This is a genomic window from Portibacter lacus (assembly GCF_021533215.1).
In the GTDB taxonomy this organism is placed as follows: domain Bacteria; phylum Bacteroidota; class Bacteroidia; order Chitinophagales; family Saprospiraceae; genus Portibacter; species Portibacter lacus.
In genome coordinates this window covers 403,700-461,370 of sequence record NZ_JAJNKA010000001.1, presented here as the reverse complement: position 1 = coordinate 461,370, position 57,671 = coordinate 403,700, and the positions used below count along the sequence as shown (strand labels likewise).

General features: G+C 36.6%; 46 protein-coding genes (2 of these 46 running past the window's edge). 21 read left to right on the top strand and 25 right to left on the bottom strand.

Annotated features, from left to right (window positions below; translation table 11 throughout):
* The 5 genes from L2586_RS01630 to L2586_RS01610 all read left to right on the top strand — a co-directional run.
* Positions 1–2,054 carry the 3' portion of a SusC/RagA family TonB-linked outer membrane protein gene (locus tag L2586_RS01630; RefSeq protein ID WP_235291018.1) on the top strand. It extends 943 nt beyond the left edge of the window, so the window shows 2,054 of its 2,997 coding nt (coding positions 944–2,997); its start codon lies off the left edge, out of view; its stop codon occupies positions 2,052–2,054.
* Between the two features lie 22 nt (positions 2,055–2,076).
* A complete protein-coding gene (locus L2586_RS01625; RefSeq protein ID WP_235291017.1) occupies positions 2,077–3,576 on the top strand; it encodes a RagB/SusD family nutrient uptake outer membrane protein in 1,500 nt (499 codons plus the stop codon).
* A gap of 79 nt (positions 3,577–3,655) precedes the next feature.
* Complete coding sequence (locus tag L2586_RS01620) at positions 3,656–6,925, top strand: VCBS repeat-containing protein (protein ID WP_235291016.1); 3,270 nt, start codon at positions 3,656–3,658, stop codon at positions 6,923–6,925.
* Positions 6,922–10,149, top strand: a complete 3,228-nt coding sequence (locus L2586_RS01615) for an FG-GAP repeat domain-containing protein (RefSeq protein WP_235291015.1) — start codon at positions 6,922–6,924, stop codon at positions 10,147–10,149. The genes L2586_RS01620 and L2586_RS01615 overlap by 4 nt, the downstream gene beginning before the upstream one ends.
* Complete coding sequence (locus L2586_RS01610; protein ID WP_235291014.1) at positions 10,142–10,549, top strand: TonB-dependent receptor; 408 nt, start codon at positions 10,142–10,144, stop codon at positions 10,547–10,549. The genes L2586_RS01615 and L2586_RS01610 overlap by 8 nt, the downstream gene beginning before the upstream one ends.
* A gap of 399 nt (positions 10,550–10,948) precedes the next feature.
* Here L2586_RS01610 and L2586_RS01605 read toward each other — a convergent pair whose 3' ends face one another.
* The 4 genes from L2586_RS01605 to L2586_RS01590 all read right to left on the bottom strand — a co-directional run bounded on the left by L2586_RS01605 (position 10,949) and on the right by L2586_RS01590 (position 14,204).
* The gene (locus L2586_RS01605; protein WP_235291013.1) at positions 10,949–11,425 is read right to left on the bottom strand and encodes a hypothetical protein; all 477 of its coding nucleotides are present in this window, start codon (positions 11,423–11,425) and stop codon (positions 10,949–10,951) included.
* A 157-nt stretch (positions 11,426–11,582) separates the two neighbouring features.
* Positions 11,583–12,455 (bottom strand): lipoyl synthase, encoded by an 873-nt coding sequence (lipA, locus tag L2586_RS01600; RefSeq protein ID WP_235291012.1) that lies wholly within the window; start codon positions 12,453–12,455, stop codon positions 11,583–11,585.
* 11 nt (positions 12,456–12,466) lie between these two features.
* Positions 12,467–13,258, bottom strand: coding sequence for a hypothetical protein (locus L2586_RS01595; protein WP_235291011.1), 792 nt, complete (start codon positions 13,256–13,258; stop codon positions 12,467–12,469).
* Positions 13,259–13,481: 223 nt separating this feature from the next.
* Positions 13,482–14,204: an SH3 domain-containing protein gene (locus L2586_RS01590; RefSeq protein WP_235291010.1), complete on the bottom strand. Its 723-nt coding sequence runs from the start codon at positions 14,202–14,204 to the stop codon at positions 13,482–13,484.
* Between the two features lie 640 nt (positions 14,205–14,844).
* On the opposite strand from L2586_RS01590, the gene L2586_RS01585 reads away from it, so the two are divergent.
* Together L2586_RS01585 and L2586_RS01580 are read left to right on the top strand one after the other, a co-directional pair.
* Positions 14,845–15,213, top strand: coding sequence for a BlaI/MecI/CopY family transcriptional regulator (locus L2586_RS01585; RefSeq protein ID WP_262914086.1), 369 nt, complete (start codon positions 14,845–14,847; stop codon positions 15,211–15,213).
* Entirely contained in the window at positions 15,210–16,808 is a 1,599-nt protein-coding gene (locus L2586_RS01580; RefSeq protein ID WP_235291008.1) for a M48 family metalloprotease, read from the top strand. The genes L2586_RS01585 and L2586_RS01580 overlap by 4 nt, the downstream gene beginning before the upstream one ends.
* Before the next feature lie 34 nt (positions 16,809–16,842).
* On the opposite strand, the gene L2586_RS01575 is transcribed toward L2586_RS01580, so the two are convergent.
* Positions 16,843–17,685, bottom strand: a complete 843-nt coding sequence (locus L2586_RS01575) for a DMT family transporter (protein ID WP_235291007.1) — start codon at positions 17,683–17,685, stop codon at positions 16,843–16,845.
* A gap of 84 nt (positions 17,686–17,769) precedes the next feature.
* On the opposite strand from L2586_RS01575, the gene L2586_RS01570 reads away from it, so the two are divergent.
* Positions 17,770–19,251 (top strand): sodium:solute symporter, encoded by a 1,482-nt coding sequence (locus L2586_RS01570; RefSeq protein ID WP_235291006.1) that lies wholly within the window; start codon positions 17,770–17,772, stop codon positions 19,249–19,251.
* Positions 19,244–20,047 carry an N-acetylmuramic acid 6-phosphate etherase gene (murQ, locus tag L2586_RS01565; protein WP_235291005.1) on the top strand — a complete coding sequence of 268 codons (804 nt, stop codon included), beginning with the start codon at positions 19,244–19,246 and terminating at the stop codon, positions 20,045–20,047. Before L2586_RS01570 ends, murQ begins: the two co-directional genes overlap by 8 nt.
* A 98-nt stretch (positions 20,048–20,145) precedes the next feature.
* Here the strand turns inward: murQ and L2586_RS01560 are convergent, their stop codons facing one another.
* Positions 20,146–21,135: a family 16 glycosylhydrolase gene (locus L2586_RS01560; RefSeq protein ID WP_235291004.1), complete on the bottom strand. Its 990-nt coding sequence runs from the start codon at positions 21,133–21,135 to the stop codon at positions 20,146–20,148.
* Positions 21,136–21,223: 88 nt separating this feature from the next.
* On the bottom strand, positions 21,224–22,765 hold the full coding sequence (locus L2586_RS01555) for an alpha/beta hydrolase (RefSeq protein ID WP_235291003.1): 1,542 nt from the start codon (positions 22,763–22,765) through the stop codon (positions 21,224–21,226).
* Between the two features lie 190 nt (positions 22,766–22,955).
* Between L2586_RS01555 and L2586_RS01550 the strand changes: the two genes are divergently transcribed.
* The 6 genes from L2586_RS01550 (at position 22,956) to L2586_RS01525 (ending at position 30,620) form a co-directional block, all read left to right on the top strand.
* Positions 22,956–24,590: a T9SS type A sorting domain-containing protein gene (locus L2586_RS01550; RefSeq protein WP_235291002.1), complete on the top strand. Its 1,635-nt coding sequence runs from the start codon at positions 22,956–22,958 to the stop codon at positions 24,588–24,590.
* Positions 24,591–24,639: 49 nt separating this feature from the next.
* Positions 24,640–25,041, top strand: a complete 402-nt coding sequence (locus tag L2586_RS01545) for an SRPBCC family protein (protein ID WP_235291001.1) — start codon at positions 24,640–24,642, stop codon at positions 25,039–25,041.
* 2 nt (positions 25,042–25,043) lie between these two features.
* Positions 25,044–25,565 (top strand): hypothetical protein, encoded by a 522-nt coding sequence (locus tag L2586_RS01540; protein WP_235291000.1) that lies wholly within the window; start codon positions 25,044–25,046, stop codon positions 25,563–25,565.
* A 47-nt stretch (positions 25,566–25,612) separates the two neighbouring features.
* Positions 25,613–26,650: a helix-turn-helix domain-containing protein gene (locus tag L2586_RS01535; RefSeq protein ID WP_235290999.1), complete on the top strand. Its 1,038-nt coding sequence runs from the start codon at positions 25,613–25,615 to the stop codon at positions 26,648–26,650.
* A 93-nt stretch (positions 26,651–26,743) separates the two neighbouring features.
* Positions 26,744–28,315: a PQQ-dependent sugar dehydrogenase gene (locus tag L2586_RS01530; protein WP_235290998.1), complete on the top strand. Its 1,572-nt coding sequence runs from the start codon at positions 26,744–26,746 to the stop codon at positions 28,313–28,315.
* Positions 28,316–28,442: 127 nt separating this feature from the next.
* Positions 28,443–30,620, top strand: a complete 2,178-nt coding sequence (locus tag L2586_RS01525; RefSeq protein ID WP_235290997.1) for a T9SS type A sorting domain-containing protein — start codon at positions 28,443–28,445, stop codon at positions 30,618–30,620.
* 95 nt (positions 30,621–30,715) lie between these two features.
* Here the strand turns inward: L2586_RS01525 and L2586_RS01520 are convergent, their stop codons facing one another.
* The 7 genes from L2586_RS01520 to L2586_RS01490 form a co-directional block, all read right to left on the bottom strand.
* The gene (locus L2586_RS01520; protein WP_235290996.1) at positions 30,716–31,147 is read right to left on the bottom strand and encodes a cytochrome B; all 432 of its coding nucleotides are present in this window, start codon (positions 31,145–31,147) and stop codon (positions 30,716–30,718) included.
* Between the two features lie 109 nt (positions 31,148–31,256).
* Positions 31,257–31,856 (bottom strand): CDP-alcohol phosphatidyltransferase family protein, encoded by a 600-nt coding sequence (locus L2586_RS01515; RefSeq protein WP_235290995.1) that lies wholly within the window; start codon positions 31,854–31,856, stop codon positions 31,257–31,259.
* 27 nt (positions 31,857–31,883) lie between these two features.
* The gene (gene trpS, locus L2586_RS01510; protein ID WP_235290994.1) at positions 31,884–32,858 is read right to left on the bottom strand and encodes a tryptophan--tRNA ligase; all 975 of its coding nucleotides are present in this window, start codon (positions 32,856–32,858) and stop codon (positions 31,884–31,886) included.
* A 182-nt stretch (positions 32,859–33,040) separates the two neighbouring features.
* Positions 33,041–35,275, bottom strand: a complete 2,235-nt coding sequence (locus L2586_RS01505) for a TonB-dependent receptor (RefSeq protein WP_235290993.1) — start codon at positions 35,273–35,275, stop codon at positions 33,041–33,043.
* Positions 35,276–35,332: 57 nt separating this feature from the next.
* Entirely contained in the window at positions 35,333–35,680 is a 348-nt protein-coding gene (locus L2586_RS01500) for a heavy-metal-associated domain-containing protein (protein WP_235290992.1), read from the bottom strand.
* Positions 35,681–35,745: 65 nt separating this feature from the next.
* Complete coding sequence (locus tag L2586_RS01495; RefSeq protein WP_235290991.1) at positions 35,746–36,093, bottom strand: hypothetical protein; 348 nt, start codon at positions 36,091–36,093, stop codon at positions 35,746–35,748.
* Positions 36,094–36,241: 148 nt separating this feature from the next.
* The gene (locus L2586_RS01490; protein ID WP_235290990.1) at positions 36,242–36,907 is read right to left on the bottom strand and encodes a class I SAM-dependent methyltransferase; all 666 of its coding nucleotides are present in this window, start codon (positions 36,905–36,907) and stop codon (positions 36,242–36,244) included.
* Between the two features lie 769 nt (positions 36,908–37,676).
* On the opposite strand from L2586_RS01490, the gene L2586_RS01485 reads away from it, so the two are divergent.
* The gene (locus L2586_RS01485) at positions 37,677–39,233 is read left to right on the top strand and encodes an SAM-dependent methyltransferase (RefSeq protein WP_235290989.1); all 1,557 of its coding nucleotides are present in this window, start codon (positions 37,677–37,679) and stop codon (positions 39,231–39,233) included.
* A gap of 22 nt (positions 39,234–39,255) precedes the next feature.
* Here L2586_RS01485 and L2586_RS01480 read toward each other — a convergent pair whose 3' ends face one another.
* Both L2586_RS01480 and L2586_RS01475 read right to left on the bottom strand, forming a co-directional pair.
* Positions 39,256–42,543, bottom strand: coding sequence for a M1 family aminopeptidase (locus tag L2586_RS01480; protein ID WP_235290988.1), 3,288 nt, complete (start codon positions 42,541–42,543; stop codon positions 39,256–39,258).
* 6 nt (positions 42,544–42,549) lie between these two features.
* Positions 42,550–43,428: an ABC transporter ATP-binding protein gene (locus L2586_RS01475; protein WP_235290987.1), complete on the bottom strand. Its 879-nt coding sequence runs from the start codon at positions 43,426–43,428 to the stop codon at positions 42,550–42,552.
* Positions 43,429–43,668: 240 nt separating this feature from the next.
* Here L2586_RS01475 and L2586_RS01470 point away from each other — a divergent pair, with 240 nt between their 5' ends.
* Both L2586_RS01470 and L2586_RS01465 read left to right on the top strand, forming a co-directional pair.
* Entirely contained in the window at positions 43,669–44,469 is an 801-nt protein-coding gene (locus L2586_RS01470; protein WP_235290986.1) for a sensor histidine kinase, read from the top strand.
* Positions 44,466–45,164: a LytR/AlgR family response regulator transcription factor gene (locus L2586_RS01465; RefSeq protein ID WP_235290985.1), complete on the top strand. Its 699-nt coding sequence runs from the start codon at positions 44,466–44,468 to the stop codon at positions 45,162–45,164. Before L2586_RS01470 ends, L2586_RS01465 begins: the two co-directional genes overlap by 4 nt.
* 47 nt (positions 45,165–45,211) lie before the next feature.
* Here L2586_RS01465 and L2586_RS01460 read toward each other — a convergent pair whose 3' ends face one another.
* From L2586_RS01460 to L2586_RS01450, 3 genes are read right to left on the bottom strand one after another with little or no spacing between them, the layout of a single operon-like run.
* The gene (locus L2586_RS01460; RefSeq protein WP_235290984.1) at positions 45,212–46,447 is read right to left on the bottom strand and encodes an NAD(P)/FAD-dependent oxidoreductase; all 1,236 of its coding nucleotides are present in this window, start codon (positions 46,445–46,447) and stop codon (positions 45,212–45,214) included.
* A 17-nt stretch (positions 46,448–46,464) separates the two neighbouring features.
* Positions 46,465–46,773 (bottom strand): 2Fe-2S iron-sulfur cluster-binding protein, encoded by a 309-nt coding sequence (locus L2586_RS01455; RefSeq protein ID WP_235290983.1) that lies wholly within the window; start codon positions 46,771–46,773, stop codon positions 46,465–46,467.
* Between the two features lies 1 nt (position 46,774).
* A complete protein-coding gene (locus tag L2586_RS01450; RefSeq protein ID WP_235290982.1) occupies positions 46,775–47,941 on the bottom strand; it encodes a cytochrome P450 in 1,167 nt (388 codons plus the stop codon).
* Between the two features lie 195 nt (positions 47,942–48,136).
* Here L2586_RS01450 and L2586_RS01445 point away from each other — a divergent pair, with 195 nt between their 5' ends.
* On the top strand, positions 48,137–48,973 hold the full coding sequence (locus L2586_RS01445) for an AraC family transcriptional regulator (RefSeq protein WP_235290981.1): 837 nt from the start codon (positions 48,137–48,139) through the stop codon (positions 48,971–48,973).
* Between the two features lie 78 nt (positions 48,974–49,051).
* Here the strand turns inward: L2586_RS01445 and L2586_RS01440 are convergent, their stop codons facing one another.
* From L2586_RS01440 to L2586_RS01430, 3 genes are all read right to left on the bottom strand, one after another.
* On the bottom strand, positions 49,052–49,924 hold the full coding sequence (locus tag L2586_RS01440; protein ID WP_235290980.1) for a cation diffusion facilitator family transporter: 873 nt from the start codon (positions 49,922–49,924) through the stop codon (positions 49,052–49,054).
* Positions 49,925–50,069: 145 nt separating this feature from the next.
* Positions 50,070–50,831 (bottom strand): rhomboid family intramembrane serine protease, encoded by a 762-nt coding sequence (locus L2586_RS01435; RefSeq protein WP_235290979.1) that lies wholly within the window; start codon positions 50,829–50,831, stop codon positions 50,070–50,072.
* Positions 50,832–51,533, bottom strand: coding sequence for a hypothetical protein (locus L2586_RS01430; RefSeq protein ID WP_235290978.1), 702 nt, complete (start codon positions 51,531–51,533; stop codon positions 50,832–50,834). It lies immediately after the preceding gene.
* Between the two features lie 162 nt (positions 51,534–51,695).
* Here L2586_RS01430 and L2586_RS01425 point away from each other — a divergent pair, with 162 nt between their 5' ends.
* The gene (locus tag L2586_RS01425) at positions 51,696–52,286 is read left to right on the top strand and encodes a thymidine kinase (RefSeq protein ID WP_235290977.1); all 591 of its coding nucleotides are present in this window, start codon (positions 51,696–51,698) and stop codon (positions 52,284–52,286) included.
* A gap of 210 nt (positions 52,287–52,496) precedes the next feature.
* Here L2586_RS01425 and L2586_RS01420 read toward each other — a convergent pair whose 3' ends face one another.
* The 3 genes from L2586_RS01420 to L2586_RS01410 form a co-directional block, all read right to left on the bottom strand.
* Positions 52,497–54,884 (bottom strand): transglycosylase domain-containing protein, encoded by a 2,388-nt coding sequence (locus tag L2586_RS01420; protein WP_235290976.1) that lies wholly within the window; start codon positions 54,882–54,884, stop codon positions 52,497–52,499.
* Between the two features lie 168 nt (positions 54,885–55,052).
* A complete protein-coding gene (locus L2586_RS01415) occupies positions 55,053–55,724 on the bottom strand; it encodes a hypothetical protein (protein ID WP_235290975.1) in 672 nt (223 codons plus the stop codon).
* Positions 55,725–55,961: 237 nt separating this feature from the next.
* Positions 55,962–56,852, bottom strand: coding sequence for a 1,4-dihydroxy-2-naphthoate polyprenyltransferase (locus L2586_RS01410; RefSeq protein ID WP_235290974.1), 891 nt, complete (start codon positions 56,850–56,852; stop codon positions 55,962–55,964).
* Positions 56,853–57,199: 347 nt separating this feature from the next.
* On the opposite strand from L2586_RS01410, the gene L2586_RS01405 reads away from it, so the two are divergent.
* Positions 57,200–57,671 carry the 5' portion of a hypothetical protein gene (locus tag L2586_RS01405; RefSeq protein ID WP_235290973.1) on the top strand. The gene runs 386 nt beyond the window's last position, so 472 of the gene's 858 nt are visible here — the first part of the coding sequence; it begins with the start codon at positions 57,200–57,202; its stop codon lies beyond the right edge, outside the window.

Here is a 57,671-nt window from a genome sequence, read left to right as displayed (position 1 = left end):
GAATTACACAAAGCCACAATGTCGCTTTCGGTGGTATGACCTCAGCAGGTAACTATCGTTTGTCTTTAGGATACCACGACCAAGAAGGGATCATCAAAGAATCTGGGTTTACCAGATTCACTGGTAGATTCAATGCCGAACAAAAATTTCTAGATGATAGATTAACGATCGCTTCACAGATTACATTAGCACAAACTACAGATGATAATGTTCCTATAACAGACAACTCTGGATTTAGAGGTGACTTAATGGGTAACGCACTAAAACTTAACCCAACAGTTCCTGTAAGGGATGCACAAGGCGAATTGGTTCAACCAAGTCAAACAGAATACAATCCGGTTGCCATTTTAGAACTTTCAGAAGATTATACAAATACATTAAGAGGATTAGGAAATGTAAGCGCACAATATGCATTTACAGATAACCTTTCTTTTAAAACGTTGGTTGGTTTTGATAGATCATTTTCATCAAGAAGCAGTGCTTTCTCTAAAGACCTGAATGCTGCAGGAATTATTGACAAAGGAAGATTATACCTTAACGATATCCAGATAAATGATTTATTATGGGAAAACTACATAAACTATAGTCAAGATTTCGGTAATGTTAGTTTCTCAGGTTTAGCTGGTTACTCATACCAACGATTTAACTATTACTCTAAGGGTTTTGAGTTAACTAACTTTAATACGTCTGATCCTTTGATCATGATTAACAATATGGCAAGTGCTGATATAGGGAACAATAATGCAATTGTACCTACTAACTCTAATAATACAACAGATGAGTTACAGTCTTACTTTTCTAGAGTTAATTTTGGATTCTACGACAAATACATCATTACTGCAACAGTTAGAGCTGATGGTTCTACGAGATTTGGAGATAATCAGAAGTACGGAGTTTTCCCTTCTATTGCTTTCAAATGGAGATTAATTGATGAAAGTTTCATTCCAGACATGTTTTCTGACCTAGGTTTAAGAGTCGGATATGGTGTAACTGGAAACCAAGAAATCCCTTACAACTTATTCCAACCTCGTTCTCGTTACAGCAACTGGGACATTAATGAAGGTGGAGATGTAAATGGTGGTGGTTTAAATGCAGTTTCGTTTGCAAATAATGATTTAAAATGGGAAACGACTTCACAATTAAACTTAGGATTAGACTTTGGATTTTTGAACAATAGATTATCCGGATCTTTTGATTTATATCAAAAAACAACGAATGATTTATTACTTCAGATCGTTGCTGCTCAGCCATCTCCTCAGCCATTCCGATGGGAGAATCTGGATGCTGATATTATCAATAAAGGAATAGAACTAGCATTAAATTTTGTAGCAATTGACCAAAAGAAATTTGGATGGGATATTAACTTTAATATTGCAAACAATATCAATACGATAGAAAACTACGATGGTATTAATGATACAGGAGGAATAAACGGACAGGGATTAACTGGCGCTTTCGCACAAAGAATTCAAGAAGGTCAACCACTCTATGCTTTTTTCCTTAGAGAATTTGACGGTTATGATGACAATGGAATTTCTGTGTATGGCGGAGAAGGTGATAAGCAAGTATTTACTGGAGCTCAGCCTATTCCAACACTTAGCCTTGGATTAACTAACAGTTTCTCTTTCGGAAACTTAGATTTTAGCTTCTTCTTTAACGGTCAATTTGGTCATTCCATATACAGCAACACAGCGAATGCTTTCTTTACTGCTGGTTCTTTAGCGAATGGTAGAAACGTAACTAAGGATGTTGTAGGAAATGGAGAGTCAAACTTAAATGCTCCTGACGTAAGTACGAGATTCTTAGAAAATGGTTCTTACGTAAGATTACAGAATATGAATCTTGGCTACACTTTCAATATGCCAAATTCTAGATTTACAAATTTGAGACTTTTTGCAACTGGTCAGAACCTTTTACTTTTCACTAACTACAGCGGACAAGATCCGGAAGTAGATACGAACAAAAGTTTAAACGGAATTCCTTCAGTTGGAATTGACTACACGGCATATCCGAGAGCTAAAACATTAACCTTCGGTCTAAACGTAGGTTTTTAATAAAAAAATTAAAAAAAATATAATGATGTTAAATTTCAAATATATTTTATCATTCATAATTGTTGGGTCATTTATTTCTTTGCAATCCTGCACAGACTTAAGCGTTAACCCTACAGATTCAATTGTGAAAGAAGGAGGATCAGCTGGATTTATCCCAGGAGATCCTGACGAATTACTTAATTCTTCATATAAAGATTTTGCTGCTTTTACGGATCAGAACAATATGTATGCACTTGGAACGCATACTTCTGATGAAATGATCCCACCTACAAGAGGTGTGGATTGGGGTGACAACGGTGTCTGGAGAACATTGCATGCGCATAACTGGGATGCTACACATACTTCCGTTTTAGGAGCATGGAATAGCCTTCATGGTAATGCCTATAAAACGAATGAAATTATTGCTTCAGGACCAGATGCTCAGCAAGAAGCTGAAGCTAAGTTCTTAAGAGCTTTTTTCACTTATCATGCAATGGATTTCTTTGGACAAGTACCATTCAGAGAAGTAACAGAAGGACCAGATGTAGATCCTAAAGTTTTAACAAGATCTGAAGCTTATGATTTTATCAAAAGTGACCTAGAATCTGCTATTGCTAACCTACCATCTACAGGCCCATCTGCAACAAACTCTAGAGCTTCAAAAGCTTCAGCATATTTCTTACTTGCTAAACTTCACTTAAATGCTGGCGTATATAAAGCTGCAGATCCAGCGGGTCCGTATACTTTTGATGTCGCTGATATGAATAAAGTAATAGAATATGTAGACCTGATCAAAGCAGAAGGTTACGACTTGGATAGTGATTATTTTAACATTTTCACTGCTAATCCATCTCCTGAAATCATTCTTACATCTGCTGAAGGTTCTGCCCAAAACAGATGGATGATGACTTTACATTATAGCCAAAACCCATCTGGTTGGAATGGCTTTACTACACTAGCAGACTTTTATTCTAAATTTGAAGATGGTGATTCGAGAAAATCACAAGATCCTAAATTAGACGGATCAGAATTTGGTGGAATTGGCAAAGGCTTTTTAGCTGGACAACAATATGATAATGATGGGAATATTTTGATCGATACAAGATCTCAAGCTCCTTTAATTTTCACTCCTGATGTACCACTAGCAGGTGCAGCAACGGAAAAAGGTATCCGTGCAATTAAATACCACCCAGCAGATGCTGGAGAATATATTTTCATGAGATATGGAAGTGCTCATTTAATGAAAGCTGAAGCCATTTATAGAGGAGGAACTAGCGACAAATCAGCTCTTGATATGATTAATGAATTAAGAACCATCAGAGGTGCTAATACAATATCAAGTATTGATGATAATTCACTTCTCGATGAATTGGGAAGAGAAACATACTGGGAAGGATACAGAAGAACAGACCAAATTCGTTTCGGAACATTCACTAATGAGTGGTCTTTCAAAACAGTTACAGATGCGAACAGGGTACTATTCCCTATACCTTCTACTGCTTTAGCTTCAAATCCAAATTTGGAACAAAACGCAGGCTATTAATCTCTGCAAATTTTTAAGTTTAATTATGATAATATAGGCTGTGCAATATGGACAGCCTATTTTTTATTAAAAACATCTCATGAACAAACTATCGCTTATCGGAGCTTTACTTCTTCTTATATCTTGTAATAAGGAAACTCCTATAGCCAAGCTTTTTGAAAAAATAGATTCCGAAAATTCTTCTATTTCATTCATCAACGAGATTTATAATACAGAAGAATTTAACATTTTCACATATAGAAATTTTTATAATGGGGGCGGCGTGGCTGTGGGAGATGTAAATAATGATGGACTAGCAGATATTTATTTTTCGTCAAATCTTGGATCAAATAAACTTTACATAAATAAAGGAAATTTTAATTTTGAAGATATTTCAGAAAGCTCAGGAACAGAGGTGAAAAACAAATGGTCCACAGGAGTTACAATGGTTGATATTAACAATGACGGTCTTCTTGATATTTATGTCTGCAACGCTGGGCAAAGAGAAAATGCTGATTCTAAAAACACTCTTTTAATCAATCAAGGTGACAATACTTTTATAGACGAGGCTGCCATTTATGGTCTAGATGATGGTGGATATACAACTCATTGCTCCTTCTTTGATTATGATAATGATGGAGATCTTGACGCATATATTTTAAACAATAGCTTCATTCCTGTTAATACATTAAACTATAATAACAAAAGAGCGCTAAGATCAGAAGACTGGCCAGTAAAAGATTTTCTTAAAGGCGGTGGAGATAAGCTACTTCGAAATGAGGGTGGAACGTTTACAGACGTAAGCAAAGAAGCTGGTATTTATGGCAGCTTAATTGGTTTTGGCTTAGGCGTTATGGTTATGGATGTCAATGATGACAAATTCCTAGATATTTATGTTTGTAATGACTTTTTCGAGAGAGACTATCTGTACATCAATAATAAAAATGGCACTTACACTGAATCGTTAGAAGAAAAAATAGATCATATTTCTCATTCTTCTATGGGTGCTGATTTTGGCGATATTAATAATGATGGTTCCGTGGAATTGTTTGTGACAGATATGTTACCAAAACAGGACAGCCGTCTGAAGCAGACTACGACGTTTGACAACATTGACCTCCGCACTCTTAAGTCCAATCAAGGTTTCTATAATCAATTCATGCAAAATACTTTGCAACTAAATAAAGGTAATGGGGAGTTTGTAGAAATTTCAAATTTTGCAGGTGTAGAAGCAACAGATTGGAGTTGGGGTTCACTTTTTATGGATGCAGACAATGACGGAAATACCGATATACTGGTTTGTAATGGTATTTACAAAGATGTAATTGACCAGGATTTTATTGACTTTTTTGCTAACGACATCATACAAAAACAAGCCCTTACAGGAGAAAAAGAAGAAATTGAGACAATCATTAATAAAATGCCATCTGTTCCACTTGAAAATAAAATTTTTCGAAATTTTGGAAATAACCAGTTCAGCGATTATTCAGACCAATGGGGACTAAGTGAAAAAACCTTCTCTAATGGAGCAGCTTATGGTGACTTTGATAATGATGGAGACTTAGATCTTGTCATCAACAATGTAAATCAAAAAGCACTTTTATATAGAAATAACAGTAAACAGGACTTTATTGCCTTTCAATTGATTGGTGAAGACACTAACGTGGATGCCATTGGTTCAAAAGTTAATCTGTATTCAGGTGATAATATCTACACTAAGATGGTAATGCCTGCGAGAGGATTTCAATCGTCCGTTGATAAACGATTGAATTTTGGACTAGGAAATGGAAACGATATAGATTCTATCCATGTTTTCTGGCCAGATGGCTCTAGTCAGTCAGTTATCGACTGGAAAGTTAACGAATACAATAAAATAGAAATTCAAAAAGAAAAGAGGTCAGAGATTTCTTCTAAGAAAAATTCAGAACCATTTCTAGCTGAAATCGACAATAATTTCGAAGCGCATAAGGAAGACGATTTCGTTGATTTTTACTTTGAAAGAAATATACCTATGCAGCTTTCGAAGGAAGGACCATGCTCTGCAACAGGTGATATTAATGGAGATGGCAAATTAGATATCTTTCTAGGTAGCGCTCATAATTCCACAGCTCAACTATATTTTTCTAATAGTAATGGATTCGAATCAGTACAGACAGATTTCTGGAATAGATTTCAAGCCTATGAAGATACTGCTGCGGAGTTTGTGGATATAGATAATGATGGTGATCTCGATTTAATAGTCGGTTCAGGAGGTAATAATGTCCAGTTCCAAAACAAAGCATTCATTGACCGACTTTACATAAACAACAATGGTGTTTTTGACTATAGTTACAATGCTATACCGCCTAATGCGTTTAATACCGCATGCATTAAAAGCCATGATTTCAATGGTGATGGTTACCTAGATCTTTTCGTTGGGAGTCGATCTACTCCTGGAGCCTATGGACTTAGTCCTGGAAGCTTTATTTATATGAATAATCAAAGAGGCGGATTCATAGATGTAACGAATAAATTAGCACCTGAGTTAGCACTTGCAGGAATGATAACAGATGCTGTATGGGTGGATATTATGGGTGATGAAAATAAAGAACTTGTTCTTGTAGGTGAATGGATGTCACCTAAGATTTTATCCTATAATGGACGTACATTTGACATCAAAGACTCGAACTTATCTGGTTTTTCTGGTTTATGGCAGGATGTAGAAGCTGAGGATGTAGATAATGATGGAGATTTAGATTTAGCTTTTGGAAATATGGGATTAAATTTTGCACTGAAAGCAGACTCCCTTCATCCGTTATTAATTTGGATTAATGACTTTGATAATAATGGATCAATTGAGAAAATTATAACAAGAAGTGTAGATGGAAAAGATAAGCCCATTTATATGAAAAATGATCTATTAGAGCAAATTCCAATGTTAAAAAAACAAAATTTACATCATGTAGATTACGCAGAAAAATCAATTCATGAACTTTTCCCTCCTGAGATTTTAAAAACTTCTTCTATAAAGCAAATTAACTTTCTTGAATCCATTATTGCAATTAATAATGGAAATGGTGATTTTACAATTGTTAGTCTACCTTCTCCAGCCCAAATATCAAATATCAATGTCATTAAATTTAAAGATTTTGATCATGATGGAAGCAAGGAATTAATAACTGGGGGGAATAACCACTTCCTACTTCCTCAATTCTCAATGTTAGATGCAAGTAGAGGTGATATTTACAAAAATAATGGCAATGGACACTTCCAATATGTAGGTAATCTAGGGATAAGGGGAGTTATAAGATCAATGGATGTAATAGACGATAAGCTAGTAATAGGTATTAACAATCAAAAACCTCGGTCATATAAAATTCCAGAAAATTGAAACAAATAATTCTTTTTCTTACCCTATTCAGTTTCATTTCTTGTTCGCAAGATCCAGACTTCTTTGAACTATTAGAGGGCAGTCAAGTTGGTGTTGATTTTAACAATAAGCTTTCCCAAACACCTGAAATGAATATACTTGATTATATGTATTTCTATAATGGAGGAGGCATTGCAGCTGGAGATTTCAACAATGATGGCCTGATAGACTTATTCTTTAGTGGGAATCAAGTTCAGAACGAAATATACTTGAATCAAGGTGACTTCTCCTTTATTAAAACCACTGACACTTCTTTTCCTAATTTGGTTAACACATGGTCTACAGGCGTTTCAGTTGTTGATATCAATTCGGATGGTCTACTAGACATATATGTTTGTGAATTAGGAGATTTCAGAAGCAATAAGGGCTTTAACAAATTATACATTTGCCAAGAGATTAAAAATGGCATTCCGATTTACAAAGAAGAGTCAGCAAAATACGGACTAAATTTTTCTGGATTCTCCACTCAATCCTCCTTCTTCGATTATGACTTAGATGGTGATCTAGATATGTTTCTCCTTAACCACACTATTCATAATAATAATGCATTTGCACCGCGAGCTAATTTTATTGGGAGAATGCACCCCACTGCTGGTGATCAATTTTTTGAAAATATAAATGGTACCTATTCTAATGTCACTAAACAATCCTTAATTCATTCGAATGAAATTGGATATGGACTAGGTATTGCTGTTTCAGATATCAATAAAGATGGTTATCCAGACATATACATTGGCAATGATTTTCACGAAAATGATTACTTATATATCAACCAGAAAGACGGAACTTTTAAAGAAGACATCACTAATCAGATCATGCATACTTCTAGGTTTTCGATGGGAGTGGATATTGCAGATGTCAATAATGATGGATTCCAAGATATCATCAGCCTAGATATGCTACCTTTCGATCCTGAAATACTAAGACGTTCTGAAGGTGACGATCCACTTAACACGTTCAACTATAAACTAAGATTTGGATACAATCATCAATATGCACGTAATACGCTACAGTTAAACAATCGAAACGGTACCTTTTCAGAAGTTGCCATGTTTGCAGGAATTCATGCTACAGATTGGTCTTGGTCTCCACTTCTAGCAGATTATAACAACGATGGCTTAAAAGACCTGTTTGTTTCGAATGGGATCCCGAAAAGAATGAATGATATCGATTACATCAACTTTATTAGCAGCCATCAAGTACAGCAGAAATCAGAAAAGGGAACTTTAGAATCGAGTGATGTAGATTTACTTGCGTCTATTCCAGAAATTAAGTTAGAAAACCAAATGTTTTTTAATAATGGTGATGTTACTTTTTCAAAAGTAAACCATCATATAACAGGAAACAAAGTTAGTTATTCTAATGGTGCTATTTACGCCGATTTAGACAACGATGGAGATTATGACATTGTGACGAATAATATTAACGACGAAGCTTTCATTTATAAAAATAATCAACTATCCAATCCTCTCCGTAAAATCATCATGAAGGGTAGCAAGGATAATCCGAATGCAATAGGAGCTAAAGTTTATATCACGCGTCAAAACGGAAACATGCAATTCTTTGAAAAGATGCCAACTCATGGGTTTCTATCAAGCGTGGAAGAACCTTTACTAGCAAGCATAGAATCTGGCGATGAAATACTAGTTATATGGCCCGACCAAACTTACGAATCTTTAACAGCAGAAAGTACAGGAAATCTTACAGTTATCTACAAAGAAAAATTACCCACATTTACTAGTGATCTTATAAAAGAAGAATCTATAGATCTTGAATTCTATGATTATACGGATTCTATAGACTTAGAAATTTACCATATTGAAAATGCATTCAATGAATTCGACCGAGAACCACTAATTCCACTAACATCTGCGTCAGAGGGTCCCGCATTAGCTGTTGGGGATTTGAATAAAGATGGATTAGATGATATATTCCTTGGCTCCTCTAAGAAAAACAAGGCGAAAACTTTACTACAAACTCCTTCTGGTTTATTTATAGAGACAATACTACCTGCCATAGAAGCTGATTCTGTTTATGAAGATACAGATGCTTTAATTCTAGACTTCAATAAGGATGGAATAAATGATTTACTTGTTTTAAGCGGTGGAAGCGAGTACAGAAACGCTAGTGAATATACTATGCCCCGTCTATATTTACAATCAGAAAATGGAACCTTCAAAAAGGATGATTCAGCATTTTCTGACATTCATATCAATGGGAAAGTTCTTTCTGTAGCTGACTTTAATAAAGATGGGTACCCGGACATTTTTCTAGGAGCAAGATCTGAACCATGGCAATATGGCAAAAAACCCAACTCTTATTTAGTGCAGAATGATGGAAAAGGGAAATTTACTCCTATTGCAAATGTTGAAATAAAAGGAATGGTAAAAGATGCCATATGGTTAGATCATGAAAACTTAATCATTGCATACGAATGGGGTGCAATAGATCGGCTTAATTTTTCAGGAGGAAAAATTACTACATCTCCAGTTTCAGAAAATAATGGTTGGTGGAATGGGCTAATTACGGCAGACTTTGACAATGATGGTGATGAAGATATCATTGCACTCAATTCTGGAGAGAATACAAGATGGAATGGTCAAAGCATCAAAATGTTTGTTTCAGATTTTGATGATAATGGTAGCAGAGAACAAATCATTACTTATTCACATGATGGAAAAGAAATCCCATTTGCAAATAAGATCGAATTACAAACACAAATACCGTTTTTAAAGAAGAAGTATTTACATGCTGCTGATTTTGCAAAAACCAGTATCGAAGATTTAGTAAATACGGAAAATTCTGAAATATTAACGGCATCTTTCTATAAAAGTGTTTATCTTGAAAATCAAGGAGATATGACATTCAAAAGTCATCAACTACCTAATGAAATACAATATAGCTCAATGAAAAGTGGCATCGTAAAAGACATTAACAACGATGGCAAATTGGATGTTATTCTTGTTGGAAACTTCTATGGTAATAATATCCAGCTAGGTAGAAACGATGCAAATTTTGGTTCAATTTTAATTAATGAAGGAAATGGGCAATTTGAATATGCAGACTTACCTGGATTAACCATAAAAGGTGAATCAAGAAAAATAAAACCAATACTTATTCAGGATAAAGAAATGTTTGTTATTGCGCGAAACAATGAAAGTTTAAAAATAATCGGATATGAATAAATGGCTACTTTTTATATGCTTTACATGGATTATTACGTCTTGCAGCACAACCTCTAATACTACAAATTCTTCTGATGATCAACTAAAAAGTAGGATTAAGGGAAACAGAATGATGAATCCTGAGCCCTCAGTCGATTTGGTAGGCCATTTGAGAAAGTTTTCAGGTGTAAGAATCAATGGCCAAGGTAGGTCAGCTCAAGTTTTTATAAGATCTCAAAATAAAGGCGAGTCTAAAGTTGCCTTTTTTGTAGATGGTAAGCAAATGTATAGTTTTGCAGATACTTATGTTCTGGTTTCCGGTACAAAACTAGAATACATAGAAGTACTAAAGGATCCGGGCGATGTTGCCTTTTATGGTGTACGTGGATCAGAAGGCGTAATTAATATTAAAACGAGGTAGTATATGGTCCCTCAATCCATACTCCCTTAAAGAACAAGTAAGCCGAATGGAAGGTTGTTTTAGAACTGCATAAGCAATCCCAAAAAATAAAATGGGAAAGACGAATTAAATCATCTTCCCTATTCATTAGGGATATTCAGAAGAAGCGCAACTTAGCTCGTCTTTCTTTTGCCAGCCATGCAAAAGAAACAAAAGATCACCGCTGTGAAAGAAAGTCTAAAATTGCTTCTGCCTCCCGCGGCAAATAAAACTCCTTCCTTCGGTCGTCAGACAGTTATTTGCTCTTTTTGCTTACACTCGGGAATCAATTTCTTAACGCCCTTCTTTCAAGGCGGATTTTAGAGTAAATGATATAGTCTAATAACTTGGTTAGGCTGCAATTTTAATTGCTTTCGCCATTCAACGACCAATAATTAGCGCATTGGAGGTGTGGATGCCTATAAAAATCCACAAGATTTCTGTCTCCTTATTTCGTGCTTTGATTTTATTCAGAAGATAGTACTCTTTATCTGTTCCAAAACTACCTTCTAATCGACTTGCTCTTTCTTTAGTGATCATCTTGGAAAGTTGACTTTTATGCTCCTTATGTCTACCTGGTCTTCCTTTGGGTTTAAAATCTATAAGCTTTTTATCAGAATGGCCAGAATAATTCTTTAGAAACATCATGGCTAATTTACCCTTAGGACAGAATATACAATCTGGACCTTTTCGGAATTCTTTGATATCAAATTCACGGATTAATTCTTGCCAAGGCAAAGCTTTGTGAATTTGTCCAAGTGGACTTTGTTCAAAGCCCTCTAAATGCTTTTCAAAATGTGAATCAAAATTTGGAAAGTCAATTCTTGCTTGAAATTCAGAAATTCGGTGTACTTTCATCTTAATAGTTTTTAAGATTACCCCGTTTTTCCGCTTCCAACGTAAAAAACGGGGTTTTCTTTTGTATTAAGATAATACTTAATCTATTGATTACAAAGGATTTAAGATCATATTTTTTAATACTGAAGATCCCTCATTATATTTTAAAAATCTTTCTTTACAAGTGTCTTTCAGCGTGGTAACTACTTCTTACTAGTGGTCCACTTTCTACAAAATCAAATCCTTTATTGAGTCCTACTTCTTTATAGTGCGCGAATACATCAGGATGTACATATTCTGCTACAGCTAAGTGCATTTTCGTAGGTTGTAAATATTGACCTATTGTAAGCACATCACATCCATTCGCGACTAAGTCATCCATCACTTTATACATCTCTTCTTTCGTCTCTCCTAAACCAACCATAACCCCAGACTTAGTTCTAAGTCCAGCTGCCTTCGTTCTAGCAATCTGTTCTAGACTTCTATTATACTTTGCCTGTGGTCTTACTTTCCGATATAAGCTTTCTACTGTTTCCATGTTATGCGAAACCACTTCTTGTCCATACTCGATCATACGAGCTAGTGCATCCCAGTTTGCTTTCACGTCCGGAATTAAAGTTTCAATCGTAGTGGTAGGGGAAGATTCCTTGACTTGCTTAACCGTCTGATACCAAATTTCTGCACCTCGGTCTTTCAGCTCATCTCTATTAACAGAGGTAATTACCGCATGCTTTACTTGCATTAAAGTAATGGCTTCTGCAACTCTACGTGGCTCGTCTTCATCATAAGAAGGTGGGCGACCGGTTTTTACTGCACAGAAGGAACATCCTCTTGTACAAGTATCACCTAAGATCATAAAAGTAGCCGTACCTGCACCCCAGCATTCACCCATATTTGGGCAATTTCCAGACTGGCAGATAGTATGTAAATCATACTTATCTACTAACGATCTTACATTTTTGAATTTTTCGCCTGTGGGCAATTTAACTCTTAACCAAGAAGGTTTTTTCTCCCTTCTCTCTTTCGCTTCGACTATAGGTAATTCTATCAACTAATTTGCTTTTAATTTCGTTTACCGAAATGCAAATTTACATAAAGATTGAAAAAAAACGGCTTATCTGAGTGATTGTCTGTCGGAGCCATCAGTGGAATTCTTCTAGAATACACTTCAGCCATCGCTCCAACTTCAATCGCCTTAACGTATTCGTCGAATGCACCAGCATCAAAATGTACCCCAATTTTTCCTTGAATTCCAGGAATTAATTTTGTTTCAAGAAGTCCTTCCACAAATCTACCTTCGTTTGCGATAGACCCTTGATCTAAAAATACAGCTGCAGTTTCTTCTGAATATTTGATAGGTTCTGTACTAAAACCAGCTAATTCGCCATCATCTACATATACTTCTAGATAATAAGGTTTTAAGAAACCGAGTGCTGGGCCTACTTCATAATTAAAACCAACTGCAATTCCTTTTCTTTTAGCTTTTTCTGAAACATATTTCAATCGTCCCATACCTACTCTTGCACTATAGAAAGAATTAATTTTCCCATAAGCAAATGAACCTGCACCTCGGACAAAGCTTAGATTATAAGGTCTACTTTGTAATTTCTCTCTTGGATCTGCATGTTTCCCTAACTCGAAATGATAATACTTAGTCTTATTATAACTGACTATGTTACCAGTATTATAGGCGACTGCCCATCCATTAGGATAGAGGCGCAAGTCGACGGTCTTCTCTGTACTGTACACTACGCCTTTGACATCTCCATCATATGACTTCGGCTGAAAGGTCACTTGCCCCACCATAGAAACAGTGAAGAAAGCCACTAGGATTGTTAGGAAAAAGTGTTTCATATCAGAGTTTGACATCAAGTTAAGAAATATATTCTAAAAAAGAAAGAACAAACTTTCGCTAATTATCGTCCACCAAACAAATAATATAACTTCTTTAGCAAATTGCATAATTAATGTACGTGAAACAAGGAAACTTCGGTTTGGTTCAAAAAAAAATGTCTCCTACTTTTAGAAGACACTTTTTTAAAAAAATCTACATAGAGCAAAAAATCTGGTTTATTTCTTAGCAACCTTCATGTATCGTCTTACATGAAAGTTTTACGCTTCCATTATCTAAAATCTTAATGGTAATCTGACCGCCTGATATTTTTATTTTATTCACTTCACCTGAAGCATCTGAGAAAAACATCGTACTTTCTTTAAGAGCAGATCTGGCAGCTCGGGTATCCATCATACTTTCTACTAGGTGGTAGACATCCATAATTCGAACATTAGGGATCGTAGCTTCCACTTTAGACATGTATTCAGAATCGTGAACGAAAAGCTCTGTTTCCCCTAATATACTTAGTGTCGTAAGTGCCATTTCATTATCTGTAAGTGTATCTGTCGCAATCCATGGATATTTGTGAAAACTATAATTGTAGACTGCCTGACTGATTTCGTTTATGGTAGAAGCAAATTCAAGCGCTTCTGATGGAACAGATAATTCACTCACAAACCCATCGAAAATAAAACCCACTTGATTATTATAATTCACTTTTATCCATGATCCCTTCACCCAGTTCACGTTGAATTTCTCCAAACTCGGTACAAAATCGTCTGTCTGTGTAACTGATTCTCCGTATTGAATAACATCCAGAACTGGAGAGTCTAGATTCGGGCTTAATCTCAGTTTCAATCCAGATTTCGCCATAACTTTAAGTTCTGGCTTTACATTGTTATCCGTGTTTCCGAATACAAGAGTATTCATTAGTAAAAGCGCTAAAATTCCTATTAAATTTTTCATAACTATTATTTTTTAAGATGATTGATGATTCAAATATGAAGGGTTTTTAGGTCAATATTTTACTAGACTACTGTTCGGGGAGGCTGGTCGATTATTCGTAGAGAAGGCTGTATTATTTGGATTTATGGAATAGTAAAAAAACTCATGATCACACATCTAGGACTTTCCCCATTACTAGCGGAGGCTATGAATTCATTCTTTTCAAGCGAAAAACTCATGGTCTCACATTTAGGACTTGTCCGATTACTAGCGGAGGCTATGAATGTTTTTCGAGGCTTAACCAATAAATACTACTCTTTAGCTTTATAACCAGGATATTCATAGGCTGACGGAAGTTCAGGCTATGAATTCATTCTTTTCAAGCGAAAAACTCATGGTCTCACATTTAGTGAGGCTATGAATGTTTTTCGAGGCTTAGCCGATAAATACTACTCTTTAGCTTTATCAACATGATATTAGAAATATCGATCTGACAGCGCTCACAGCGATGTCAGATCTTTTCCAGCGTAAGTATTTTATTGAAGCAATGACGTCATCACTCTAAGTGATAACATCAGAAGTTTAACTTAAAAAAAAATAAAATTTGCAAAATCGAAATACTTGTTCTACATTTGTAGTACACGATCTACAAACATAGAATATGTTATCTAAAGCAGAAGAGAAAATTATGAAGATATTATGGAAGCAAAATGGAGCTTTCATGAAAGATATATTAGATGTACTCCCTGAACCTAAGCCAGCTAAGACCACAGTTTCTACTTTGCTCAAGCGCATGACAGATAAGGAAATGATTAAGTATGAAACAATAGGCAACGCAAGAAAGTATATTCCTACCGTTGCTAAAAAGAACTATTTCGGAAAGAAATTTAAAGAATTCAAAAATACCTTCTTTAACAATTCTTCAACGCAGTTTGCTTCCTTCTTCACCAAAGAGACCGATTTAAGCATCTCTGAATTAGAAGAGATTCAAAAATTGATCAATGAAGAAATTAAAAAGAAAAAGCAATGATGCTATATCTATTAAAATCCAGCGCAGTACTATTTGTACTCATCCTTTTTTACAAGGTGTTTCTTGAAAAGGAAAAAGCATTTGTTTTTAATCGTGTTTATTTATTAAGCGCCTTAGCAATTAGTCTGATAAGCCCATTCATTACTTATGCCGTATCTATAGAATGGGCAGAATTCATTCTTCCAGAACAAACATTAGCTTATGGCTACAATGACGTATTTACAGAAAAAAACCTAGGAACTAATATCAGTTCTCTAAAGATAAATTGGTCTATCGCCTTATTCGTTTTGTACAGTCTTGGCTTCATCGGTATGTTTATCAAGTTTAATAAAAACCTGTATAATTTGATCAATCGTTGCAAGAAAGCAAAGTTTGAAAAAATCAATAGCTATAAAATTGTTACAGAAGGCAAAAACAGTATTCCATTTAGTTTCTTTCATTACATTTTCCTTCCCAAGTATGCAGCCCCAGAAATCCTAGAACATGAAAAACGACATGCAGATGCATATCATAGCATTGATGTCTTGATCTCAGAACTCTTATTGATTGTATTTTGGTTTAATCCCTTATTCTATTGGCACAAAAGATTAATCACACAGAATCATGAATATTATGCTGATGCTTATTCGAAAAATAGAGATCTGAAAAAATATAAACTACTAATCTTTAACCAGATTTATAAAAATAAAGCAAACACACTGGCCAGTGGTTTCGATTATTCAATTATTAAAAAACGTATGATGATGTTACAGAAATCAAGGAGCGGTCCACTCTTATGGGCGAAAAAATTAATGGTTTTGCCTTTGTTTGCATTACTCTCATTTATAGCATGTGAGAAAACCTATGCACAGGTAAATAAGGATTCAAAATCCACCATTACAGCTAAAAGTACTTCTAATCTTATTGTGGAAGTAGATGGCAAAACGAACTCAAATGTTCAATTTTATTACAATAATATGGATCAACCCATATCGCCAGCCAATATGCACACTTTACTAAAGAAGATTTCCTTAATGGATATGGATCAACTTTCTTTCAGGGTGAACGGCAAAATGTTAGAAGGAAAATCTCTTCCTGAAATAATATACACCGAGGAGAAGAAAGAGTTATTCATGAGAAAACTGAAGGCTCCACAGGGTTTGTTAAAAATAAAAACGGAAGCACATGCCAATGGTAAAAAGTATAGAGGCATTAAGTTAGATGACGGAAATAATATGAGTACTTGGTATACCGGAGAAAGTATTCCACCTCCTCCACCACCGCCGATGGCTCCTATGGCTCCTAAAGCGGCTACAAAAGCAGAAAAATCAACTTTGCCGCCACCGCCACCGCCGCCAAAAGCTCCGGAAACTGCAAAAGCGCCACCACCGCCACCAAGTGCCCCGACGGCAGTAAATGCACCAAGCGAATTGCCACCTCCGCCACCGCCACCTAGAGCTCCAGAGACATTAGATGAGTTGAACAAACTGATTAAGCATGTGGAAAGTGAGCTTGCTAATCATAAAAGTGGCGCTCATAAATTGACAGAAAAAGAAGTCAAGTGGAATAAACAGTTGCTACAGAAACTTTACAATAAAAAGAAAGATTTTAAATAGATTATTAGAAAGCAAGTCTTCGGACTTGCTTTTTTTATGCCTTCCCAGTCTTAAGCAATACACTGGATATGACGATCATAACTGCTCCAATTAAGAAATTGATCGATAACGTTTCATCTAGAATTAACCAGCCGAAAAAGATGGTAGATGGAATCTCCACATACATTAGAGCAGATGCAATAGATGCTTTCATTCTCTTTAATCCATACAAGAATAAATAATAGACCACCACTCCGATCACAATACCGTAAGCTACTCCAAAACCAAGATTCGGCAGACTTACATTCGGTAGATCCATCATGAAGAAGGGCAAGAATAGAATGACTCCGATAAAATTCTGATAAAATAAAATCTCCACTCTTCCATAACCATCACTCATCTTCTTCATCAAGATTACGATATAGGCGAAAATGATCGCAGCCGCTAACGCTGAAAGCATTCCAAGAAAATCTTGGTCCGCAAAAGAAAAAGTTTTATTGGCATAAATCACAACTAGTCCAACAAATGCTAACAGAATTAGCCCTATTTGCCGTTTCGATATGTGTTCATCCAGCATTTTATAGGCGAAAAGCAAGGTAAATATCGGATAGGTATAAAATACGACAACGGCATTCCCGATACTCGTAAAAGTATACGCCATTATAAATAAGAAAATTCTCAAAGTGCTCCAAAATGAAAGGTTCAAAAGCATTTTAAAATTGCCTTGAAAAAGTTTCACTCCTTGAAAAAGTAAAATACTTCCAAGCAAAACCGTAGGCACCGTTGTTCTCATCCAAGCAATAGCAGTAGAACCCATCGATATATTATTGATGAATATTCCACCGAACCCTGCTATGCATGCAGCAAGAATAACTACAAGAAATCCTTTCTCTTTCATAATCGGCTCGAAAATAGGAAAAGATTTGAAGTCAATGTCTGATTAAAAATTTTCTTCTTACTTTCATCGCAAAATTAAACACCATTGGAACAAATCATCAGTCCTACAACAATTATCATCATTATATTCCTCTACTTTGGGTTGCTCTTAGGCATCTCTTATTTCACAAGTAGAGGTGCTGACAATCAGACATTCTTTAATGCAGATAAGAAATCTCCTTGGTTTCTGGTCGCCTTCGGGATGATCGGTGCATCGCTATCAGGAGTAACCTTCATCTCTATTCCCGGTGCAGTTGGTGCTGGCGGTACTAATACCGCTTTTTCCTACATGCAGATGGTGTATGGGTATATGGTGGGCTATGCCATCATCGCTTTAGTGCTGATGCCGATCTATTATCGGATGGGACTTACAACGATTTATACATATCTGAATGATCGGTTTGGCAAGTTCTCTTATTTCGTAGGATCACTATACTTCCTGCTTTCGCGTGTAGTTGGTGCTTCACTTAGACTTTTCTTAGTTGCTATTGTTTTCCAAAAAATCGTCATGGACAGTTTCGGTATACCTTTCTTTCTTACCGTCATGATAGCCATTGTATTAATCTGGGTTTACACCTTTCAAGGTGGAATCAAAACAATCGTGATAACGGATACCCTTCAGACGGTATGTATGTTGGCTGCTGTATTTCTGACCATTTATGCAATCGGAAATGCCCTAGGATCTACTGGAATTATTGATACCTTTTCTATGGTTAAAGAAAGTGCCTATAGCCAAATGTTCTTTTTCGAAGATGGCTGGAATGACCCGAACAACTTTTTCAAGCAATTCCTTTCTGGTGCTTTAATAGCAACTGCGATGACTGGATTGGATCAAGATATGATGCAGAAAAACCTGACTTGCAAAGATCTACCTTCCGCTCAGAAAAATGTATTGAGCTTTAGTATTGTTTTAATATTTGCCAATTTATTATTTCTAGCGTTAGGAGCGTTATTATATATGTTTGCTGCAAATCAAGGAATCGAAATTCCATCGAGAACAGATCAGTTATATCCACTGATTGCCTTGAATCACTTATCACCCTATATAGGAATTCTATTTGTGCTGGGTTTAATTGCAGCTGCCTACTCAAGTGCCGATTCAGCGCTTACTTCTCTAACCACTTCGTTCTACATTGACATTCTAAAATATGATCAACGAGGGCATTCGGAAAAGCAGCAAAAAAGAACAAGAATGATGGTTCATGTTGGTTTCAGCCTCCTGATCTTCTTTATTATTTTAATTGTCAATGCGTTAAACGATGACGCCATAATCAATAAACTTTTCAAAGCTGCAGGGTATACCTACGGACCTATCCTAGGGCTTTTCACATTTGGAATTGTATCTAAACGAAAGATTATGGATCAATGGACCATACCTGTATGTTTAATAGCCCCACTCCTAACATTCATCATTGACTACTATTCTGCTGATTTATTCGGCGGGTTTAAATTTGGAAACACAATTTTAGGGCTGAATGCCTTATTTACCATAATAGGATTATTAATCATATCAAAGAAAAATGAATAAAATTACAGAAACAGACTCTATATATAGGCATCTGGATAAAATGACAACTTCTGAGATTCTTACGAACATGAACAAAGAGGATCAAAAAGTTGCACTAGCTGTTGAAAAACAAATTCCAGCAATAGGAAAACTTGTTGACAGCATCGTTCCTAAAATGGCTGAAGGCGGTCGACTATTTTATATCGGTGCTGGAACATCAGGAAGGCTAGGTGTTCTTGATGCGTCAGAATGCCCACCTACATTTGGAGTGCCTTTTGACTGGGTAGTTGGAATTATAGCTGGTGGAGATACCGCGATTAGAAAATCAGTAGAAGATGCAGAAGATGATCTTGAACAAGCCATCCGAGATCTTGATGAATTCCAAATCACAGAATTAGATACCGTAGTAGGAATCGCAGCTTCTGGAACAACACCATATGTTATTGGTGGATTACGTGCATGTCAAGAAAGAGGTATTGCAACAGGTTGTATCGTGTGTAATCCAGGTGCACCGATCATCAATCATGCTGACTTTCCAATAGTTATTCAAGTAGGACCAGAATTTGTAACTGGAAGTACGCGAATGAAGTCGGGTACTGCTCAGAAATTGGCCTTAAACATGATCAGTACATCTGTCATGATTAAACTTGGAAGAGTAGTCGATAATAAGATGGTGGATATGCAATTGTCCAATTCTAAATTAATAGACCGAGGCACTAAAATGGTGATGAAACTAACAGGTCTAGGATACGAGGCAGCTAATAAAGCACTGATGGAACATGGTAGCGTAAGAGCTGCAGCTGAAAAGCATTCTTAGTTCTTAGATTATAATTAACTTTTAAGAAATAAATATTAGTGGGTAAAATTTAAATTTTGCCCACTTTTTTTATTGGATATTTCCTTTTCTGGCTTAGATCAATTAACAAATATCTTCTGGCTAAACCATTTGCCATTATGATTGATGCTGATGATGTATAAACCGCTTTGGATATTAGAACAAGAAATAGAAAAGTAGGACTGATCAGTTTGCTTTGCGATCACAAGCTTACCACTTGTATCAAAAAGTTGAATTTTATACTTACCGTTTTCTAAGCTATTAACTAAGATTTCATCACTTGCTGCATTATACCTTGTAGTAAAATAATCCTGGATCGGTTCTTCCAAAATACTTGAAGGGGCACTGGGATCAGTGATTGCCAGAACCAATCTACCATCTTCAATAAAAGCGTTTTCTTTCGCAAAATCAACTTCGTTACAATAAAATGTCCATTCCGCTTTCGCCCATCGTGAAGAATTAAAATTATCAAAATCGTCACGCCATTCTAAGGTAAATTCCTGTGTAGCCGTATCATAACTAGAATATTCTAGCCATTCGACGTATTGATAACTTGGCATTGCATCTCTATCGATATCTCCTACCCAACCTGGAGAACAAGATACCCATGAGTTGAATCGATACCCTTGAGGTACCGTCATATGATTAACCACATCTCCCGTTTCTCTCCTATGTTCTACCCCATCGATGAACCATGCAATATAATCTGGAGTCCATTCTAAAGTAAAAGTGTGAAACGTATCGGCTAATGAATAATCCACGTGAATTTCCTCTACACTTTGATCTAGGCCTCCACTTTCGTTGTCTGTGAATATATTAGTGGACATGACTTGGGCATTATCTTTACCAAGTACTTCAATATCAAGCTCCGCCCAGTAATCATTGTCACCTTGTTCGATCGTATAAAAGGTGGACAACATGCCACTCCCTTTTATCATTTTCATGTTCATTTCAAATTTGCCATACAAAACCTTGTCCTTCGAAAAGACTTCAGCACCCTTGTAGGGCTTTTGTGCAAATGTTAGTGTACAAATTAGAAGTAATATAAATGGCAATGCTGTTTTTATCATAGTTCACCCATTTGAGGTTTTATCTAGTTAATGCCTTAATTTAGATAAACCAAGCGATAAATATAATTAACATTAATTCAATAATGGGCTATTGGTTGCTGACTTTCAAAGATGTGCCTTCTGGAATATTTAAAATGATATTGTTTCCTAGCATCAGAGAAAGCAATGATACACTAACATTGGGCGGTAGATTTATTTCCGTTACGGTATTCTTTTCTTCAAAGACTACATGCTCACATGGCAAAGGGATATATCCATTAGACCAATTATTTGCATCGCCCCACTCTCCACCATTTCCGATCCACTGATTCATAGATCCATCATGAATCGCTACGGAAAAAGTTTGCTTATCTCCTTCACTTCCATTTTCGGTGTAGGGAACTAGTTCTACTTTATGATTGCTGCCTTCTGGATTCCACTCTACAGTAATGCTCGCATCAGTCGTACTTCCATTTACAATTGTACCATCTGTTATCTGCCAATCAAAATATTTAATGGCGGAATTACTGAGTGAATAAGATTGGAATAAATCATCGGGGCAGATATCGGCATAACCTTCTAAAGAAACGTCTTCGGGTTTTAAATATTTAGTATACAGCCAATTGCTTATTTTCGGGATGATATCCGAATGCAATGCCACGCTTCCATTTTCATGAACGCTATGTCCGCGATTCGTGTAGGCATTAAATTCATATTCCAGCCCTAGGGTATCGCAACGCTTAGCAATAATAGAACTACCATGCACAACCGGAAAATCTTCTCCAATAATTATGGAGGCTAAGTCTGAAAATGGCTTCCCAGTTCCATATGGGACTGTTCCATCATCAGAGCTATGAAACATAATCGGAGGAGATTCTTGAGCATGTTCTATATAAGACAATGCACCTACAGCACCAGCCAGACTGAATACTCCTTTTGCTCTTCCACTAAATGATAAGTTATCTCCTACACAGTCCAAGCAACCCAGATCTGGGTAGGCATTTCCATCCTGCGTTCCTCCTCTAGTAGGGAATGGTCTTTCTGAATCTTTATCTAAGTATACATTGTGGAGTGCTACAAATGCTCCAGCACTATGTCCTCCTATAAAAATATTCTCTATGTCAATATTATACTCCGCAGCATGCGCTTTGAAATATCGAACAGCAGACCTACTATCTTGAACAGCTCGATACACTGACCTTGCCCCTAGATCTTTATCATAAATATTCATTCCTAGTCGATAATCGATACTAGCAGTCACATAACCCATTCTAGCAAAGCCCTGAGCCAGCAATCTCATGCTCCAGTAATCTCTACTCCCACTCAAGAAACCTCCACCAAAACAGATAATTATCAATGGTCTTTTTTCAGAAACATCACCACTCGGTTCGAAAATATCCATTTTCAAATTAACATTTTCCGTATCGTACTCTTTAACATTTAATGGAAGACCTCCAGATAAAAGTGATTGTATATCCCATTCATTTATTGGCTGAGGAACCGCTGTGCTAAATTGAATATTATTGGTTTCTGTGACATTAGCAAATACTTCTTGATGGTATCTGCCAGGAATCTGAGCATTAATACGATTACAGATAACAGAAGACAGAAGAATGGCAGACAGAATTATGAAAGCTAACTTTAGGGGCATAGTTTTGGGGTATTTACAAATTTCGAAAAATTGACCAATCGTCCTAAACCTGAAGAACGAGAGGATTTTTCTAATTTGATTCTAAATTAATAAAAATACGCACTGCGACGAAAATTTATTAAATCTAATTTAAGCAGGAAGAATCTATTCTCAATTCTTTAGCTTTGGTAGTGTTAAAAGAAGATACCACATGAAGAACCCATTCCATATTATAATGCTCACAAGCTGCATTATATACTTTTGCCTTGTTCCTACAATCTGCAATAGTGCCATTTTTTACATTGATCCAAGCATCGGAAGCATGGACAATGATGGCTCTCCTGATTCGCCATGGTCTACACTAGCGGAAGTCATTGATCATCAGCTCATCGAATCTTACGAATACACTTCCCTCCCCTATGACGCGCTGACGAGTTCTCTAAGCGTGAAAAACAACGGCGCTCCAGTAAAAGCTGGAGATACACTCCTCCTAAAATCCGGACTCCACGGAAATATATTCATTAGAAATTACAGCAACTTGGACTATATAACAGTTATGGGAGGTGAAAATGAGCAACCTGTCCTTGAGCAACTGCATATTCAATCAGGTTCCAAATGGAAGTTCGAAAATCTAAAAGTTAGCTCCGAGCCCTATGGAAACTTCATCAATTCGAACCTCGTATTTTTTGAATCCCACAACTTTCATGGACCAGCGAAAGATATAGAAATTTACAATTGTGAAGTGGTCAGTGCAGATGCCCCTTGGGAAGTAGCAGATGATTGGCTCACTAAAGTAAGTAATGGAATATATGCGAAGGGCGATTCTATTAATGTGATCAATAATGAAGTGCGGAATGTTGACATGGGAATTTCTGCTGTTGGAGATCATATTAATGTCGTTAACAATTCTATTGTCAATTTTTCAGGCGACGGGTTAAGAATACTTGGATCGTATGGCCTTTTCCAAGGGAATCTAATCAAGAATTGTTACAATGTTGATGATAATCATGATGATGGTATTCAATCTTTCACAACGAATGGATATGTGGTAGATCACAATATCGTACGAGGAAATACCATCATCAATCAGGAGAATCCTGATCAACCTTTATCCGGGCCATTGCAAGGTATCGGATGTTTCGATGGGATGTATAATAACTGGATCATCGAGAACAACTTAATCATCGTTAACCACTGGCATGGAATCACTTTATTAGGCGCGAAAGATTGCATGATTATTAACAATACCATCCTAGACCCAAGTCCTGAACTGGCACCAGGTGGCTCGTGGATTATGATCGCCGATCATAAAGATGAAAGACCTAGTTCTGGGTGTATCGTAAAGAATAATGTAGCTAACAAATTCACGGTAGACGGCGAATTAGGAAGTAATGTTGTCCTTAATAGCATTACCGAATACAGTGATCATTTTGTAGATGTAGATCATATTGATTTCCACTTATTAGCAAGTAGCAGCTTAATCGATAGCGGAGAAGACGCTGTTGCGCCCATGTTTGATTTAAATAATATTCCCAGACCTCAAGGAGAACATGTAGATATCGGGTGTTATGAATTCACGACTACAAGCGCATTAAAAGAAATCATCGAATTAGGTGATGAGATCAATATTTATCCCAATCCAACAAATGGTCTTATCCATTTAGACCTTTCAGATTTCAATAATTATTCGGTAAAGATTATTGATTTCAAGGGAAGACAAATACTGCAACAAAAATTAACAAGTAATCAGATTGATATATCCCAATTTCCAAGTGGTTCTTACTTTATAAAAGCTTATAATGCTGTGACGAAACAGGACGTAATTTATAAAGTTGTCAAGCAATAAGTACTTTTATGAAGATACTAGTATTTAAAAATTGACCTAAAACCAAAATATGAACTTATTCTTTAAGGTAGATAAACCGCTTGAGATCGTTTTTGACTACTTAACAAATATGCAGAAATTTGTGGAGGTGCATCCTGTAATCCGTAAAATAGATCACCTAGAAGGGAATAAATACTTGGTCTACGAAACTTTAAAATTCGGGTTCATCCCTTTTTCTTTTAAGTATCCAGTAAGCGTAGAAAAAGAGGTAACGAATCAAACTGTCATTATGCGTGCCGTCGTTATGAAACTTACTAAAGTTGAAATGTCCTTTACATTGACCGCTGAAAACAACATGACCGTTGTTAATGAAGCCTTATCTTTCAACTCAATATTGCCCATCAAAACCATGATGCAGAAAGTATTCAGAGAACAACACACCTTATTATTTGAAAATATCGGAGCTTTGTAGGAATGAAACAGTTTTCGAGTATAGAAAATACAGTGGTAACATACAAGAATGTGGAAGTGTCAGCTAAAGTTGTTTCCATAACGAGTAACTTCAATGTTGATTTGGACAATTTTTTCACCCAAGAATTAATCAAAGCTAATACCTTAAAGATTGTTAAACCACTTGCTAAGATTACATTTGTCAAGGAAAATATAGACTCTCCTCTCTGGGAAGAAGGTTTCAATTATGAATTAATCATAAAACCTTTCGGCTTATTTAATATCTGGGGAGTTCATCATATAAAAGTGCTTCATATTGATATGCTGAAAACCGAGATCAAAACCGAAGAAAAAAATAACATTTGCAAAGTATGGGACCATACATTGACCTTTAAGAAAATAAACGAAAAGGAAATTTCCTATACAGATTCTGTAATATTATATGCCGGTGTATTAACATCATTTCTATCTTACTTTTTAGTTTATTCGTACAAAATGAGACATAAAAACTGGAATAAGTTGATGGCTGCAAAAGTAAAAGCTTAAATTAAACACAAAAAAATACCTTAACTTTATTTCGAATTTTTGATCAAATGAATATTTGGATTTCACTTCTTTTCCTTTTCGCAAGTATCGGAGTCGTTAATGGACTTTTAGTGGGTCTTTTCTTGATGGTCAAAAGAAGAAACTTACCGCAACAATTCTACTTAGGTGCTTTGTTGGTGGCTTTGAGTTTTAGAATTGGGAAGTCCGTATTTTATTACTTTGATCATTCCGTGGATCGCCTCATTCTACAGATCGGATTAACGGCCTGTATTTTTATCGGCCCCATGTTCTACTTTTATGTAAAATCGTTCGTCAATAAGGCGACTACTTTCAGGAAAAAAGACATCGTTCTCATCAGCATATTGAGCAGCATTATTATTATCGGTGGATTCATCTTTCCTTATCGAGATCACCCAGAAATCTGGAATGGATATTACATTTATTACATCTATGGCGTGTGGAGTGTCTTTGTGGTGTTAGGTGCCTTGCAAGGTTTCAGTGTATTAATGAAGCAATACAAATCGGAAGGCATTCGGAATCTTATTAAATCTCCACTATTCGTCGTTACGATTGCAGTGCTTTTTATCACCATTACCTTCCAGTGCGCTTTATTTATTCATGGGTTCACCTACATCTGGGGAGCCATTGCCTTCACTATTTTCTTTTATTATATGATGGTCAATGTTGTACTGAACAAAGGCGAAATAGGCATAAAAACGAAAGCAGCAGCTGAGCCTATTGATCATGCAGATCAATTGTTACTTAAGATCAAATCTAAAATGGAAGAGGAGAAGTTGTATCTGAATCCAAAATTGAAATTAAATGACTTAGCTGACGCGGTAGAATTAAACAGGAATATGGTTTCACGGCTTCTGAATGAAGAATATCTCCATGGGTTTTCCAATTTTGTAAACGAAATGCGTGTTAACGAAGCCATGAAATTGATTCACCTGAGGTCGGACCTTTCATTAGAAGGAATCGGGTATGAAGCAGGCTTTAATTCTAAATCTTCTTTCTTCTCAGCATTCAAAAAAATCTCTGGCCTAACTCCAGCACAATTCAAGAAAAACATGCAAACGGCCTAGTTTTTACTCCCAAATGATCATCCTGCACTCCTTCAAACCTTTATTCTAACGAGGTTTCTGGAAATTCAACTAATATTGAAATAAAAATTAAAGATGTTAAGAATTTTTGTTTTGCTATTGATCATACCATGCTATTCTATCGCTCAAGATGATAAAAATGAGGGCGTGTATCAGCCCATAAATGACTTCATAGAAGGTACAACTTACAACTATCCTGAAAAGATACTTAATGCGTTTTTACCTGGAACAAATATGTTTCTGTATAATGATGCAGATACCCTCATGGTTTACTCCGTGGAAAAATATGCTTCGCTTTATAACAATGGACGACGTGGACAACAAAATCAACGATTCAGCACACTCATTTCGCTAGATGTGGTAGAAAATGTTGCTTATGCGAAACTAGAAGTGGATATCCCTTCTTTTTCAAGACGATACTACGATCTATTGTTGCTGAAGAAAATAGGTACCGACTGGAAAATTGTAAGCAAATGTACCGATGCCATTCCTATTCCAAAAACGCCACAAGAAGCCAAGCCCCACCCTGTGAAAGAGGTTATACTAGAGGGATTAAAGAAACCGTGGAGCATGGCTTTTATCAATGAAAATGAAATCATCATCGTTGAAAAAGATGGCGGATTAATTAAGTCTAATCTGCAAAGTGGCGAAAGAATAGCTATTCGTGGCTTACCTACAGACATTGCGCAAGCGGTGATGATAGACACGTCGAAACACGTCTGGGGTACATTTCCGCCAAGCGCTCATGGAACATCTCAAACCTACAATGCTGGCCTTTTCCAAATTTTACTAGATCCTGACTTTGAAAACAATCAATTCATCTACCTGTCGTATGCCGCAGAAAACTCACAGCGAGCAAGCGCAGTCAAGGTAATTAAAGCACGTCTCAATGATGACCAATTAAGCAACATGACTACCTTGTTTGAAGGAGGTGTATACTCACATGGCTTATTTCATTATGGAGGAGGAATGATCATCGGACCAGATGAGAAACTATACATTACACTTGGAGAGCGTAACCTTTTCGAGCAGAACAATCCACCACTTCCACTTTCACAAGACCTTAAGGATAAACGTGGGAAAGTTATCAGAATTAACTTAGATGGCACGATTCCTTCAGACAATCCAGACTTCGGGCCAAATGCGATCAAAGGATTATTTGCCCTAGGAATTCGAGCATCGCAGGGCCTTGCTGTACAACCTGAAACTGGAGAAATATGGTTTAGCGAACATGGAACCTTACAAGGCGATGAAATAAATAAATTAAAAGCTGGAGCTAATTATGGATGGCCTTACAAGACCAGTGGCCGATATCGCACAGCTGATTATGCTCCTGAATTTTCAGAAGGATTAACGTTCGAAGATCCTGTACACTTCTGGGATCAAACTGTTGCACCTACTGGCTTGACTTTTTATAAAGGTCGTGAGTTTCCGCAGTGGAAAGGGAATCTTATTGTGCCTGGTTTAAGCAAAGGGAGTTTATGGAGGTTAGAATTGGACAATGATAAAGTTGTGGCTGCTGAGGAGTTATTCATCAATGATCGGGTAAGATTAAGGAAGGCCATTCTTTCTCCGAGAGGTTACTTATACGTTCTAACGGATGAAGAAAATGGGAAGTTGATAAAGGTTAAAAACAGCACAAATTAAATAATCTGTCGCTTATTCTATAGGAAAACCTATAGAGGAATGTATCGGCTTTTAATTAAGAAATACAGGGAATCATATATTTAATTGTGGTAATTTAGAAGTGATATTTGTAACAAATTATAATACAATGAAAATTACACCTTTACTTACTTCAATTACGTTTTGTCTCAGTTTACTCAGCTTATATGGGCAACCAGGAACCTTAAGAACTGACTTTGGTGAGGATGGAATTTTTACCTTAGACCTCACCGATGATGATGAGATTCAAGATCTAGCTTTACTTTCAGATGGATCGATTGTCGCATGCGGATATTTGTACGACAATACTTATGACGGCATTATCATGAGAGTTTCTGCATCTGGTGAACTTATATGGTCTAAGCAAGTAGAGATCAACACTAACAATTCCACGACAAATGATTTTCAAGGTGTCGTGGTTCGTAACGATGAAATTTTTGTGGTGGGTACTAACTTTAATCTTTCTACTTCTAAAGTTGAAATTGTTGTTTTAAAATATGATATCGATGGAAATCTAATAATGGATTTCGGGAATAATGGAAAAACAACGGCAGTTCTTAATAACGGACTTCTCGGGTTTGAATTAGCGATAGACAACGAAGGGAATTTATTCGTTTTCGGCCGAACATACGTTTTCAATACGGCCACGGAGGATGGAGTAATTGTCAAGTTTAAAGCGAATGGAGACTTAGACAATAGTTTCGGTGAAAACGGTATTAGCACCATTGGAATCGGTAGTTTTAGGACTGGATTTTTAGAAGGGACCATTATAAATAATGAAATTTATGCGGTTGGCTGGTTTCACAATACAGCTGACGCCGTTTCGATAAATGAAAATGGTGTGATTGTGAAATTGAAAGAAGATGGAAGTCTTGATCTTGATTTCGGGAGCAATGGAATAATTGTTTTTGATGTTTCTAATTCTGATATTATTGATGATATCGCTCAGCATGGAGAGAATCATTTTTTGGTTGCTGGAAGCGGTGGAGTATCTTCAGATGATATTTATATTTTCAGATATGACTTAATGGGACAACTGGACATGGACTTTGGGAACAATGGAAAAGTCGTTCTCGATTACGGCAGTGACGATGATGCCGCCGAAATTCTTGTTCGTGAAGACATGGGGATTTTCGTTTGCGCATCCCTAAATAGCATTGAAGACTTTGCCGTCATAAGTATGGATGCATCAGGAACTCCGTATACTACTTTCGGAGACAATGGAAAAATTGTAATTGACATCAAGAATAATGATAATGTTAGTGAAGGAATTTTGCTTCCAAATGGAGACATACTGCTTGGAGGCGAGTCCGATGAAGGAAATAATGCAGATTTCACTTTGGTAAAAATAGAAGGTTATCCAGTTTGTACAGATATAGAAGTTACCATGGACATTTCTGGATGTGAAATCGTAGAATTCGATGGAATACAGTATAATCAATCAGGAACCTACAACCTAGATTACCAATCTGCAGATGGATGTGATTCGACTATCTTTTTAGTTGTCAAAATTAATAATGCTTCGCAAGAAACAGTATCGCTGTCTGATTGTAGCCCGATTGTAGTCAATGACGAGACTTATGTTATGTCAGGAACATACACTCAGAATCTAAGTGCTGAAAATGGTTGTGACAGTACACTAACTTTGAATATAGAAATTAATTCCACTACACAGGAAACCATCTCAGTCCGAGCATGCGAATCCTCTACTATCAATGACGAAACCTATGATTCATCTGGATCTTTCACTCAAATATTAACTGGCAGTAATGGTTGTGACAGTATACTAACTTTAAACATTGACATAGAAAATCTGGAAGCTTCGATTACAGAAGATGAAAACGGCATGTTAGTCAGCAACTCAGATGCTAATCAATATCAATGGTATAATTGCGTTACTAATATGATCATTTCTGGGGAGGAATCTAGTGCATTTACACCAACAGAAACAGGGGATTATGCATTGATCATAAGTAGTGAGATGTGTGCTGATACGAGTGAATGTCTTGCGATTACAATTTCTGAAACGGAGGATTTATCTAGCCTTGCAGCTATAAGTCTATTTCCGAATCCGGCTCATTCTTATTTGTTGATAAAAAACATTGACCTAAATAATATTTCAAAAGTAAATCTATATAATCTTTCTGGACTTGCACTTTCTCCACAACTTAAAGAAACTGGTCAAGGACTTAAATTAGATGTGGCGACCTTGATAAGTGGTCTATATTATTTAAAGATTTTCGATGATTCAGGAAATCATAAAATACTCGCATTTGTAAAGGAATGATTCGTTCTGTTGAATCTTAATATACCTAGGTCTCAAATTTCTACTCAAGGTTATACCTAAGATCATAAAAGTGATTATTCCAATAATATACTACCCTATTTTCCCCATGCATGCCATGGAATTCTTGCTAAAATTAGGATTAAACCTAGAAAGTAAAAGATAAATATGCTCTTGAATTTAGAAGCATCAACCGTCATTCTTTTTGCTCTTGAATAGCCAATCGTAATCAACACAATCGCAATAATCATCATCAATGGATGCTCTAAAAAGTATAACCTAGAAATTTTATCTCCCATGGCATCCCCCGAAATGTTAGAAAATCCAACTGGCGAAACAAAATAGATGATTAATCCAAATACCAACTGCAAGTGAGCACCGATCAACCCTAAGAGTCCTATCATTTTGCTCGTCTTCGAAAACTCTTTTTTCCCCAACCAGCCATATAGGGTATATCCTACTGCAATTAATAAAAACAACAATGCTAAATAAGCTGTATAAGAGTGTAGATGTTTAATTCCTTGGTACATATGATAATTGATTTATAAATTACTAATTCCAGCCCCAATGTACTATTTAACCTCGAAAATGTCATGAAATTTTAATCCGAATCACATTTTAGATGGAATTCTAACAATCCTATCCGTTCAAAAATGGATTCCTCTTGAAATCAATTCCCTTTCGAATTAAGTATGCATGATAAGAACTAGGTATATCATGCGTCCACTGTGGTAAAATCAATGTAATTAGTATGCGATCTACATGTGAAATTAAACCAAGAATTATGGCTACATGGAATGGAATCCCAGCATGACCAAATCCAATTAGCGACGTAAAGGCTACCAGAAGAAAAAGCCCCCACATCTTAGATAGAAAGGCATGTGTGCAGGTTTCTCTTTTAAACTTAACAATACTTATGACGTAACAAGCCACTTCCATAGCGAGTATCGTCCATATCATCATTGAATTTTCAGCGATCACTTCAGGAAACAAAATCCAAGTTGCGAAACCGATAGATAACCAAAAAACCATGTCCGTCTGACTATCCATTCTCCGAAATTTCTCTGATGATGTACCTTGTGCTCTAGCTACTATTCCATCGAGAATATCTGAGATCAGTCCCAAGTACATAAGAACAAGTATGACTAATCTTCCCTGCTCTCCTACAAAATACGCAATCGCTAAAATAATCGGAGCACATAACAATCGAAAAAGCAGTAATCCTACAGGAATGGTCATTTGTTATTAGCTGGGTTCCTAGCTAATTTACGAAAATCCAAGGGTTTCTCTCACTTTATTAAGCACCTTACTTGCTGTAGCTCTTGCCTTCGCCTCTCCTGCTTGCAATAATGCTTCTACTTCATCTAGATTCTCCATATAATAAATAAACTTCTCTCGCTGCGTTTCAAACTTGGTCAAAAGCAATTCATACAATTCTGTCTTCGCATGTCCATAACCAAAGTTTCCAGCTCTGTATTTTTCAGCCAGAGCTTTGATTTCCTCCTCTGAAGCAACTGCTGAATACATTTTGAAAACGTTACATGTTTCAGGATCTTTAGGCTCCTCCAGTGTCTTCGTATCCGTTATAATTTTCATCACATCCTTTTTCAGCTGTTTTGCTGGCTTAAATATGTCTATGAAGTTATTGTAAGATTTACTCATTTTCTGGCCATCTGTCCCAGGAATAGTCATCACTTTTTCATCTATTCTAGCATCTGGGACTATAAAGATTTCACTATCATAATGATGATTAAACCTTCTAGCAATTTCCCTTGAAATTTCTAGATGCTGCTTTTGATCTTTTCCGACAGGAACTACATCTGCATCATACAGTAAGATATCTGCACTCATTAAGACAGGATAGTAAAATAGGCCAGCATTTACATCTGCAAGATTATTGGCTTTGTCTTTAAATGAATGCGCAAGGCTCAACCTGGAAAAGGAAGTAAAACAACTCAGGTACCAAGATAATTCTGTTACTTCTGGGATTCTCGATTGGCGATAAAAGGTATTCGCTTCCGTATCAAATTCGAAGGCAAGCCAAGCCGCAGCGACAGAATACACATTCGTCTTCCTAATCTCCGGATCTTTAATAGTCGTTAAAGAATGTAAGTCTGCTATAAAGAAAAAGCATTCGTTCTTTTCTTCCTTAGATAGATTTATTGCTGGTAGTATTGCGCCCAAAACATTTCCGAGATGTGGTTTACCTGAGCTCTGTATTCCAGTTAATATCCTTTTCATATCTTATTTAATTTCTTCATAATAACACCGCACATATGCATTTCCCGTTTGATACTGCATAGATACTCAGAATGATGAAAAAGACAAATTCTCAGATGACGAATGTAGCATTTACCTCAAATAAAAAATGCGAAGCCATCATGGTATAATCGGCTTCGCACTAGTAATAAATCGCTTAAAATCTATTCATCTTTATTCTTGATGTAATATCGTACACCAATATATATTTCTCTACCTCTAGTCGGTCCCCATACTGAACTCGTGTCAAAATAAGGGCCAAATGGATTCTCCCAACTTGCTATCGGTTGTTCTTGTCTAAAATCAAACAAATTCTCACAACCACCGTACCATTCCATCGTTTTGAATTTATAGGTAAATTGTGCCCCGACTACAGTATAAGCTTCTGAATAATCCGGTCTCTGAAATTCAATCGGATTAGCCTTAGTATTCGGAAGACGTTGCTTTCCGTACCAATGAGCATTCAAGTCCAAATGATACTTATTTGACTTCGGCTTAAAGCTAAATGTACCTAACAATTTATGCTTCGAATTAAAAGGTAGCAACTCCTTGGTTTCCCCATTCATCCGATACACATCCAAATAATTATAGCCCGCTTTAAGTTCAACGAGTTCGAATAGCCTTGCATATACTTCCGCCTGAAATCCGTTTCCGACACTGGTTCCTGTATAATTTTTAATAATAGCTTTCGATGGATCTGCGTCATAATCTGGAAAAATCTGATTTTGGAAATCTGTCCGATAATAATCTGCGCTTAGATAACCTGACACACTATAAGTATCAAATTTCTGAGTCAAATTCAATCCATAGTTTAAGGCCTTCTCAGGCAACAACTCTTCCTCAATTACAATATCTCTAGAACTTACAAGCAAACCAATATTCTCGCTGAACAGGTTTACCGTTCTCCAGCCTGTACCGATGTTCGCTCGAATAACAGTCTGCGGTGTAATAGCAGCTTTCAATAAGGTTCTCGGCGTAAAAAATGTACCGAATTCACTATGTCGATCTGCACGAATCCCTGCAATCCATGTTAATCGATAATCGAAAAAATTCATCGCATTTTCAGCAAAAACGCCAGGGACTACTTCATTTCTGTGATAATTCCCATCGAAGGTCCTCGGTAGATCAGTATTCGTAAATGCGATATCTTCATTGATATCCAAGTATCTCAAACTTGTTCCAGTTTTAAATACATGGTTTCCATAATTACGCTCGTACTGTGCATTAGCATAAAGACTCACTTGCTGAGCATCATACTTCGTCGTTCCGAAATAGGACTGTTGGTCTTGATAAAACGTCGAAAAATTAAAAGCAAGATTGCTTATATCATCAAACCGATATCCTGTCTTCGTCCATATTTCTGGCTGAGTCAGCTGTACGGACTGACCGTAAACTTCTGAACTTCCTTTGTCCGTACTTGGGTCAAAATCAATTTGCCCTCCCACTCTTTTCTCATTCAGAAACCGAACGCCGATTTTACTATTCCAGCCCCACTCTCCTGCATCTCTATATTTAAAAGTATTAGATACTGCGTACCTCGTTAATTTTGGTAAATCAAGAAAATTATCCTTGTCTTTGTCAATTTTATTAGCCGGCTGAACAGAATGAAGTGCCGTCAGACTTGACCAATCATTACCCAAATCAAAAGCAAAATTCGCATTAAAGTGCTTCTCAAGGAAACTGTTCAGGTATACATTCAGTAGAACCTTATCCGTATTATCGGGATTCTTGGTTGATACATTTATCTGACCGCTGATGCTTTCATAACCCTGCAATACACTATTTGCTCCTTTAGCAATGTAAATATTATCTACCATTGTACCTGGCACACTGCTTATCCCATAAGTATATGATAAGCCCTGTATCATCGGTAGACCATTGATCAAGACCTGATTATATACTCCAGAAAGTCCTAAAATCCTCAATTCTTTAGAATTCGTAATCACATTAGTGGTATGTGGCTGGACTGAAGACTGAGTAGAGAAACATCCCGCTAAGTCACAGCATGCCGCCTTTCCTAGTTCCGTTTGTGTTATCTGTTCCGTCTTAATCGGGTTCAAACTGGAAATAATCACACCATCTCGCTGTCCTTTTACAACAACTTCAGTTAAGGAGTTTGCTTCTTTAAGTATGAAATTAACCTCGGATAAGCCATTGATATCGATCGTATCTGAATTAAAACCTATGTAGCTAGCAATCAGTCGACTACTAACTTCATTATTAGTTATACTGTACTTCCCATTTACATCCGTTGACACACCTTGACCAGTATTTTCCCAGTATAAATTAGCACCAATTAGTGCTTCATTCATACTATTAGTTACTTTACCAGTGATGGTCTGAGCAGAAATAAAAAAAGGAAATAGCAAACCAACAATGATGGTATATATTTTCATCATTTGTTACATTTAATGGTTTTTAGAATGTCAATTTAACATCCCTATTCCTAAGATTTTCTACTGCTTAACTTTGTAAGGTCGATCTTTCGGATCCTGACAGCCAGGAGTATCTTCGATAGATGCGAATACTTGCTTTTCTGTAACCATACTTGGACTCATTGTTACTTCAAAAGTAGTAACCGCTCCTTTTTTAATAGACTTACATTTACTTACACCAGCTAATTTTTGGACATTTTCTTCTATAGATTTAACATCTGCAGAACAACCCACACCTTTCACCTTTACTTTAAATGTTTTTACTTCTTCAAGTTTTGGCAAAGCATTAGACGCTGTTTGTGAATAAGCTAAGTTAGATGTTGCTACGATCGCAACAAATGATAAGATTAAAATTTTTATGATTTTCATTTTACTGATTTATATTAGTTAATAACAAAAAATATTCCGAATAAATTCGGGTTGAATGATCGCTATTAAGCTAATCTCGGCGGTTGCCAGAAATCAGTTGTAAATGAAGATGAATAGTTTGATTGATATGAAAAATTTCTCTGTGTAGAAATTTCAATATTTTGCAAATTTGACTCAAGAGACGCTAAGACTGGAAGAAAACTTGTTCCACATGATTGAAAAGGATTGCATGAATAACCGTTACAATCATCCTTATTCTGATCACTTTCAGCATTGCCAGCCATCGGTGAAGCCTCGCATGATTCTGTACAACAACTGTGCTGAGCACTAAACGGTAATGCAATAAGGTCTACTCCTGGCTTAAATGCCAGAAACAGAATTGCAACCGTTAATATAAATGCTGTAAATTTCATACGTCTACAAAGATACGATTTTTTTAAACTAACGTCAAGGGTTTAGAATTAGTTGCTTAAAAATCGATTGATGAAACGGTCTGAAGAAAAAAATCTTTCATTCGTATCCATTCGCTACTGGACGATAAAGACTTATTAAAAATGATCTTTACTTCTGAGAACTCAAACTAGCTTTATTTCTGCTCCCTACAGCAACGAACATTTCTCCATTTTTGAAACTATGATCGACTTCGAAGTGATCTACTTTGCCCTCCATATATTGATATAATGGGCGATTCACTTCGCCTTTACCAACCCACTTAATAAACCAGCCTCTAAGATTAGGCTTCTCAATATACCAGTCCATAATAACCAGTTTACCTCCAGACTTTAATAAATTGATTAAATTATCAATTACATTTTTCCAATCTGGAAATCCCGAAAGCCCCAAATCACAAAGTATGGAATCAAATTCAAGGCCTTCATCTACGTACTCGTTAATCCAATCTCGATCAATTTCAGTTGCGTCTGCTTTAATAAGCTTAATATTGCTCCACTTTTTCGCTTTCACTTTAGCCTTCGATAGCATGCCTCCCGATAGATCTACTCCTACGATCTTACCCGTGTTATTTAATTCATTCTGAAAATTAGAGAAATTCTGACCAGTTCCGCAGGGAATGTTAAGAATGGTCTGATTTTGTTTTAGATCCATTTTTTCTATTGCCAATGTTCTAGCCTTTCGATAATACGAATCAGAAGAGATCCAATCATAGATCTTAGAAAATCGATCGTAATATCTTATTGCGCTCGCTTGCTTATCCTTTATTGTTTTCATTTTTCTAAATCATATATTATATAACAATACATTAATTGACCAAGAAAAGATGAAAATAGATACAATTATTATTCATAATGCACCATTAAAATGTCCTATTTAAGCATAAAAAAAGCGCCCAAAGTATCTTTTACCTTGGACGCTTGTACCCTAAACTATTTTTATAAAACACCCTTTTATATTAGACGTATTAAAAGTTCAATACCCCTAACAATATACAATATATAATTTGTTTCTGATAAATCAAAACGCATTATTATATTGTATTATTGACAATAAGGTGCTATATGTTTTTACAAACTTGTGACAAAAGCCCTCTTTTTATATAAAAACGGCCTTTATTTTGTAAGCTAGTTGTCATTTATGAGCTGTTTTTGCTCTTAAAATTGGATCATTTTTAATTGAAAAAAAAATATTTTTTTTTCAATATTTTCTCCATAATGCAAAAACACGACATTTTATGCTGCTTTTTGATACAATTTTATTACTAACTAGTCCAGGAAAAAATCAGGTACCAAGAGATGGATTCGTGAAGAAATGATCACTAGATTTAATAGAAAAAATAAAACATTGGCACCTATTATTCCTTTCCTAAATAAGTAACCATTACATCTCCACGATCGAAACAATAAGATGATTGCCATAATGTTTAGCAAAAACAGTAACTTTAGAAATATGTAACGTCGGTTTCTGCTAAAGGAATAACATCCAACAAGTAAAAGCTTGCAAGTTAGGAAATGATTTTTTTCGCTAACCAATAAAGCTTATTATGACCAGCCACAATTATAAAGTAGAAAGTAGAAAACCATTTGCAGAAAGTCTGATATGGCAGCTCAATCGAGATTTCTATCAAGAATTAGGTATTAAAGCTTGGAGTGAAGGCATTGTTCCGCATCAGTTAACAAGTAACTCTAAAGTTGGTAAAACTTACGCTGAACTCATCTTCGGTTTCCTGAAAGATTTAGCATTAAAAGAAGGCAATTCGGGAACAGTTTATATCCTAGAACTTGGCGCTGGGCACGGGAGATTAGCATTTCATATTATTAAACACTTAGAAAAGTTAGTCGACTCCATCAATACGGACGTGCCAGATTATTGTTTCGTCCTCAGTGATATCGTAGAAGATAATCTATCCTTTTTTCAGCACCATCCCCAACTTCAAAAGTATCTCCAAAACGGGACTTTAGATGTGGCTTATTTCGATGGTGTAGAAAGTGAGGAGCTGCACTTGCGTCATGCGCAGATAACCATTCAGCGTAAAGAATTACAACAGCCGATAATTGCCATAGCCAATTACTTTTTTGATTCTCTTCCGAATGATCTGTACTTTATAAAAGATAAAGAGATTTCCTCTTGTGCGGTGTCTATCGAATCCATTATTGATCCTGAAAGTGCTAGCGCGACGGACTTGCTCACTAACATGGAAATGACCTACTATAATGAGCCATTCAGTGAACCACAATACAAAGAACCGATTCTTAATGAAATATTGAACAACTACAGAGACCTACTATCTGACTCTTATTTATTCTTCCCTGAGAAATCCATACAGTGCCTTCTAAATCTTAAGGAGCTGTCTAATGCAGGCCTGGTACTGCTAACAATGGACAAAGGATATCATGAGCTGAAAAACTTAAGTAATAGAAAAAAGCCAGATATCATCACGCACGGTAGCTTTTCACTTTGGGTCAATTTTCACGCATTAGATACTTATTGCAAGAAGCAAGGAGGTACCACTTTCTTTCCTTCCTTTTCCAATTTCCATCTTGAAATAGGCTGTTTGATGTTTCTACCTGAAGGAGAAACCTACTTAAATACCCATGCAGCCTACCAAGAATTTGTTAATAATTTTGGACCTGATGATTTTAACAGCATCAAGCAACTTGCTTATTTTAATGTATCCAGAATAACTCTTCAAGAATTAATCGCTTTTCTCCGTTTAAGCTCTTACGATTCTACCATTTTCATCAATTTCCTCCCTAGACTCAAGCAGCTATATCAGTCGATTACTCACAGCGAACATGAAAGACTCGTACAGACCCTTCATCAAGTATGGGATATCTACTTCCATATCAATGAGCCCATAGACATTGCCTATGAGATAGGTGGTATCCTTTATGATTTAGGACATTATACAGAAGCACTTGATTTCTTTCAATATTCAGTTCAATTCTTTGATTATAAAGCTGATATCTATTATAATCAGGCGTTATGTTACTATCAATTAAGACAGGATAAATTATTCCTGCAAACTATCAATGAAGGCCAAAAGTCATTTCCAGACTACGAACCGCTCGGTAAATTAAAGGATCTCGAAATGGGCTAAACTCTTCTCAGTTGATTCCAACTTAACGCTTCACTTTTGTGAGCAAGTTTAAAACCTCATTTCTGTCCTTCTCAGGTGTCTCGTCTAGAATATAATCGATCAAATCCGCTGATGTGGCATACCGCATTTTTTCCCACTTCACTTCTCCACTTTCACTATTCCAGTCATGGATAAAGGCTTTCAAGGCGCAGTTCACTCGATCTTCACCGATCATTTCTTGCAATTCAAACATGGCCAGAATACCTTTATTGTAATAGATGTATTCTTCATTCCCCACAAGATTCAGTGGCACTTCTGCCTCACTGGCCTGCTTTCTTTTCTTATCATAAAGCTCTCGCTGAAGTTCTAATAATTGATCCACTTTTTCTTGAGCATACTGTTTTCTAAAAACCATAAGCGCAGCATACTGAGATAGCGTTTCCAAAATAAAATTCCTGCCTTTCACATTGGCACTTTCTAACTGCATGCCCCACCACTGATGTGCAACTTCATGCGCCGTAACAAAGAAAGTCATGTCCACATCTTCCTCATCGTCAATATCAAGCATAAATCCGATTGATTCTGAAAAGGGAATGGTATTAGGGAAAGACTGAGCAAAGGATTCATACCGTGGAAATTCAACAATCCTTAATTGCTGATATTGGTAGGGTGCAAAATGGACCGAATAATAATCTAAAGATGCTTTCATTCCAGCCATCATCCTGTCTAAGTTGTAATCATGACGAGGATGATGATATATTTCTAACAATACTGGAGAGGTGGTCTCACCATCCGATGAAGACCAGCTATCCTGCAGTAATTCGTAGTTACCAGACGACACTGCATAGAAATCGATGATCGGTTGTTTACTTCGATATTGGAAGTAATTCCTTGCTCCTTCTTTCCATTGCTTAACGAGTTCTCCAGAGGTGATCGCAGTTTGATAAGCGCTTGTTCCGATCGTAAAGTCTAGTGTCATTCCTTTAGAATCACTTCCAGATCTGGACCGCTGCAACTCCTGATGATCGTCTATTTCAGCCTTCGATTCTTTTGGCGCCAATCCATAGGTTTTTCGATCCGTTTCATCCTTAAGTTCGATTTTATCCTGATACCCCAGCGTCGGAAATTCATTATTCCGAATAAATGTACCATTATTTAACACCGACCCAGCTGAGGAAGTAATGTTAAATCCTTGTGAGGTATAAGATTGATCGAATTTCATAACAATCGAATCTCCCGGTTCAAGTGGCGTCTCGAGAGAAAAAATGTAGTAAGCATATTTATGATACTGGCTATCAATCAGTGTTTCTGCTGAAAAATGTATGCTATCAAGTGCGACTCCGCTTTCCAGCATTTTCTGAACATGAATCTCCTTTATCGGCTCGTCTTCTTCATTTATCATCATGTAGGATCCCTTTAGAACGTATGCTCTTTCCTCTGGGAATAGATCCATGTACATCTTTGCATCAGAGATCTTAGGTTGAGGTAAATATTCAAACTGCTTGAGCTCCTTTTCATAACTTGCTCTATAATCATTTTCTTGCTTTGAAGTCCAGTGTTCGTTTAAAATATTGGCCTGATAAAAATTAAAACTACCGATTGATACAAAAATGAGAAATATTATAATGGTCAATGTTTTAGCCTTCTTCGAAAAGACAGACCCAACTTGCTTGAACCTATTTATCCATCCAATGTCTGCTCCTCTACCTGCTATCAATGACGCACCTATTAACAAGAGCATTCCGAAAGAAATCCAATAGGCTTTTGTCCAGAGATATGTAGTCATGAAGTGACCGTAACCATTCATTTCAGAATACGACTTAAGCCCTCCACCTCCAAAATTAAAAAGAATATGATCATAACCCATCACTTCTAAAACAACCATTACAATGATAAAAAAGAGGGTAAGTATGATCCCAAGAAATTTATTATTGACCAATGACTGGATAAAAAATGCAACAAAAGTATAGATTAATAAAAGCGGAAGAATCTCGATGAAAAACCCACCAAAATAAACAGGCAAATCAAAATGATAATACCCTTTTGTGATTTGGAATAAGATACCAGAAAACATAAGGGAAAGGATAAGTACTATATAAACCCCAACTAAGCCTGCCATTTTACTGCAAAGGATAATCAGCGAAGAAATAGGATTCGCATCACGCAAAAAATGCATCCTCACACTTTTCTCCTTCCAGAACAATTCTCCCGAATAAAACAGAAGTATAATGATGAAAAAATACATGGAAAGTTCTTGAAGTTCTTCGACAATAAAGTAAGTGGTAGGATAACTATCTACTCCATAGACGGTCCCCAAGCTGATAGAATTGATCAGAATAATAATGGCACCGCAGATCACTATTGCCCAAAACGAAGTCTCCTTCATCAGTGATTTCCCATAGAATATAGACATGGAAATAAATTGTTTCCACTTCGCATTCCACCCATCATCGACAGTGACTTGTGGTAATATAACATCCAGGTTCCTAGTACTTTGTTTTGCTACGTTGACCTTTCTTGAACGTTTGCTACTTGTCTTCTTAGCGTTGGTAAATGTGGTAACGCTAAATCTGAAATACCCAAAAATCATCACGAAAACGCCGACGAACACCCAAAACAACTTATTAACTAGTAAAACACCTGAAAAAGGTAAGAGTGAAACATTCCGCTGTGCTATTTCCCATTCTTTTGTCAAATTCGTTATCGTGGTCAATGAAAAAGGATCTAAGATCGCCTGGGCATATTCATTGGTTATGGACTTCGTCAACAAGAACACTACGAATATAAAAATTCCTTGTGTATAGACGACTAGCAGATTTCTGCTTAAGGTTCCAGTTACAAAAAACACCGCAGCACCAAAAAACAAAGTAGGCAGAACAATGCTCGAAAAAGTATATAAATAGGTTGAAAATTGAAAAGGCAGCATTTCAGATTCCAGATGCCAAGGCAGAAATTCACCAATCATCATGCCCAGCGGAATCCCAGAAAAGATAAGCAGTAAAATGAGAAAAGAACCGAGAAATCTGCCTAGTAATAGATCTTTCTTTTTTATAGGACAAGTATAGATTAGAGGTGTAATTTGATATTGGTCATCACGGATCATCGGCATACCCATAATCATAGAAGCCAGAATCATAAAAATCCCAGTAATGGCTCCCATGGTTTTCCCGAGGACTATCGGTGCATTCATTTTCATCAGCCCAGTTTCTACACCTTGAAAGATAAAATCAACTCCGAAAATGGAGAATGCCATTAAGAATACAAAAAACAGATAAGTCTCTGGTCTCCTAAATCTATACTTAATCTCAAATTTGAATATTTCGTACCACATCTTCTCTTACTTGTGTGCTTGAATTAATTGTGAAAAATAAACCTCCTCAAGTCCTACTTGAGAAGGTGTAAAACCATCTGGAGGATCTAATGAAGTTATAATCTGGATGAGCGGCTGGCCGAGATAGTGTTGCTCATTAATAACATGATGTACTTTCCTGTATTCGGCAATTTCACTTTTATGAACGAGTTTCTGATACACCTTTCCTTTGACTTGGTCTATGAGCTTTAGTGGTTCTCCCTGAAGAATAACTTTACCTTGATTAATGATCGCCATCTTCGTGCAGAGTTCCTTTACATCATCGACGATATGCGTAGATAAAATAATGATCGCATCTTCCCCGATTTCACTGAGCAGGTAGTAAAATTGGTTTCTCTCTTTAGGATCTAATCCAGCTGTGGGTTCATCCACAATAACCAATTTCGGATTGCTAAGTAATGCTTGAGCAATTCCGAACCGTTGCTTCATTCCTCCAGAAAAACCACCTAGGTTTTGCTTCCGAACTGCATACAAATTCGTTTTCTCAAGTAAGGCGCTTACCATTTCCTTCCGTTCAATCTTATTTGTAATTCCTTTCAGAATAGCAAAGTGGTCTAGTAGATCAATTGCGGAAATCTTAGGAAACAATCCGAATTGCTGGGGAAGGTATCCTAGGATTTTGCGAACTTCCATTTTATGAGCGATCACATCTAGTCCATTCAGTGTAATACTTCCTTCATCTGCTTCCTGAAGTGTGGCAATGGTGCGCATCAAAGAAGACTTCCCTGCACCATTCGGCCCTAGCAGACCAAACATGCCTTTGCCTATTTCTAAATTGACATTATCTAAAGCTTTGACACCGTATTTGTACGTTTTGCTTAAATTGGAAATGATTAGTTTGTCCATATAATTTTCGTTTTATACTCGCAAACATAGATTCGACTTACCTTGCTGGCAAAAATATGTGATCAATGGACGTTCTGTAGGTAGGTAAAGTCGCTTCGTTGTGGCAAATGAGCTTTATCACATAAAAACGGACTTTCATGCTTCCGAATCAGGCGTTTATCAAACAATTATTAGAATTTCAACACATTCCCTATTATTAGGCAACTTTTTAAATTATTTAGGAAGGTAAAAAGCTATCATTTGATTAAAAGAATAAGAAATATAATCGCTCGTATTCCATCGTGGGTTTTCTGGACCATCCTTTTTCTAATAGGCATCCTTATCCTCATTTTCAATGATGTCTTCGGAGAAGATGATGGCTTTATCGTCTTCAGTCTATTTTACACTTTGCTCTTAATTGGAGCGATCATCAGGTGGATTTTTTCACAAATCAGATCCCTCATTGAACTCAAGAGAGACAAGGCAAAGATGGAAATGCTTCATCTCAAAAGTCAAGTCAATCCGCACTTCTTTTTTAATACGCTCAATAATTTGTACGGCCTAGTCGAGAAGGATCCGAAGGAAGCTCAAAGTTTAATTCTAAAATTGTCAGACTTAATGCGATATAGCATTTACGAAGGTCAGAATGAATGGGTGTCTTTAGAAAGTGAAATTGACTACTTGAGGAATTTTGTAGAATTGCACAAGAACCGATATCACAAAAAAGTGGATGTGAAATTCGATACAACCATTAATGCGGAAGGCTATCGAATCATGCCTCTTTTATTGATCCTTTTAGTAGAAAATGCATTCAAGCATGGTGTTGAAAAACTGAGAGATAATGCTTTCGTTAAAATGGAATTGATCGCAGATGATGGGCACATAAGTTTCTCGATAATTAATAATTATGACAAAGAGGAAGAGGAAACAAATGAGCCTGGCGGTATCGGCATATCGAATCTAAAACGACGCCTTGAAATTGGATATAAAAAGAAACACGACCTCCATATTTCTAAAGATGATGAAACTTTTACGGCGCAATTAACCCTTCATAAAGTATGACGAGATATATAATCATAGACGACGAACCGATTGCGCATGATATCATCAAAGGATATGGTGATATGCTACCAGAAATGCAACTGGTTCAGAATTGCTATGACGCGATAGAAGCGTTGAGTTATCTTAATGAGCATCAAGTAGATCTCATTTTTCTGGATCTGAATATGCCGAAGTTGAAAGGCTTCGCGTTTCTGAAAACTTTATCAAATCCACCCAAAGTTATCGTAACAACTGCTTACAAGGAGTTCGCTCTGGAAGGTTACGAGCTAAACATTGTAGATTATTTATTAAAGCCATTTAGTTTTGAGCGATTTCTAAAGGCGGTTCACAAGGCGATCAAAACAAGTGATAAACAGGAAGTAAGAAGCATTATCTCCAATGATAATTCACCCGAAAGCATTTTCTTACAGTCTAATAAAAAGTATTTTCAAGTTGATATTAGGACGATACTTTTCCTAGAATCTGCTGGTAATTATGTGAAAGTTGTAACGACGGAGGAAACCATCACGATAAGAGATAAAATTTCAGCGTTGTTAGAAAAGTTGCCTGCTAGCCAATTCATAAAAGTGCATAAATCGTTCGCCGTTGCTAAGTCACATATTCAAAGCATCGAAGGCAATCGGATATTTATAGCGGATCACGAAGTGCCTATTGGTAAGATGTACCGAACGGAGATCAAAGCATTGCTGCGTTAAGGATGAATCCATGAAAAATTTAATTTCTGTTTACCTTGATAACCAACTTATACTTTAGGAATAGCTTTTAAGTCTACGGTCGAATCTTTTAATTTTTCTTTGTCAATCGGAACGCGACTCTTCAAAAATTTTGTTCCCCAGACGTAAGCTTTTGCATTATTTACAGCGTCTACCGACAATAAATCATCACCTATAAAATACCATAAAGAGAAACAGTTATCTGTATTCTCCTTCCTTATTATTACTTCATCATAACCTTCTGAGAGACCGACCATTTGTAATTTAACATCGAATTGATCAGACCAGAACCAAGGTATTGCGTTGTAACCGGCTTCCTTTCCGCAAATAGCGGCTGCAGCAATTTTAGCTTGATCAACTGCATTCTGTACAGATTCTAAGCGCACGAATCTATCATAATAAGTATTGAAATGATAAGTACAATCACCGATGGCATAAATATCTTTATCATTCGTGCGAGCCGAATTATCCACAAGAATTCCATTCTTGATCTTGATTCCTGCTTTTTCGGCCATCTCTACATTGACCTTAATTCCAACTCCTACAATAATCAGATCAGCTATATAATGGCTTCCATCCTCACAAGTAACCGTATTTTGATTTCCGTTTGATTCAATGCTGACTACATTTTTACCAGTCAATACTTCCACATCATTTTCTGTATGAAGTTGGTGAAAGAAATCAGACATTACGGGAGCTGTGACCCTTGCTAATATTCTTTCTTCCCGTTCTAGGACTTTGACATTGGCACCAAGTTTCTTTAATGAAGCAGCTGTTTCCAAGCCGATATAACCACCACCAATGATTACCACTTCCTTTCCTGCACCCGATTTAATGGCTTCTTGAATACAATTCACATGCGCAGCAGTTCTCAGTGGATATAAATGAGTAGCAGTTTCGATTCCAGGTATTCTAGGAATGATGGGACGAGCTCCAGTTGCGATTACTAACTTATGGTAAGCTTGTGAATCTCCATTTTCCAATATGATTTCTTTTCGTTTGGGATGAATGGCATTAATGCGTGTTCCGAGCCTTAGAACGATGTCTTCTTTCAGGTAAGCCGCTTCAGATTTCAACGGTGTTAACCCCATAATATCTCCAGCGCTTAAGTATGCTTTCGAAAGGGGTGGTCGATGATATGGAAGTTCTGGATCGCCATCATACATGATTATTTTGCCTTTCCATCCTTCTTTACGAAGGGCAAATGCACAATTCACTCCGGCATGACTGGCACCTATAATGGCACAAACTTCTTGGCTTTTCATCGGGTCATCCATGATAGCTATTCCGCTACTGTTAGTACGATGCCATCAATCCCTTCACTAATTTCTATCTGACAACTTAACCTACTGAATTCCGTAACATCATCTGCAAGTTCTAGCATAACTGCTTCTATTTCACTCGCTTCTCCTACCCTTTCCATGTCTTCTTCTGCCACATGTACGTGACAAGTAGCGCAGGAACAGACTCCACCACAATCACCATCTATGCCACTGATTCCATTTTCAACTGCCAAGGACATTACAGAACCTGAAGTCCCTTCTAACGTGGTTTTTTCACCATCATTGGTAATGAAAGTTATTTTCGCCATCTTATTTATTTTCAATTTTATTAAATGCAACATTTAAATTATGGTAACCTACTTTTCTGCGAAATACACCGAGCTCTTCAATATTTTCTTCGCCATCAAGCACTTCGATTGATTCCACTTTAGAGGCTATGGCCAATACTAAAATCCTTAGGATTTGTCTCGCATGGCTCGCACCTAAGCAATTATGAGTCCCAAATCCGAAAGCCACATGCGGATTCATTTTTCGAGTGAGGTCTATTTCATTCGGGTTTTCAAAAACTTGCGCATCTCGATTTGCCGATGCCCAGCATAAACCAATCCGCGTGTCTGCTTTTACTGCATGCTCACAAATATGACTATCTGTTTTCACAACTCTTCCTATCTGCGTTAGGGGAGAAAAATACCTTAGCAATTCTTCGACTGCTTTACCAACTATTTCAGGTTCTTCTTTAATGTGTGTTAGGCTCTCTGGGTGTTCTGCAAAATAAGCAATTGTATTAGTCACTGCATTAATAACGGTATCTCGGCCTCCAGCAAATGTTAATACTAATACACCTTTGATTTCTTCATGGGTCAATTTTTTCCCTTCTACTGCCGAAGCGAGTAACATGGAATATAGATCATCTGTCGGATTAAGCTCTGCTCTTTTTATTTCTTTGTCAATGTAATCATAAAGGATGTTCGCCTTATCTCCATCAAGTGCTTCTCCTTCACTTCTGAAAACATGTGTTCCCCATGAAATCCATGTCTCTGATTCTTCGAATGGCGTATTCAATAACAAAGTCAATGCTCTGGACTGCAACTTCAATGCGAAATCATGGACTAACTCTACTTGTTCTAAATCAATGACTTCATCTAGTAGCAATTCAATCTGACTCTTCAATTTTTCTTGATAATCCTCCTTGAGTGGTCGCCGAAACCATTCTTCGATTACTTTTCGATATTGGCCATGTTTCGGTGGATCCAATTCAAATGGAATCTGTCTAGTTTCCCGAATATTAACTTCTGAAGGAATAACAATTCGCCCTGGCTTGGCAGCTGATGTATAATCTTTCCAATTATGAGCACATTTCCGAACATCCCTGTGTCTTAGGACCATGGTTACCTGATCATTCTGGTCATTCATTTCTCCTATTCCTTTCTCTTCTCTCTCTTTTTCAAATGGGTCTTCAATTAAATTCTTTTTCATCTGTCATTATAATTGTTTGATTACGCAAAACGATCTTAGCAAAATTGGTAATTTTTCGAGCAACAAGTATTTACTTTTTTACCTTTATAATAATCTATTACATCATTTCAATCTATAATTTTCTTTATTTTATATCATAATAGTTAACTTCCATTCCTTATTTATGATTGTTGTCAGTATGTAAATATTAATCCAATGAAGCCAATTTTAGAGCCTATTCATCTGGGAGAGCAAAATTCTATTACTGCGTTTCAATATGCAAAAACAGATTTTGAAACACCGTGGCATTACCATCCGCAGCATGAGTTAACATTCATCGAAAATAGTATTGGCACTAAATTTATAGGTGATTATGTAGGTGCTTATAAACCCGGCGAAGTGGTGCTTCTTCGTTCTAATTTGCCGCATTGCTGGAAAAACATGAGTGATCAAAATAGCCTCTCAAAGTCTATCGTCATTCAATGGAATAAAGAAATATATGCAAACGTTCCCGAATTAGATGGGGTTTTTAAAATGATAAATATCGCGGCCAAGGGAATTATTTTTAGTGAGCATGAAGTTGCTCCAATGATTTCTTCCATAAGAGGACTGTTGAGACTAAATGGATCTCAACTTTATATTGAATTACTGAGTTTATTAAGTAATCTATCTTCGTGTTCTTATACTACATTATCCGAAGCAAGTTTCAAAAATGACATGCCGAATGGATATAACAGCAGAATAGCTAAGATTTTTGACTTTGTGAGCATACATTACCAAAGAAGGATATATCTCAAAGAGCTAGCAGGTCTTGTGAACATGACAGAACAATCCTTTTCAAGATTTTTCACTAAAATGATGGGCCGTTCCTTCTTTACTTACTTGAATGAATATCGAATAAACATTGCAGCTCGAATGTTATCACATACAGATCATTCTGTTTCCAACATAGCCTATGAATGTGGATATGAGTCGCTTCCATTTTTCCATAAAAAGTTTAATGAAATACATCAGGTTACCCCTATCAGCTATCGCAAAAATTATGGCGGTTGAATAGAGTTTCAGTTGAAATATATCAAATTCTTCTAGGCTTATTCTTGATGCTAACGAGACAAAATTGACCTAAAAAAATTAATATTCTTCAGGTTCCACATGGACTAATACTTGGCCGAGGTTAGGAATATGATCATGTAAGTAATCGACCAAATTATGTGCTATTTCATGTCCTTCCCGAACTGTAATTTCACTATTTACTATAGCATGTAGATCCACGTGATACCTCATGCCTGCTTTTCGAACATAGCATTTTTCAGTTTCAATGACGCCTTCCACTTTCCTAGCAAGGCCCCGAATTTCTAGAACCAGTTCGTCATAAAGTTGCTCATCCATGATTTCTCCAAGTGCTGGTCTTAGAATCAAGTAACAATTATAGTAAATGAAACCGGAAGCAAATAAAGCTGCCCAATCATCTGCTGTTTCATAGCCTTCTCCGAGCATGATTGCAATCAGAATACCCACAAAAGCCATTACGGAGGTTATTGCGTCACTTCTGTGGTGCCAAGCATCTGCTTTCAACGACGAACTATGTGTTTCTTTGCTCTTACGAATGACTACTTGAAAAGAAATTTCCTTCCATAATATGATTCCAGCTAAAACATACAATGTCCATGCTTTAGGCATTTTATGTGGGGTCTGGATATTCTGAATGCTTTCATAAGCGATCATAGTCGCTGATGCAACCAGAAAAGCGACGACAAGAAAAGTGACAATCGGCTCTATTTTTCCATGACCATATGGGTGATTTTCATCAGGAGGTTTCTTCGAATACTTCAGCCCAAAAAGGACCAATAACGATGAGAAAATATCGGTGGTAGATTCTATAGCATCGGCGATTAAAGCAAAAGAATGCCCTAGAACTCCTGCAACTAATTTAATAATAGCAAGGGTAAAATTCCCGATAATACTAAAGTAAATCGTTTTTATGGCTGTTCGATCGTTCTTCATTCGGTCGTTAAAGTTACACACTTCTTTCACTTGGTGGGCAGGAAGATGTCGCTGTATTTATTTATTCTCTGAAAGATCATTCGATTATACTAATGACCATAAGAATTTGTATGGAGTTCTGGATTTTTTTCTAAAGAGAAGTGGCTTATTGTAAAGTGTTATTTGATTCCCAACCTCCTGCTTGCCTTGCTTTTTCAGCAGCAACTCTTGCTCTTTCCTCTAATTGCTTTTGCTGAATTTCGGCATATCGCTGCGCCTTCGTTTTTTCGAAAATATCCCTTGGGAAGAAATATCGTTCAGGTTCTAATTTTTCATCTGCCCAAGGATCTTCTTTTACATCTTCATCTTCTACAATGCCTTTAACCATAAAGGATACAATTAATCCAGCTATTGCTCCGAATAAGTGACTTTCCCAACTCACGCCATCTTCACCAGGTACAATTCCAGCAAAATAACCACTGTATAAAATGGTAACTACTAGTGCTAAGACAATAGACCTTAAGTTTCTTCTGAAAACACCACTCCAGAAAACAAAACTAACCAATCCATAAACGACTCCACTTGCCCCGATGTGGTAACTGCGTCTTGCAAAAAGCCACACGGCAAAACCTGTCAAGATATAAATCAGCACATAAACTGGAAGGGCCACTTTGCGATAGAAGTAAATGATAATCGTCGTTAGGACCAATAACGGCACTGAATTAGAAATCAGATGCTTAAAGTCACCGTGAATTAGTGGTGCGAATAAAATCCCTTTCAATCCTGACCATTCTCTAGGAAAAACACCATATCGACCGAAGTTATAATCCGTGCTAATCTTGGCAATGTGAACAAGCCATAGCACGCCTACTAAGATTAATGGAACCTTAATCAGGTTGTAAATGTCTATGATTGTTTTCTTGTCCAATTATTTAAATCGTCGTTGTACTAAAGTAATGAATCCAGCTGCTTTCTTAAGTCTCTCAGCAGATGACCAATCATAAGTTTGTGCTGCGTTCGTTAATAAGTAAGATTTTGCATCTTCATAGCTTTCTAGTTTATTAATGTGGTCTACACATTCTTTAAAAGCGCCAGCATCTCCTGCGAATAGTTCATTAACCGTTAAAAAACGATCGTTGATTCCCATTGCTGTATTTAAATCCTTAATAGGCAAATTGCTTAACTTCTCAGATAATTCTTTAGCTTCTTTTACTTCGAACATGGCCACTAAGTCCTCATTTAAACCTTGCATGGTGATCGGTTCATCTAACACTTCCACTGCTTGCTCTACTTTCTGCTCTACTTCTACCTTCTGCTCAGTTTCTACTCTATTTATAGTGGTCATTACAGGCTGAGGAACCTTGAAAGAGTCTTCTGTAGGAATATCAGCTATTTCCTCAACTGCTGGGTGGACAACGACTTCTTCTCTTTTCGGTAAGTCCATCACTTCTCTAGCCAATTTCTTCGGAGCTTCTTCGGTACCAATTTCTAGAACCTGCTCGTATAATTGTCTAATATAATTTAGTAATAAATCTTTTTCTATACTTGAAATCTCTTCATCAATAGATAAAAGGCTGTCATAAAGGACGTTGATTTTTTCTATTAATTTACTTACTTTTTTCAAACCCATGTTTTCTGTTTTTCGCAATTAAAATCGGTACTTCTTATTTAGTTTAATAATAACTTGTCTCACATTAAAAATATTGAACAAATTTAATTTATTTTGGCCTCAGCCTTAAATTTTCGATTAAACCAGAGTTTTCTGGGACGATTAACAAACAGATAGACAATTATGTTTTTAGAACCACATTTTAAAGGACAGCGAAGTGGATGGATAGAAGTTATCTGTGGATCAATGTTTTCAGGCAAGACTGAAGAATTGATCAGACGATTAAGGCGAGCAAAATTTGCTAATCAGAAGGTAGAAATCTTCAAGCCGAAAACAGATAATCGTTATTCAGTGGATAGTGTGGTTTCCCATGATGAGAATGCCATCGACTCTGTGGTGGTAGAGAACAGCATGGACATCTTAAGATTGAGTGGAGACATTCGTGTAATTGGAATAGATGAAGCGCAGTTTTTCGATGATAAGTTGGTGGAAGTTGTGCAGAAACTAGCTATTAGAGGAGCGAGGATTATTATTGCTGGATTAGATATGGATTTTCGAGGGAAGCCTTTCGGGCCGATTCCTGATTTGCTTGCGGTAGCGGAATATGTCACTAAGGTACATGCCATCTGTCCTCATTGTGGAAATCTGGCGACCCATTCTTATCGATTAAGTGCAGAAAAAGAGACAGTGGTACTAGGCGAAAAAGACAAGTATGAACCTAGATGTAGAATCTGCTATGAGATGGGAAATATATTGGATCTGAAGATTTATTAGTTTCTCGGGCTGAAGCCCAAAGCCTGTCCCGCATTTTCTGCGGGGCTCCTGTGGGTGGTTTTCTAAGTACTAAATTTCTATAATTATTTTCGATTGTCAGGAAATCAATGGACCTCGTACTTTAGTGCGTGAAAAAGCAGGGCAAGTAATGATTTATTTGTACTCGTACTTCCCTAAAAGCTTAAAACAAAAAACTAAAAACTATTTCCCCTACCCATCTCCAAAAATCTTCTCTAACCTTTCCTTCAGACTTAGCTTCTCCTTTTTCTTCCTTCTCGTTCTAGTCGATTTTTTCCTTCTAGGTCTATCTTCTTCCTCTTCAGCCTCTGGCCTTCCGTCACCAGTGAAAACATTTTCTAAAACTTCCAGTAATCTATTGTCCCTTCTCTCTAATTGCGCTACCCTCCATTCATTCATTTCTGCTGCATCCATTTCACTATAATCCGGACAAGTCAACACGAAATTCGAAGTATCGAAAGGAATAGGTTTAATTCTTTTATTCGCATATGCCTTGTGAAACAATTGCCCAACTAATGGCAATGCCGTGCGACCTCCTGATCCTGTAGCTAAATTCCTGAAATGTATTCTTCTATCATCCGTCCCGACCCAAGCACCAGCAACTAAGTTAGGACTCGCTCCTATAAACCAACCATCAGATTGATTCTGAGTCGTTCCTGTCTTACCCGCAATGTGAACAGGCAGCCCATATCTTTTGATTCGCTGACCTGATCCAAATTCAGTTCCATTCTTCAACATCTGAATCAATACATCTGCATCTTCAGAATCAATCACTTGCTTAGACTCATATGCTTCATGTTCGTATAAAACTTGACCTTTGAAATCTTCCACCTTCGTAATTATATAAGGTTCTATACTGTGACCACCATTCGCGAAAGCACTGTATACTTTCATCATATCCACCATATTGACATCAGCAGTTCCTAAGACAATAGAAGGAACTTTCGGCAAGTCTGCAGTTACTCCAAGTTCATGTGCTTTCTTCACCACATTTTCAACACCCATTTCCATGATCAGCTGCACTGAAACTGTATTTACAGAATGTGCTAATGCTCCTTGCATCGAGTACGATCCTCCATACTCACCACCAGCATTTCCTGGCGTCCAATCCTTATAATCCACATAAGTTCTTAATTCATTAGGATAAAAAGTACATGGATCGATTCCTTTCTCTAGTGCTAGCAAATATGTAATTGGCTTAAATGTCGAGCCCACTTGTCGAGCAGAACTCACATTATCATATTGGAATTCACCAAAATCATTTCCACCGACCCATACTTTAATTGCTCCATCGTTCGGGTCTACCGCCATCATACCACTTTGTAATAAGGTGAGATAGTGCTTTATACTATCGATAATGGTAATTTCCTTTTCTTCATAACCTTCCCATGTCCATACCCGCCGACTTGCCTTTGTCGTAAACGGCTTCAAAATCTCTTCTTTAGATTTTCCTTGTGCCTTTAACCTCTTATAGATCGGATGCTTATGGATAGCATCATCTATTGCTCTTGTACTTCCCTTAAAAGGACTTGATTTCGCCCACCCAGCAAAAAACTGTTTCTGTATATCAGGCATCGTTTTCGCCACAATATTTTCAGCATCTCTTTGAAGCTGCTTATCTAAAGTGGTATAGATTTTCAGTCCATCAGTGTATAGATTATAGAGCGTACCATCTGCCTTTGGAAATTCATTTTTTACCTTTTCGAACTCCTTTTTCACGTGATTTTTAGCATAGGCAATTAGCCTTTCTCCTTGTGGAGACATGTATTCAAGGGTCAATTCTTCAGCTTGAGCCATATTTTTGACTTCTTCAGTGATGTATTCGTATTTATACATCTGCGAAAGCACTACATTTCTCCTGATTTTTGCACGCTCTGGATTTCGGCGCGGACTATATAAAGAGGTACCTTTTAGAATTCCTACAAGTGTCGCTGATTCAGCAAGCGTCAGGTCTTTAGGAGCTTTGTTGAAAAACCTATTCGATGCCGTATTGATACCGAATGCCCGTTCCCCGAAAGAAACTGTATTCACAAATAGCTTCAGAATTTCCTTTTTACTGTATATATTTTCTAGGCGATGAGCCGCAATAAATTCACTAAATTTATTCACTGGCATAGTTAAGATGCCGTATGATTTTCTCTTGAAAACGTTTTTTACCAATTGCTGAGTTAGTGTACTTCCTCCCCCACTGGATCCTCGCTGCAACAGAATAGATTTTATGGCAACTCGACCTAAACTTCGATAATCTACTCCACCATGTTTATAAAATCTAGCATCTTCCGTTGCAATTAATGCATCTAGGAAGTACGGACTTATATCTTCTAATTCTACATTCGTTCGATTTTCAATGTAGTACTCTGTGATCAACTTTCCATCCGCATCTAAGAGACTAGAACTTACAGGATTTCTTATTTCTGACATCTCCTCAGCCGTAGGCAATTCACCCAGTCCTCCGAAACGCACTAAAAGGAAAATCGACAACACTAATAGGAACGGAATGCATGCTATTATAAAAACCCATTTCTTCCAACCTACTTTCTTAAGTTTGTCAATGAATTTTACCTTCTTCTTTTTAGCCATGAATACTTCGTCGGTTTTCTAATTGAGTAGATGATGAGTATAATCTGCCTATTATACGAATCAAGCTATAATGTTAGTATGAGACCTATTCATTATTTTACATACAAAATCAGCCTTACCAATTTCTTGCTAAGGCTGAAAAAGCTCACTGCGCTTTCACATTATTTCCTAATAGTATCGTTTTCTAAACTCTATTTCCCTTCTTCCATCTGACCGCTTCCATTCTAATTCGCCATTACTTTTGATTCTTATTCTATTCCCAAACTTATCTTCGAACTTTAATTTTCTAGCGCTCGTTCTTCTATAAGTTGTCCATTTTCTCCCCTTATTCGTTTTCATTCTCAAGTTATACCCATCATATTCCACATAGGCGATCATATTTTTCCACCGATTCGTCCATGTACCACTTAAGCTATTATCAAAGGTATTCGCCCGATGAACACACGATGCTCCACAACTGGAAGTACAGACATGATTATTTCGACCTGTATTGTTATAGTTGTAGTCATTTCGACCTGACCGTTCACTAAAATTACCTCTTGTTTTTTCAAGATTTAAGACGCGACGTCCATCTCTGCTTTCCCAAGTAATTCGATCTCTCGTTTTAACATAATAACGATTTCCACGTCTATCCTCATAGATTTGCTTTCCGATAGATTCGTAGTAATCCCATTTGTTATTATTCGTCAGACGAGCTTTTATGCCTTCGGGAGTAGATCTGATTTCGACTACATCATTCGACCTATTCACTTGCCACAAACCCTCTATCTGGGCTGCGTAAGAAACTGTAATTGTAAATAGTAGGATGATACCAGTTGATAAAAATTTATTCTTTAACATGATATCCAATTTTTAATTACATAATATTTAAGGTCAATTTATTAAAGATTCAAACATCATGAACCTATAGAAATGTTAATCTGAAATTAGAAATAGTTAATGATTCCTTTCTAATGAAATCTCTTTCTTAATTACTGTTAAAAATTGACCTAGAAAAGAAAAAAAGTATTCGACAAGAAAGGATAACATGATCTTAACGATAAGTTTTTTTTAGGTCAATGTTTGGGCACCTTTCAGCTAGGAAACGATAAATCCAACCCCAAAAAGTATAACAAATATCAAGGTAGATATAGCCATTTGCTTGAGAAAAGGATCTATCAATTTAGGCTCTTTGTATGTGCGCACTGCATTGTAATTCTTTACAAATAATGGTATCGAGAGCAAAAATAAGAATTGCCAAATGCCTTCGTAATTTAACACGACAAAGACAAGGGCACATAATAATCCGAGAAGTAAAAGCATAAAGTGATAAGAAACTGCTTTAGACCTACCGATTCTTACTGGAATAGATTTTTTACCTGCTGCTTTGTCTGAATCAATGTCTCTTATATTGTTGATATTTAGCACCGCAACAGAAAACAGACTACACGAAGTTGCAGGTAGCAATACCATCGGATTAAAGCTACCTGAGTGTAAAAAATACGTTCCACAAACTCCGACCCATCCAAAAAAAACAAAAACAGAAATATCACCAAGGCCTGAATATCCATATGGGCTTTTCCCCATCGTATAATAGATTGCTGCTGCTATCGAAGCAATCCCCAGAAGTAAGAATAATAAGAATTTAACATTGACCTCAAGACTAATAAATAAGAGACTAATTCCACTAATTAAAGAAAGCAGAACGAAGACAATGATCATTTTCTTCATGGCTTCGGGAGTAATTTCTCCTGATTGTACAGCTCTTGCAGGCCCCAGTCGTTCTTTATGATCAGCCCCATTAATGTAATCTCCATAATCATTCGCAAGGTTAGACAGGATCTGGAGAAACAATGTTGTAATAATGGTCAGAACCATAACATCCCAACGAAAGGTGTGAAAACCTGCTGCTAAAAAGCTCCCCATCCCTACGCACGCTAATGAAAGCGGCAAGGTTCTAAGGCGAAAAGCTTTGATCCATTTCTTCATCGATGACAGATTATGATGCAAAGAAACTTAAATTAACCTATAATTCAGATCTCAAGGTAGAATTTTGAGTTTTAAGCCTTGCAAAAATTTAAGTATCTATAATTTAGCTGGTTTTACTTGAATATAAAACATGGCTTTTCTAAGTTATCAAGTCGAAGTATTAATATAATGGTAGAGAGAGTTTCGGAAAAATTTTAACTGTTTTATATCTTAACTAATACACTTCCTAGTTAAATGCACCAATTTATAAAATAAGCTTTCGACTCAGGGTCTTAGTTAATTATATTGTCCATTATCTAGAAATCAGTAGTTATGAAATATTGATTTTAGGCAGAGCTATTAATTAAATGCAAATTACTTCTATGTGGGAATTCATCTGCAAGTGGCTTCCTGTCCTTGCGTTTCTATCCGGAACGTTACTAGGATGGGTTATCAACTCACTCTTTGAAAGAGTGCGTAGGCAACACTTGGAAAAATTATATAAAAATGCTTCTAATGCAAATGTTGCATTAGAAAGCCAATTGGTATCTAAAAATACATTAGAGAGCGACCTTTCTAGAACTAATACTGAAATAGAAGAATTAAGAAAGGAAATTAAACTGATTTCTCAGACACCTAAAGTCGATGAATCTGCGAGTCAAGAAAACTTTGAACTGAAACAAGAAATTAAAGCTTTAAAAGAGAAAGCGACTGCTACTCAATATGTCCCAAAGAAAGATTACACTAATGACTACCAAGTTTTTCTCTCTGAATTAGAACAAAGCATTAAAAAAGCAAAAGAGCATTCATTCAATGTTCAAGAAGCTCCAGCAAAGAAAA

Excerpts from the sequence above, each read along its gene's own strand:
- L2586_RS01625 (WP_235291017.1), top strand. The coding sequence starts at position 2,077 with ATGATGTTAAATTTCAAATATATTTTATCATTCATAATTGTTGGGTCA.
- L2586_RS01620 (WP_235291016.1), top strand. The coding sequence starts at position 3,656 with ATGAACAAACTATCGCTTATCGGAGCTTTACTTCTTCTTATATCTTGT.
- L2586_RS01610 (WP_235291014.1), top strand. The coding sequence starts at position 10,142 with ATGAATAAATGGCTACTTTTTATATGCTTTACATGGATTATTACGTCT.
- L2586_RS01605 (WP_235291013.1), bottom strand. The coding sequence starts at position 11,425 with ATGAAAGTACACCGAATTTCTGAATTTCAAGCAAGAATTGACTTTCCA.
- L2586_RS01595 (WP_235291011.1), bottom strand. The coding sequence starts at position 13,258 with ATGAAACACTTTTTCCTAACAATCCTAGTGGCTTTCTTCACTGTTTCT.
- L2586_RS01590 (WP_235291010.1), bottom strand. The coding sequence starts at position 14,204 with ATGAAAAATTTAATAGGAATTTTAGCGCTTTTACTAATGAATACTCTT.
- L2586_RS01585 (WP_262914086.1), top strand. The coding sequence starts at position 14,845 with ATGTTATCTAAAGCAGAAGAGAAAATTATGAAGATATTATGGAAGCAA.
- L2586_RS01580 (WP_235291008.1), top strand. The coding sequence starts at position 15,210 with ATGATGCTATATCTATTAAAATCCAGCGCAGTACTATTTGTACTCATC.
- L2586_RS01575 (WP_235291007.1), bottom strand. The coding sequence starts at position 17,685 with ATGAAAGAGAAAGGATTTCTTGTAGTTATTCTTGCTGCATGCATAGCA.
- murQ (WP_235291005.1), top strand. The coding sequence starts at position 19,244 with ATGAATAAAATTACAGAAACAGACTCTATATATAGGCATCTGGATAAA.
- L2586_RS01560 (WP_235291004.1), bottom strand. The coding sequence starts at position 21,135 with ATGATAAAAACAGCATTGCCATTTATATTACTTCTAATTTGTACACTA.
- L2586_RS01555 (WP_235291003.1), bottom strand. The coding sequence starts at position 22,765 with ATGCCCCTAAAGTTAGCTTTCATAATTCTGTCTGCCATTCTTCTGTCT.
- L2586_RS01550 (WP_235291002.1), top strand. The coding sequence starts at position 22,956 with ATGAAGAACCCATTCCATATTATAATGCTCACAAGCTGCATTATATAC.
- L2586_RS01545 (WP_235291001.1), top strand. The coding sequence starts at position 24,640 with ATGAACTTATTCTTTAAGGTAGATAAACCGCTTGAGATCGTTTTTGAC.
- L2586_RS01540 (WP_235291000.1), top strand. The coding sequence starts at position 25,044 with ATGAAACAGTTTTCGAGTATAGAAAATACAGTGGTAACATACAAGAAT.
- L2586_RS01535 (WP_235290999.1), top strand. The coding sequence starts at position 25,613 with ATGAATATTTGGATTTCACTTCTTTTCCTTTTCGCAAGTATCGGAGTC.
- L2586_RS01530 (WP_235290998.1), top strand. The coding sequence starts at position 26,744 with ATGTTAAGAATTTTTGTTTTGCTATTGATCATACCATGCTATTCTATC.
- L2586_RS01525 (WP_235290997.1), top strand. The coding sequence starts at position 28,443 with ATGAAAATTACACCTTTACTTACTTCAATTACGTTTTGTCTCAGTTTA.
- L2586_RS01520 (WP_235290996.1), bottom strand. The coding sequence starts at position 31,147 with ATGTACCAAGGAATTAAACATCTACACTCTTATACAGCTTATTTAGCA.
- L2586_RS01515 (WP_235290995.1), bottom strand. The coding sequence starts at position 31,856 with ATGACCATTCCTGTAGGATTACTGCTTTTTCGATTGTTATGTGCTCCG.
- trpS (WP_235290994.1), bottom strand. The coding sequence starts at position 32,858 with ATGAAAAGGATATTAACTGGAATACAGAGCTCAGGTAAACCACATCTC.
- L2586_RS01505 (WP_235290993.1), bottom strand. The coding sequence starts at position 35,275 with ATGATGAAAATATATACCATCATTGTTGGTTTGCTATTTCCTTTTTTT.
- L2586_RS01500 (WP_235290992.1), bottom strand. The coding sequence starts at position 35,680 with ATGAAAATCATAAAAATTTTAATCTTATCATTTGTTGCGATCGTAGCA.
- L2586_RS01495 (WP_235290991.1), bottom strand. The coding sequence starts at position 36,093 with ATGAAATTTACAGCATTTATATTAACGGTTGCAATTCTGTTTCTGGCA.
- L2586_RS01490 (WP_235290990.1), bottom strand. The coding sequence starts at position 36,907 with ATGAAAACAATAAAGGATAAGCAAGCGAGCGCAATAAGATATTACGAT.
- L2586_RS01485 (WP_235290989.1), top strand. The coding sequence starts at position 37,677 with ATGACCAGCCACAATTATAAAGTAGAAAGTAGAAAACCATTTGCAGAA.
- L2586_RS01480 (WP_235290988.1), bottom strand. The coding sequence starts at position 42,543 with ATGTGGTACGAAATATTCAAATTTGAGATTAAGTATAGATTTAGGAGA.
- L2586_RS01475 (WP_235290987.1), bottom strand. The coding sequence starts at position 43,428 with ATGGACAAACTAATCATTTCCAATTTAAGCAAAACGTACAAATACGGT.
- L2586_RS01465 (WP_235290985.1), top strand. The coding sequence starts at position 44,466 with ATGACGAGATATATAATCATAGACGACGAACCGATTGCGCATGATATC.
- L2586_RS01460 (WP_235290984.1), bottom strand. The coding sequence starts at position 46,447 with ATGAAAAGCCAAGAAGTTTGTGCCATTATAGGTGCCAGTCATGCCGGA.
- L2586_RS01455 (WP_235290983.1), bottom strand. The coding sequence starts at position 46,773 with ATGGCGAAAATAACTTTCATTACCAATGATGGTGAAAAAACCACGTTA.
- L2586_RS01450 (WP_235290982.1), bottom strand. The coding sequence starts at position 47,941 with ATGAAAAAGAATTTAATTGAAGACCCATTTGAAAAAGAGAGAGAAGAG.
- L2586_RS01445 (WP_235290981.1), top strand. The coding sequence starts at position 48,137 with ATGAAGCCAATTTTAGAGCCTATTCATCTGGGAGAGCAAAATTCTATT.
- L2586_RS01440 (WP_235290980.1), bottom strand. The coding sequence starts at position 49,924 with ATGAAGAACGATCGAACAGCCATAAAAACGATTTACTTTAGTATTATC.
- L2586_RS01430 (WP_235290978.1), bottom strand. The coding sequence starts at position 51,533 with ATGGGTTTGAAAAAAGTAAGTAAATTAATAGAAAAAATCAACGTCCTT.
- L2586_RS01425 (WP_235290977.1), top strand. The coding sequence starts at position 51,696 with ATGTTTTTAGAACCACATTTTAAAGGACAGCGAAGTGGATGGATAGAA.
- L2586_RS01420 (WP_235290976.1), bottom strand. The coding sequence starts at position 54,884 with ATGGCTAAAAAGAAGAAGGTAAAATTCATTGACAAACTTAAGAAAGTA.
- L2586_RS01415 (WP_235290975.1), bottom strand. The coding sequence starts at position 55,724 with ATGTTAAAGAATAAATTTTTATCAACTGGTATCATCCTACTATTTACA.
- L2586_RS01410 (WP_235290974.1), bottom strand. The coding sequence starts at position 56,852 with ATGAAGAAATGGATCAAAGCTTTTCGCCTTAGAACCTTGCCGCTTTCA.